36 protein-coding genes and 1 tRNA gene (1 of these 37 running past the window's edge) are annotated in these 57,671 nt (G+C 69.8%); 16 read left to right on the top strand and 21 right to left on the bottom strand.

The window, feature by feature from the left end:
- Nucleotides 1-7,162: the 5' portion of a non-ribosomal peptide synthetase gene (locus KY572_RS39020; protein ID WP_224248813.1), read on the bottom strand. It extends 2,699 nt beyond the left edge of the window; 7,162 of the gene's 9,861 nt are visible here — the first part of the coding sequence; the start codon lies at nt 7,160-7,162; its stop codon lies off the left edge, out of view.
- A gap of 456 nt (nt 7,163-7,618) precedes the next feature.
- Here KY572_RS39020 and KY572_RS39010 point away from each other — a divergent pair, with 456 nt between their 5' ends.
- Together KY572_RS39010 and KY572_RS39005 are read left to right on the top strand one after the other, a co-directional pair.
- Nucleotides 7,619-14,686 (top strand): PKD domain-containing protein, encoded by a 7,068-nt coding sequence (locus KY572_RS39010; protein WP_263452349.1) that lies wholly within the window; start codon nt 7,619-7,621, stop codon nt 14,684-14,686.
- A 20-nt stretch (nt 14,687-14,706) separates the two neighbouring features.
- Nucleotides 14,707-15,081 carry a hypothetical protein gene (locus tag KY572_RS39005; protein ID WP_224248812.1) on the top strand — a complete coding sequence of 125 codons (375 nt, stop codon included), beginning with the start codon at nt 14,707-14,709 and terminating at the stop codon, nt 15,079-15,081.
- Between the two features lie 51 nt (nt 15,082-15,132).
- On the opposite strand, the gene KY572_RS47530 is transcribed toward KY572_RS39005, so the two are convergent.
- Both KY572_RS47530 and KY572_RS38995 read right to left on the bottom strand, forming a co-directional pair.
- Complete coding sequence (locus KY572_RS47530; RefSeq protein WP_263452348.1) at nt 15,133-17,166, bottom strand: HEAT repeat domain-containing protein; 2,034 nt, start codon at nt 17,164-17,166, stop codon at nt 15,133-15,135.
- Between the two features lie 36 nt (nt 17,167-17,202).
- Nucleotides 17,203-18,786 (bottom strand): hypothetical protein, encoded by a 1,584-nt coding sequence (locus KY572_RS38995; RefSeq protein ID WP_224248811.1) that lies wholly within the window; start codon nt 18,784-18,786, stop codon nt 17,203-17,205.
- Between the two features lie 317 nt (nt 18,787-19,103).
- Between KY572_RS38995 and KY572_RS38990 the strand changes: the two genes are divergently transcribed.
- The gene (locus tag KY572_RS38990; protein ID WP_224248810.1) at nt 19,104-20,489 is read left to right on the top strand and encodes a cytochrome P450; all 1,386 of its coding nucleotides are present in this window, start codon (nt 19,104-19,106) and stop codon (nt 20,487-20,489) included.
- Here the strand turns inward: KY572_RS38990 and KY572_RS38985 are convergent.
- From KY572_RS38985 to KY572_RS38965, 5 genes are all read right to left on the bottom strand, one after another.
- Nucleotides 20,479-21,783 carry a serine hydrolase domain-containing protein gene (locus KY572_RS38985; RefSeq protein ID WP_224248809.1) on the bottom strand — a complete coding sequence of 435 codons (1,305 nt, stop codon included), beginning with the start codon at nt 21,781-21,783 and terminating at the stop codon, nt 20,479-20,481. The genes KY572_RS38990 and KY572_RS38985 overlap by 11 nt on opposite strands.
- A gap of 120 nt (nt 21,784-21,903) precedes the next feature.
- Nucleotides 21,904-22,716, bottom strand: a complete 813-nt coding sequence (locus tag KY572_RS38980) for a siderophore-interacting protein (RefSeq protein ID WP_224248808.1) — start codon at nt 22,714-22,716, stop codon at nt 21,904-21,906.
- A gap of 83 nt (nt 22,717-22,799) precedes the next feature.
- Nucleotides 22,800-24,230 (bottom strand): glycosyltransferase family 39 protein, encoded by a 1,431-nt coding sequence (locus tag KY572_RS38975; protein ID WP_224248807.1) that lies wholly within the window; start codon nt 24,228-24,230, stop codon nt 22,800-22,802.
- A gap of 83 nt (nt 24,231-24,313) precedes the next feature.
- Nucleotides 24,314-29,608, bottom strand: coding sequence for a trifunctional serine/threonine-protein kinase/ATP-binding protein/sensor histidine kinase (locus KY572_RS38970; protein ID WP_224248806.1), 5,295 nt, complete (start codon nt 29,606-29,608; stop codon nt 24,314-24,316).
- A gap of 236 nt (nt 29,609-29,844) precedes the next feature.
- Complete coding sequence (locus KY572_RS38965; protein WP_224248805.1) at nt 29,845-30,462, bottom strand: hypothetical protein; 618 nt, start codon at nt 30,460-30,462, stop codon at nt 29,845-29,847.
- A 329-nt stretch (nt 30,463-30,791) separates the two neighbouring features.
- Between KY572_RS38965 and KY572_RS38960 the strand changes: the two genes are divergently transcribed.
- On the top strand, nt 30,792-31,826 hold the full coding sequence (locus KY572_RS38960; RefSeq protein ID WP_224248804.1) for a threonine aldolase family protein: 1,035 nt from the start codon (nt 30,792-30,794) through the stop codon (nt 31,824-31,826).
- 74 nt (nt 31,827-31,900) lie between these two features.
- On the opposite strand, the gene KY572_RS38955 is transcribed toward KY572_RS38960, so the two are convergent.
- The 4 genes from KY572_RS38955 to KY572_RS38940 all read right to left on the bottom strand — a co-directional run bounded on the left by KY572_RS38955 (nt 31,901) and on the right by KY572_RS38940 (nt 36,417).
- Entirely contained in the window at nt 31,901-32,446 is a 546-nt protein-coding gene (locus KY572_RS38955; protein ID WP_224248803.1) for a dihydrofolate reductase family protein, read from the bottom strand.
- Between the two features lie 254 nt (nt 32,447-32,700).
- Nucleotides 32,701-33,081, bottom strand: coding sequence for a hypothetical protein (locus KY572_RS38950; RefSeq protein ID WP_224248802.1), 381 nt, complete (start codon nt 33,079-33,081; stop codon nt 32,701-32,703).
- Nucleotides 33,078-33,914: a fatty acid desaturase family protein gene (locus tag KY572_RS38945; RefSeq protein ID WP_224248801.1), complete on the bottom strand. Its 837-nt coding sequence runs from the start codon at nt 33,912-33,914 to the stop codon at nt 33,078-33,080. Before KY572_RS38945 ends, KY572_RS38950 begins: the two co-directional genes overlap by 4 nt.
- A gap of 145 nt (nt 33,915-34,059) precedes the next feature.
- Nucleotides 34,060-36,417, bottom strand: a complete 2,358-nt coding sequence (locus KY572_RS38940) for a serine/threonine-protein kinase (RefSeq protein WP_224248800.1) — start codon at nt 36,415-36,417, stop codon at nt 34,060-34,062.
- A gap of 110 nt (nt 36,418-36,527) precedes the next feature.
- Between KY572_RS38940 and KY572_RS38935 the strand changes: the two genes are divergently transcribed.
- The 7 genes from KY572_RS38935 to KY572_RS38905 all read left to right on the top strand — a co-directional run bounded on the left by KY572_RS38935 (nt 36,528) and on the right by KY572_RS38905 (nt 42,554).
- Nucleotides 36,528-36,637: transfer RNA gene (locus tag KY572_RS38935), tRNA-Gln, on the top strand.
- A gap of 314 nt (nt 36,638-36,951) precedes the next feature.
- The gene (locus KY572_RS38930) at nt 36,952-38,754 is read left to right on the top strand and encodes a vWA domain-containing protein (protein WP_224248799.1); all 1,803 of its coding nucleotides are present in this window, start codon (nt 36,952-36,954) and stop codon (nt 38,752-38,754) included.
- A gap of 9 nt (nt 38,755-38,763) precedes the next feature.
- Nucleotides 38,764-39,804, top strand: coding sequence for a hypothetical protein (locus tag KY572_RS38925; protein WP_224248798.1), 1,041 nt, complete (start codon nt 38,764-38,766; stop codon nt 39,802-39,804).
- A 10-nt stretch (nt 39,805-39,814) separates the two neighbouring features.
- Nucleotides 39,815-40,207 (top strand): hypothetical protein, encoded by a 393-nt coding sequence (locus KY572_RS38920; protein ID WP_224248797.1) that lies wholly within the window; start codon nt 39,815-39,817, stop codon nt 40,205-40,207.
- Nucleotides 40,208-40,336: 129 nt separating this feature from the next.
- Nucleotides 40,337-41,437, top strand: a complete 1,101-nt coding sequence (locus KY572_RS38915) for a hypothetical protein (protein ID WP_224248796.1) — start codon at nt 40,337-40,339, stop codon at nt 41,435-41,437.
- 113 nt (nt 41,438-41,550) lie between these two features.
- Nucleotides 41,551-41,769 (top strand): MbtH family protein, encoded by a 219-nt coding sequence (locus KY572_RS38910; RefSeq protein ID WP_224248795.1) that lies wholly within the window; start codon nt 41,551-41,553, stop codon nt 41,767-41,769.
- Entirely contained in the window at nt 41,766-42,554 is a 789-nt protein-coding gene (locus KY572_RS38905; protein WP_224248794.1) for a thioesterase II family protein, read from the top strand. Before KY572_RS38910 ends, KY572_RS38905 begins: the two co-directional genes overlap by 4 nt.
- A 12-nt stretch (nt 42,555-42,566) precedes the next feature.
- On the opposite strand, the gene KY572_RS38900 is transcribed toward KY572_RS38905, so the two are convergent.
- On the bottom strand, nt 42,567-42,971 hold the full coding sequence (locus KY572_RS38900; RefSeq protein WP_224248793.1) for a response regulator: 405 nt from the start codon (nt 42,969-42,971) through the stop codon (nt 42,567-42,569).
- Between the two features lie 125 nt (nt 42,972-43,096).
- Here KY572_RS38900 and KY572_RS38895 point away from each other — a divergent pair, with 125 nt between their 5' ends.
- Nucleotides 43,097-43,477: a helix-turn-helix transcriptional regulator gene (locus KY572_RS38895; RefSeq protein WP_224248792.1), complete on the top strand. Its 381-nt coding sequence runs from the start codon at nt 43,097-43,099 to the stop codon at nt 43,475-43,477.
- A gap of 18 nt (nt 43,478-43,495) precedes the next feature.
- On the opposite strand, the gene KY572_RS38890 is transcribed toward KY572_RS38895, so the two are convergent.
- Together KY572_RS38890 and KY572_RS38885 are read right to left on the bottom strand one after the other, a co-directional pair.
- Nucleotides 43,496-44,710, bottom strand: a complete 1,215-nt coding sequence (locus KY572_RS38890; RefSeq protein ID WP_224248791.1) for a DUF790 family protein — start codon at nt 44,708-44,710, stop codon at nt 43,496-43,498.
- Entirely contained in the window at nt 44,704-46,083 is a 1,380-nt protein-coding gene (locus tag KY572_RS38885; protein ID WP_224248790.1) for a DEAD/DEAH box helicase family protein, read from the bottom strand. The genes KY572_RS38890 and KY572_RS38885 overlap by 7 nt, the downstream gene beginning before the upstream one ends.
- Before the next feature lie 102 nt (nt 46,084-46,185).
- On the opposite strand from KY572_RS38885, the gene rmuC reads away from it, so the two are divergent.
- Together rmuC and KY572_RS38875 are read left to right on the top strand one after the other, a co-directional pair.
- Entirely contained in the window at nt 46,186-47,631 is a 1,446-nt protein-coding gene (gene rmuC / locus KY572_RS38880) for a DNA recombination protein RmuC (RefSeq protein WP_224248789.1), read from the top strand.
- A 47-nt stretch (nt 47,632-47,678) separates the two neighbouring features.
- Nucleotides 47,679-48,092: a response regulator gene (locus KY572_RS38875; RefSeq protein ID WP_224248788.1), complete on the top strand. Its 414-nt coding sequence runs from the start codon at nt 47,679-47,681 to the stop codon at nt 48,090-48,092.
- A gap of 19 nt (nt 48,093-48,111) precedes the next feature.
- On the opposite strand, the gene KY572_RS38870 is transcribed toward KY572_RS38875, so the two are convergent.
- From KY572_RS38870 to KY572_RS38860, 3 genes are read right to left on the bottom strand one after another with little or no spacing between them, the layout of a single operon-like run.
- Entirely contained in the window at nt 48,112-49,230 is a 1,119-nt protein-coding gene (locus KY572_RS38870; RefSeq protein ID WP_224248787.1) for an Ig domain-containing protein, read from the bottom strand.
- On the bottom strand, nt 49,227-49,970 hold the full coding sequence (locus KY572_RS38865) for a hypothetical protein (RefSeq protein WP_224248870.1): 744 nt from the start codon (nt 49,968-49,970) through the stop codon (nt 49,227-49,229). The genes KY572_RS38870 and KY572_RS38865 overlap by 4 nt, the downstream gene beginning before the upstream one ends.
- The gene (locus KY572_RS38860; RefSeq protein WP_224248786.1) at nt 49,970-51,250 is read right to left on the bottom strand and encodes a caspase family protein; all 1,281 of its coding nucleotides are present in this window, start codon (nt 51,248-51,250) and stop codon (nt 49,970-49,972) included. The genes KY572_RS38865 and KY572_RS38860 overlap by 1 nt, the downstream gene beginning before the upstream one ends.
- 127 nt (nt 51,251-51,377) lie before the next feature.
- On the opposite strand from KY572_RS38860, the gene KY572_RS38855 reads away from it, so the two are divergent.
- Together KY572_RS38855 and KY572_RS38850 are read left to right on the top strand one after the other, a co-directional pair.
- Nucleotides 51,378-52,037, top strand: a complete 660-nt coding sequence (locus KY572_RS38855; protein WP_224248785.1) for an RNA polymerase sigma factor — start codon at nt 51,378-51,380, stop codon at nt 52,035-52,037.
- Nucleotides 52,034-52,780, top strand: coding sequence for an anti-sigma factor family protein (locus tag KY572_RS38850; RefSeq protein WP_224248784.1), 747 nt, complete (start codon nt 52,034-52,036; stop codon nt 52,778-52,780). Before KY572_RS38855 ends, KY572_RS38850 begins: the two co-directional genes overlap by 4 nt.
- A 15-nt stretch (nt 52,781-52,795) precedes the next feature.
- Here KY572_RS38850 and KY572_RS38845 read toward each other — a convergent pair whose 3' ends face one another.
- The 3 genes from KY572_RS38845 to KY572_RS38835 form a co-directional block, all read right to left on the bottom strand.
- A complete protein-coding gene (locus KY572_RS38845) occupies nt 52,796-53,398 on the bottom strand; it encodes a hypothetical protein (protein WP_224248783.1) in 603 nt (200 codons plus the stop codon).
- A 14-nt stretch (nt 53,399-53,412) separates the two neighbouring features.
- Complete coding sequence (locus KY572_RS38840; protein WP_224248782.1) at nt 53,413-56,427, bottom strand: hypothetical protein; 3,015 nt, start codon at nt 56,425-56,427, stop codon at nt 53,413-53,415.
- Between the two features lie 69 nt (nt 56,428-56,496).
- Nucleotides 56,497-56,967 carry a hypothetical protein gene (locus tag KY572_RS38835; protein ID WP_224248781.1) on the bottom strand — a complete coding sequence of 157 codons (471 nt, stop codon included), beginning with the start codon at nt 56,965-56,967 and terminating at the stop codon, nt 56,497-56,499.
- Nucleotides 56,968-57,671: the final 704 nt, after the last annotated feature.

Here is a 57,671-nt window from a genome sequence, read left to right as displayed (position 1 = left end):
TGGGCTGGGTGACGAGGCGGAGTACCGCCCGGTGTGGCACGCAGACGCCCTTCGGCTGGCCGGTGGAGCCAGACGTGTACATGACATAGGCGAGGTCCTCCGCCTGGGGCCCATCCGCAAGTCGTTCGTCCGACTGCTCCGCGAGGGAGGCCCGGAGCGTATCGAGCGGCAGCCGTTCCGCGCCGGCACCTTCCAGCGCCGCCTGAAGGGCGGTCTCGGTGAGCACCCAGCGTGCGCCCGCGTCCGCGAGCATCAGCGACAGGCGCTCGGGCGGATCGCTGGGATCCAGGGGCAGGTACGCTCCGCCCGCCTTCAGGATGCCGAGCATCCCGATGATCAGCTCGAACGAGCGGTGGACACATAGGCCCACCGGCATTGCGGGCCCGACGCCGAGGCCCCGCAGGTAGTGCGCGAGCCGGTTGGCGCTCCGGTCCAGCTCTCGATACGTCAGGGACTGCCCGTCGCGTTCAATCGCGGTGGCGTCGGGGGTTTGATCGACCTGCGCCTCGAAACGCCGGGAGATCGACGCGTCGCGCGGAACGCCACGTCCGGTGTCATTGGCGGTCGTGATGAGGGCCTGCTCGGCTTCCGTGAGCAGGGGAAGCCGAGCGAGGGGAGCGTCAGGCTGCGCCAGCGCGCCCGAGAGCAGTCGCTCGAAGTGCTCGGCCATGCGGCTGACCGCCGCCGCGTCGAGCAGCGTGGAGTCGAACTGCCAGTGGCTGAGCCACTCGTCTCCGCGCCGGGAGATCTCCAGGAACAGGTCGAACTTCGCATGCGCGGGAGGGGGCTCATCCAAGGTGGCCCGCAGCCCCGCGAGGGCAAGCTCCGTCCTGGGCGCGTTCTGGAACGAGAACATGAACTGCAGGAACGGGGGGCGGCTGGAGGTGCGCGCCAGCCGCAGGGACTCCACCAGCTTCTCGAAAGGCAGATCCTGGTGCGAGAAGGCGCTCAAGGCCCCCTCTCGGACGCGAGCCAGGAGCTGCCGGAACGAGCTTCCCTCCGCCACCTGCGTCCGCAGCACCAGCGTGTTGACGAAGAAGCCCACCAGCTCTTCGAGCGCGGCGTGGGTCCGGTGGGCCACGGGCGTGCCCACGACGAGATCCCTTGCCCCGGTGTAGCGGTGGAGCAGCGCCTGGAACGTGGCGAGCAGCGCCATGAACGGCGTTGCGCCCTCGCGGCGGCAGAGTGCCTCGAGCGAGGTGGTCAGCGGCCGAGAGAGCGCGCTGTGCACGGTGCCGGACGGGCCCGGCTCGGCGGTCCTGGAGCCCCGCGCGAGGGGAAGCTCCAGCTCCGCCGGGGCACCGTCCAGAGCCCTTCGCCAGTACGCGAGCTGTCGCTCCAGCACCTCGCCCTGGAGCCACCGGCGCTGCCACACCGCGAAGTCGGCGTACTGCACCCCCAGCGCCGGGAGCGATGCCGCGCGTCCGTCCCTCCGGGCCTGGTACAGCGCGGCCAGATCGCGGAAGAGGATGCCGAGCGACCACGCATCGCAGACGATGTGGTGCAGGACCGCCACCAGCCGATGTTCCTCGTCGCCGAGGCGGAGCAGCCGCATACGGAGCAGCGGCGCTCGGTCCATCGGGAACGGTCGCGCCGCCTCTTCGTGGATGAGCTCCGCCGCGCGCGCCTCCCGAGACGAGGGCGAGAGCGAGCGCAGATCCTCTAGCGGGAGCGCCACCGCGCTGTCCGACTCGATGAGCTGGACGGGCTCGCCGGCACGCTCGATGAAGCGGGTGCGCAGGAGCTCGTGTCGGCGGAGCAGATCGGCCAGGGCTCCCGAGAGGGCAGACAGATCGAGCGGGCCCGTGAGGCGGAGCACCCCTGGCTCATTGTAGGCGGCGCTCCCGGGCTCCAGCTGGGCCAGCAGCCAGAGGCGTTGCTGAGCGAAGGAGAGGGGAAGGGGCGCGCCACGCTCGACCGGGACGAGCGGAGGGAGCGTGGCAGGCCGTGCTCCCGCGCGGGCCTGCTCGAGACGAGCGGCAAGCGCTGCCACCGTGCCGTCCTCGAACAACGCCCGGACCGGCAGCTCCACACCAAAGGCGTCGCGGATTCGCGAGATGACCTGCATGGCCAGCAGCGAGTGCCCGCCCAGCTCGAAGAACCCCTGGTCGACGCCGACACCGCCGAGCCCCAGCACGCTTGCCCAGATGCCCGCCAGCAGCTCTTCCGCCGCCGTTCGCGGCGCCCTGCCCGTGACAGGGGCATCGGGCTCCGGGAGCGCCCGCCGGTTCACCTTGCCGGAGGCGTTGTAGGGGAACGCCTCGAGCCGCACGAAGTGGGCGGGCACCATATAAGGAGGCAGCCGCGCGGCCATGTGCGCACGCAGCTCCGAGGCAGTCACCTCGGGCGGGGCCACCACGTAGGCGACCAGCTCTCCCTCCGCGCTCCCGGACGCACCGGGGCGCAGCAGCACCAGGGCGTCGCGGACTCCGTCGCGGGCTCGCAGGGCGGCCTCGAGCTCCCCGAGCTCGACGCGGAAGCCTCGGACCTTCACCTGCGCGTCGGCGCGTCCCAGGAACTCGAGCACTCCGTCGGCGCGGACGCGTGCCAGGTCTCCGGTGCGGTAGAGGCGCCCGCCGGGCGTGGCCGCGTGCGGGTTGGGCACGAAGCGCTCCGCGGTCAGCGCGGGCTCCCCGAGGTACCCGCGCGCCAGCCCCTCTCCCGCCAGCCAGAGCTCACCCACTCCACCCGTGGGCACGGGCTCCATCCGCCCGTCGAGCACGTAGGCTCCCATCGTTCGGAGTGGCCGACCGATGGGCACATCCTCCAGCTTCCGGGAGGTCTCCGCGAGGAGCTCGAAGGAAGTGGAGGATACCGTCGTCTCGGTGGGCCCATAGGTGTTGACGAGCCAAATGGAAGGGGGGACGCGGCGGTGCCACTGCCGGACCCGCTCCGCGCGTGCCCGATCGCCTCCGATGATCACCATCCGGATCGACGCAGGCAGCGTGAGGTCTCGCTCCTCCAGCGCGTCCGTGAGCGTGTGCCAGAACGCCGTGGGCAGATCCAGCACCGAGATCTCCCACCGCCGACAGCCCTCGAGGAACGCCTCCACCGTCGCGAGCATGGCCGCGTCCCGAAGGACGAGCGTCGCGCCCGAGGCGAGCGTGAGGAAGATCTCCTCCACGCTGGTGTCGAAGCTGAGCGAGTTGAACTGGAGGACCCGGTCTGTCGGGGTGACGCCGAGGAGCGCCCGCTCCGAGTGGATCAGGCTGGCCAGCGCGCGATGGGGGATCATCACGCCCTTGGGCTTGCCCGTGGAGCCCGACGTGTAGACGACGTAGGCGAGGTGCTCCGGGCGGACCGCGGTGGGCGGCGGCTCGCTCCGGGTCTCCTTCGCGCCACCCACCGTCACCACCGTCACGTCGCGGTGAGCGAAGAGCGGACCGTCGGCGGCCGCGGTGACGGCCACCCGGCTCCTCGCGTCGGTGAGCACATCGTTCAGTCGCGCCGCGTTGAACTCGGGATCGAGGGGGATGTAGGCCCCTCCAGCCTTGAGGACTCCGAGCACCGCGATGATCTGCTCGAGGGAGCGCTCCAGATAGAGGAGCACCGGGACGTCCGGCCCGACGCCGAGCGTGTGCAGCCGCCAGGCGAGCGCGTTGGCGCGTGCGTCCAGCTCCGCATACGTGAGTGTGCCCGCCTCGCACGAGACCGCGATCGCGCCGGGGGCTCGTCGCGCCTGTTCCTCGATCCAGGCGTGGACACAGGCCGGACGCGGAGCCTCCACGGGCCGTCCCCACTCCAGCAGTCGCGCCAGGTCCGCCGCCGAGTCGATGGGCACTGCGGCCAGCGGGGCCTCAGGCCTGGCGAGCGCGCCCACCAGGAGGGCCTCGTAGCGGCGCAGCAGCCTCTCGGCGGTGTCGGGCTCGAACAGGTCCTCGTTGTACTCCAGCGTCACGCGGAACCGCCCGTCGACCTCGGCGACGGAGAGGCTGAGATCGAACTGGGAGGTGCCCAGGTCCAGCTCGATGGACTCCATGGCCAGCCCGCCGAGGGCCAGCCGAGCGCCGCCCACGCCCAGGGCGAGCGCCGCCAGGCCTTCATCTCCTCGAAGCGGGAGCTGCTGGAGCGCGAACATCGTCTGGAAGAGGGGAGAGCGGCTCGCATCCCGTGCCGGGGCCAACCGTTCGACGAGGACGCTCAGCGGCAGGGCCGCGTGCTCCAGGGCTTCGCGGATGGTCCGACCCACCTCCGCCACCAGGGCGCGGAAGGGGAGGTCCGCCGTCAGCTCCAGCCGGAGCACCACGGGGTTCACGAAGTAGCCGATGGTCCCCGCCTGCTCCACACGGTCCCGTCCCGCGGTCGGCGTCCCGACCCAGAGCTCCCGCTGTCCATTGTGCCGGTGCAGCAGCGTGGCATAGCCCGCCAGCAGCGCGGCGAAGACGGTGGTCCCCTCCTGGGCGCCGAGCTGCTTCAGCCGGGCGGTGAGCTCCGGGGCGAGGAGTCGCTCCCGCCGACCGCCACGATAGGTCTGCACGGATGGACGGGGATGGTCCTCCAGGTGGTCGAGCACCGGAGCGGGGCCCGCAAGCTGCTGACTCCAGTACTCCCACAGGCCGGCGCCGGTCGGCCCCTCGAGGAGTCCCCGCTGCCAGCGGACGAAGTCCACATAGGAGGCGCTCGCTTCGGGCAGCTCCGCGCGTGTGCCTCGCACCGCCGCCGGGTACGCCACGGACAGTTCGCGGGCCAGCTGCCCCAGGGACCAGAGATCCGCCACCAGGTGATGCACCACCACGAGCAGCGCGTGCTCGCTCCCGTCTCGCCGGTAGAGCCGCACTCGCAGCAGCGGCCCGCGCTCGAGATCGAAGGGCTTCAGGGCCTCATCCCGCATCGCCTGCTGGAGCGCCTCCGTGCTCCACCCGGCTGTCTCTCTCAGCTCCAGATCGAGCGTGCCGTCAGGGTGGATCCGCTGGAGTGGCTCGCCGCCCGTCGCGTGGAAGGTGGTGCGCAGGGCAGGGTGACGCTCGATGAGCCGTAGCACCGCGCGCCGGAATGCATCCGAGTCGACCGGCTCCAGCACGCGAAGCGCGGCTGCGATGTGGTAGGCGGCGCTGCCAGGCGCGAGCTGGTGCAGGAACCACAGCGCCCGCTGGCCGTGGGAGAGAGGAAAATCACCGGTGGCGGGGCTCGTCGCCTCGGCCGTCGTCGCGAGGCTCCCCCCGGCCGCGAGTGCCGTCTCGACCTCGGAGACCAGCGCCTCCATGCTGGGCCCGCTCAGCAGGCGCGCGAGCGGCACGGTCACCTTCCAGCGCGCCTGGAGCCTGTGCTGGAGCTCCACGCTCGAGAGCGAGTCGAGCATCACGGGCTCGCTGGCGCCTCGGACGGGGTGGCCCAGGACGCGCGTCACTTCCTCCAGGACCTCTCGAGCCAGCGGAGAGGGAGGCACCCACGCCGTTTCAGTGCCGGACTCCGCGGAGGGCTCCCCGGACAGCGTGAAGCGCGCCAGGGGCTGCAGCTCTCCCGCGAGGAACCCGGCGCGGCAGGCATGGCGCTGGATCTTGCCGCTCGACGTCTTGGGCACGGTGCCGGGCTCGAGCAGCTCCACGGCGTACACGATCAGCTCGTGCTGCCGCGAGACATCCCGGCGGATCGCCTCGATGACCTCGTCGAGGCCGTTGCTCACGTGCCTGGCCGACACCTCGTACACGATGACGAGTCGCTCTTCGCCGTCCGCTTCCACCGAGAACGCGGCGCCGGAGCCGGGCCTGATGGCGGGATGGCTCCGCTCGACCGTGCGCTCGATGTCCTGGGGGTAGTGGTTCAGGCCGCGGATGATGAGCAGGTCCTTGGCCCGCCCGGTCACGAAGAGCTCTTCATCCCGCAGGAAGCCCAGGTCGCCGGTGCGCAGGAAGGGGCCCTCGCCCGAGCCGCGCAAGGAGGCCTGGAACGTCTGCGCGGTGGTGTCCGGCCGGTTCCAGTACCCGTCCGCGACGCTCGAGCCGGAGACCCAGATCTCGCCAATCGTCCCGTCGGGCAGGGGCGTGCCCTGCTCGGGATCCACGATGACCACCCGGCCATCCAGCGCGTTACGGCCGGAGCTCACCAGCGCATGGGCGTCCGAGCGCGCCGTCTCGACCGCAACGGCCTGGCCCCGCTGGAGCGAGGCTCCATCGAACGTCTCCACTCGAGGCGGTCGTCCCACCTCGCTGCCGGTCACCAGCAGGGTCGCCTCGGCCAGCCCGTAGCAGAGGAGGAAAGACTCGCGGCGGAACCCGAACGGTTCGAAGGTCCGCGCGAAGCTCTCGAGCGTCTCCGGGCGGATGGGTTCGGCTCCGTTGAACGCCACGCGCCAGGAGCTCAGGTCCAGCCCCTCGCACAGCTCGGGACGGGCCTTGCGCACGCACAGCGCGTAGGCGAAGTCGGGACCGCCACTGGTGGTGGCGTCGTAGCGGGAGATTGTCCGGAGCCACCGGAGCGGCTGCTGCAGGAAGTCCGCGGGCGACATCAGTACGGCCGGATAGCCCGTGTAGAGCGGCTGGAGCAGGCCGCCGATCAGCCCCATGTCGTGGTAGGGCGGCAGCCAGGTCACCACCCGGCTGGAGCGCGACTGCCGGAAGCGGATCCGGATCGCTTCCAGGTTCCGCAGGAGGTTGCGGTGCGAGAGCATCACCCCCTTGGGAAGGCTGGTGGAGCCGGAGGTGTACTGGAAGAACGCCCGCTCAGCCCCGGTGAGCGAGGGCGGCGTCCACGCCCTCGCGGCGCGCTCGTCCAGCGTGTCGGTGGCGATCCACGTCAGCTTCTCCAGCTCGGGGGCGAGCGGGAAGAACTGCCGGAGCAGCTCCAGGTGCTCGGTCCGGATGAGGCCGGCGGTGGCCTGTGCGTCGAGGGCGATGGCCTGGAGCCGCGCCAGCGAGCGGTCGTGTCGCGGCGGGTAGACGGGCACCGCGACGACGCCCGCGTAGAGGCAGCCGAAGAACGCGGCGATGTAGTCGAGCCCGGGAGGATAGAGGAGCAGGACGCGCTCGCCGGGAGCCAGCTGGCTCAGCCCGGCCGCGATCATCCGAGCGCGGTGGTCCAGCCCCGCGCAGGTCAGCAGCTCCTCCTGCTCCTCTCCGTCCGCGAGGAACGTGTACAGCGGGAAGTCTGGCTCCCGTCGAGCGCGCTCGCGCAGCAGGTCGACGAGCGTGGCCGCGTCCCGGGCGGGATCGTGATGGTCACTCATGCGCCCTGGGCCCGACTCTAGAGGAGGTCCTGCTGCTCGTGGTTCACGACGCCATTGTAGAGCGTCGCCTTCCCGGTCGCACGCCTGGATCTGCTCGTCTTACCTGGGGGAGTCACGGGCCAATGTGACGCTGGTGCGACAGGTCGGCGGTATGCTCGCGGGATGGCGTCGCAAAGCGCTCCCACCCCTCCGTCCGAGTCGAAGCAGTCCATGGGCTGTGGCCGTCTGATCTCGATCATCATCAGGGGCTGGCTCGTCGTCCTCGGCGGGATCCTCATCGCCGACGAGGATTGGGCACCCGGAGTGCTCCTCCTGCTGATCGCTGGCATCTGGACCTTGCGACGAAACCAGAGCGCTCAACTGCCTGCCAGCCCCGCGGTGCCACCCCCTGCGCCACTTCCCGAGCCTTCACCCGGCAACCCCCCAGCCGATGAGCGTCCTCGCGCGCCTCGGGGCTTGAGTGCAACGCCCCGGCTCTCGGCCATCGAGGTGAGCTGGCAGTCCGTGCCAGGGGCTCACGGCTACCACCTCTACTGGTCCACGGACGCGCGGTTCTCCTCGCCCGAGAAGGTCGAGAACGTCTCCTCGCCGTTCATCCATGAGAACCTCGACGACGAGAGCACCTATTATTACGCCGTCACCGTCTTCAACAGCTCTGGCGAGAGCCGCCGCGCGAAGCGCGTGTCGGCCTCCCCGCTCCCACCCAATCAGAAGCCCTCCGCCCGCTTCGACGTCATCCCGCAGCAGGGCTCCCTCGAGGTGGTGGTGGACGCCTCCGCCTCCTCGGACCCGGACGGACAGGTCGTCCGCTACAAGTGGCGCTTCGGTGACGGAGAAGAGGCCATCACCAGGTCGCCCAGGCTCAAGCACCCGTATGCGGTGCCTGGGACCTATCGGATTAGGCTGACCGTGCTCGATGACGGGGGCGCGAAGGGCAGCGCGACCCGCTCCGTGACGGTCACCGCGCCTGCTCCCGCGCAGCCCCAGCCGCCAGCGGGCCCCCAGCCGCCAGCCGAGCCCCAGCCATCCCCTGTTGAACCCCTTCCGCCTCCCGTCACGCCCAGCCCACCCGTCGAGCCAGCACCTCCCGCCGAGCCTCAGCCTCCCGCCGAGCCACCGCCGCCCATCGAGCCGCCGCCTCACGTCGAGCCCGTTCCCGCTCCGCAGGGCTCCGCGTTCTCGATCTCCGCCACCGCGGGTGATGCCCCGCTGGAGGTCGCGGTCCAGGTGCCTTCTTCAGCCGAGACAGGCACTTCCCACCAGTGGGACTTTGGCGACGGAACACGGGCCGAGGGCGACTCGGCCCGCCATACCTACGCCGCTCCCGGGAGCTTCACAGTCACGCTCAGCTCGAAACCGGCTTCGGGCACCGCGCGGTCCGCTTCGCGCGACGTCCACGTCTTCGCGGCCCAGGCCCAGACCCCCGTGGAGCCACGCCGCAAGATCACCGTCGTGGGAAGGGTGCGTACGCGTGACGGAGCGCCGCTCGAAGGTGCGCGAGTCTCGGTAGCCCAGGGACCAGAGCGGGCCTACGCCTATACGGACACCGAGGGGCGGTTCACCCTCGTCGCCAATGGAGGCGGCGCGCTCGAGCTGACCTACGAGAAGGCGGGCCACTTCCCCCTCCACCGCCGCATCTCGTCCGCCTGGCAGAGCGAGCACTCGGCCCCCGACGTCGTCCTCAGCGCGCGTGACACGGTCGTCACGAAGATCGCGGTGGGCGCGGCAGCCACGACCGCCCAGCTCGCACGCGCGAGCCAGGTGCGCGATGAGCACGGCTCCCGCCGGGCGACGCTGCTCTTTCCTCCAGGGACCTCGGCGACGAGCACGGGAGCAGATGGTCGGCGGATACACCACTCAGGGCTCCACGTTCGTGCCACGGAGTACACCGTGGGTGGCCAGGGGCCTCAGGCCATGCCCGCGGAGCTCCCCCCAGGCACCGCCTATACCTACGCCATCGAGTTCAGCGCCGACGAGGTTCCGCCCTCGACGGACGTGCACTTCGACAAGCCGGTGCGCTTCTACGTCGAGAACTTCCTGGGCTTTCCCGTCGGCAGCCACGTGCCGGTGGGCAACTACGATCGCGTCCGCCGTGCCTGGCTGCCCATGCGGAATGGGCGTGTCATCCAGGTGCTGGGGGCCTCCGGGGGGCTTGCCAGCATCGACTGCGACGGCAAGGGCCCGGCGTCTGCCTCGGCGCTCTCCGCGCTCGGCATCGATGACGAGGAGCGCAGCACTCTCGCCGCTGCCTACGCTCCTGGACAGAGCCTGTGGCGTGTCGAGCTCCAGCACTTCAGCACCATCGACTGCAACTGGCCGCGCAAGCTCCCAGAGGATGCGGCCCCCTGCGACGCCGACGACCCGAAGGAGGATGAGACCGAGGATGATCCGTGCGAGCAGTCCGGCTCGATCATCGACTGTCATAACTGCGCGCTCGGTGAGCGGATCCCTCTGGTCGGAACGGAGCTATCCCTGCACTACCGCAGTGACCGCATCCCTCGAGAGAACGACTTCATTCGCGAGATCCCCCTGAGTCGGGACAGGCTTCCTGCCAGCCTGAAGAAGATCGTCCTGGACGTCGTTCAGGGCTCGCGCCACGAGCGGTTCGAGTATCCCCCCACCCCCCACCTCGTCCACCGCGTCACCCTGCCCGAGGAGCAGCGAAAGCCCCCCGTCCGGCCGCTCTCCGTGCGCATCGGTTACGTCTATCCCTCCTCGTATCTCGCGCCTCCGAATCTCGAGCAGAACTTCGGGCTTTCCACGGCGGAGGCGAAGCGGATCCGCGACACCCGGATCGACGAGACGCTGTGGAAGGAATGGACGGGCTGGATTGGCCGCTTCGATGCGCGAGCAGTGGGACTCTGCGGGTGGACGCTGAGCAATCACCACCGCTACGACTCGGTGCATGGGGTGCTGCACCTGGGTGATGGCTCGCAGCGGCGCATCGGGAGCCGGAAGCCCAGCGTCGTGACGGTGGCGGGACAGGGCGGAGGCGCGGGGGCCGAGGGATATGGCGGCGATGGCGGGCCGGCTCGCCGAGCGCACCTGAATGGCCCCTCCAAGCTCACCATCGCCCCGGACGGGACGATCTATTTCATCGATAGCGGAAACAATATCATCCGGCGAATCTCTCCGGATGGCTCCATCGAGCGCTTCGCTGGAGTCGTCGAACCGGAGCACTCCGAGAATGGGCGCCAGATGGCCAGGAGGCCGGAGGGCGATGGAGGCCCTGCACTGCTCGCTCGGTTCGGTTCGCTCGCGGATCTCGAGCTCGGGCCGGATGGGGCGCTCTACATCGTGGATGGCTTCCATGACGTCATCCGACGGGTAGGCCCGGATGGAACCATCACGCACTTCGCGGGGCGCTTCGTCGAGAGACCCTACGAGGGGTCGATCGGAGATGGCGGGCCCGCCACCGAGGCCGTTCTCGACAGCCCCGACAGCATCACCTTCGGTCCGGACGGCAGCCTCTACGTCACGGAGCTGTTTGCCATCCGGCGTATCCAGCCAGATGGCGTCATCACCACCTTCGCGGGCTCCCATCCTGGAGCCGTCATCCGTGAGAACGTCTCCCCGCACTCGCTCGCCTTTGGCCCCGACGGCAGTCTCTACTTCGCGGAGCCTCATCAGCATCGCGTCCGGAAGATCACTCCCGACGGGGTCGTCACCCGGGTAGCGGGGACTGACACGCAAGGCTCGCGTGGTGACGGGGGGCAGGCAGTCGAGGCGGGGTTGGCTTTTCCCACGAGCGTCGTCCTGGCCAGGGACGGCTCCATCTACATCGCCGAGGGGCAGCGCATCCGGTGCATCACGCCGGATGGAATCATCCAGACGATCGCGGGCAACGTGCCCGAGTCCCTTCCGCCGGACGTGGACGCCTACGACTTCATCGCGCGTGAGGAGGTGCCGGTGCTCACGAGCTTCCTGGAGGCCAGTGACATGCTCCTGGGGCCCGACGGTGGCATCTACTACACCGAGCCGGAGTGGCACCGCGTCCGCGTCATCCGCGCCGGAGGTGTTGCCGGCTTCTTCGAGCAGGTCATCCCCGATGAGACAGGCGACCACCTCTACGTCTTCGACGGCACGGGCAAACACCTCCGGACTGTGGACACGCTGACCGGCCATGTCCTCGTGCGCTTCGAGCATGACGAGCGAGGGGGCCTGTCTTCCGTGGTGGAGAGCGACGGCCGCACGACTCGAATCGAGCGAGGGCCGGACGGGAGCCCGGCAGCGATCATCGGACCCTACGGTGACCGGACGCGGCTCGCGCTCGATGAGGCGGGCCGGCTCGCCTTCACGGTGGATCCCCACGGGGACTACCATGTGCTGGGGTACGACTCGAGAGGGTTGCTCACGCGCTTCGTCACCCCGGACGGCGGTGAGTCCCTCTTCTCGTATGACGGGGAAGGCCGACTCTCCCAGGAGCGTACGAGCGAGGGGGCGCGCATCGCCCTGGTGCAGCGCGGCGAGGGAGGCACCCGCTCGGTCTCACTCCAGCGGGACGCACACTGCACGGAGTACACCACCGAGGCGATGCCCGATGGCGGGCAGCGGCGGATCACGGTGCTTCCCTCCGGGCTGCGCCTCGAGTCCGCCCGCGGCGGCGATGGCGCCCAGAGCACACGCCTGCCGGATGGCACCACGCTCGAGATCCTGGCCGTTGCGGACCCAGTGCTCGGCGCGGCGGGGCCTCCGGGAGGGAAGGTCACCCTCACCACGCCTGGAGGAGTCAGTGTGAGGCTGGGGGTCAGTCGCAGCGCGCAGCGCGACCCCAAGCACCTGCTCCGCGTGACACGCGTCCTCGAGACGCTCACGCTCGGAGGGCAGACTCGAACCATCGAGTATGCCGCTGATACCCGCACGCTCCAGGTGAAGACCAGCGAGGAGCATGCCTCGGGACTCCGCCTCGATGAGCGCGGCCGTGTCATCGAGCTCCTCCCCGAGGGAGAGAGCCCGACCCGGATCGCGTATGACGAGCGCGGCCGCCTTGCCAGCGTCACGGACGAAGTGGGCCAGGCTCGCTTCGCGTACGACGCCAGGGACCAGCTCGTGGAGGCCGTCGATCCGCTGTCACGCGTCACCCGATACGAATATGACGAGCGGGGCAGGCAGGTTCGGGAACAGCTCCCCGACGGCGCGACCGTCTCCTACGCGTATGACGGGCACGGTCTCCTCACGGCGATCGTGCCCCCTGGTCGCCCTCCTCATCACTTCTCGTACACGGAGCGAGGAATCGTCAGCGAGTACCAGCCGCCAGCAGCGGCGGCACAGGCTTCCGTGCTCCGCTGGGGCTTCGATGCCTCGGGTCGGCTCACCTCCATCGATCGGGGAGGTGGCAGGACTCTCGTGCTCAGCCATGACGAGCAGGGACGCCTTGCAGCCGTGGGCCCCGCGGGCGGAGAGGTTCGCTATGCCTATGACGCCGTGGGGCGTGTCTCCGCCATCACCGGGCCCGGAGGAGACGCGGTCACCTACGAGCACGACGGCTTCCTTCCGACGGCGCGGCGCTGGACGGGCGCCGTAGCTGGCAGGGTGTCTTCACGCTACGGCGAGGACCTCCACGTACGGGAGCAGCGAGTCAATGACGAGCACGTGCTCCACTTCCGCTACGAGGAGGGGCTCCCTACCGCTGTCGGAGGCTTGCAGCTGAACTGGAAGGGGCTGGGCCGGCTGGCTGGCTCGGGGTTCCAGCGCATCTCCGACGCTTTCGAGCATGATGCCCGCGGCAGGGTGGTGCGGTACCGCGTGTCCCGCGACCTACAGGAGTTCTTCGCCCTCGAGGTGAAGCGGGACGCCCTGGGGCGGGTGCTCGAGCAGCTCGAGCACGAAGGTGGAGCGCAGCGCCGCACCTCGTTCGCCTATGACGAGGCGGGGCGCCTGGCCCGAGTCGAGCGCGATGGCGCCGTGACGACCTTCACCTACGACGCCAACGGAAACCGCACGGCATGGGAGGAGGGAGGGCTTCGCGTCGAGGCGCGGTACGACGAGCAGGATCGCATCCTCTCCTCAGGAGAGCTCCGGTTCGAGCACTCTCCCGAGGGCGAGCTGCTGGCGCGTGCGCGCGGCACCCAGGAAGAGCGCTTCACCTTTACCGCGGAGGGCGAGCTGGCCTCGGTCACGGGCCTGGGAGGCCGTCGGGTCGAGTACGTCATCGACCCGGAGGGCCGGAGGCTGGGCAAGCGGGTCGACGGGAAGCTGACGCAGGGGTTCCTCTATGACGAGCTGGACCGGGTCATCGCCGAGCTGGATGGCTCGGGGGCCGTCGTCTCCCGGTTCTTCTACGGCTCACGTCCCCACGTGCCAGACGGGTTCATCAGGGGCGGGCGCCAGTACCGGATCATCTCCGACCTGATCGGCAGCCCTCGTCTCATCCTGGACGCGGACACGGGAGATCTCGCGGGCCGGCTGGACTACGACGCGTGGGGTCGGCTCACGCGTGACGAGGGCCCGTCACTGCAGCCCTTCGGGTTCGCTGGCGGGATTCATGACCGGGACACGGGGTGGGTCCACTTCGGCGCGCGAGACTACGACCCGGCGCTCGGTCGCTGGATCTCGAAGGATCCGCTCCTCTTCCATGGGGGCAGTACGAACCTCTACGCGTACGCGGATGGCGACCCCATCAACCACATCGATCCCAGCGGAACGCTGGCCCTGCTCCTGTTTCTGCCCTACCTCGAGTCCGCCCTGCTCGGCGCCGGCAGCGAGCTCCTCTGGAAGCTGCTCCTGGAGCGCAAGCGGCTCGAGTGCCTGACCTGGGAGGACTGGCTCTGGATCCTCGCCGCTGGCGTCACCGGTCCGCTGGGCAAGCTGTCGGCCGCACGTCGGGCCCGGCGCCTGAAGCAGCTCGATCCGCCCGTGCCCGTCAGGCGTCGCAGGAACCTCCTCGACGACATCCTCGATCGTATCGATCCCCGGCGCCGACGGCGGAAGAAGCTCATCGAAGAGAACAAGCGGATGCCGAAGCCGGACCGCAAGCCTCCCATCGAGCCGCCGGATCCCCGCAAGCTGCGATCCAAGAAGCTGGCCGAGGAGCTCGAACGGCTCGACAGCGGGCACAGCCTCGACCGGCACGGGCCAGACGTGACGGATGCGCTCCTGGAGCGGCGGCTCAAGACGGGCATCGCGCCTGATGGGAAGTACAGCTCGGCCCCGGCCTCGACACGGTTCTCGAGCTACGACGACTGGCTGAAGACCCGAGACGACGCGCTCCGTGCCATCGAGAAGCGGGAGGGCATCAGCCTCGAGAGGCCCCCCGGCCCTGGTGAGCCCACGAAGCACAGCATCAACCTCGACCACAAGCGCCCGATCGACGAGGGCTTCGTCGGCTCGGGCACGAAGACGAAGATCACCGATCCGGCCACGGGCAAGAAGCACAACATCTACTCCAACACGGATCCCGTGAGTGGAATCACGGGCACGAAGACCTCCGTCGAGTGGAACCCGGCCACCAACAGATGGGACGTGAAGCAGCACTTCCCCGATGGCGCGAAGTGGGACAACGTGACCAAGACCTACGGTCCCTGACGCGGAAGGAGCGCCGCTCCATGCGGATTCCCAGATCCATGCTGGACTACTACCTCGACAACGTCACGGTCGGGTTCTTCAACGACCATGACTCGCCGCCGGATGATCTCTCCGGGTACCACGATGACGTGATGATCATGCGGCAGAAGGCCGTCCGGCATGGAGACATGGAGTTCCTGCGGCTCGGGCTCGGCTATCTCCTGAGCACTCCCGGCATCGACCATGAGAGCTGGGGCGGCGGCCGCTATCCGTTCGATGCCGAGGAAGTCCGAGCGATCATCGAATACGCGTACCAGACGCTCTGGCCCGGTGCGCCGCTCCCCTCTCGCGACGAGCTCTCTCAGGTGGAGCTCGTCTCGATGCCGCTCGAAGAGTGGTGGGCAAAGCGAGGCTGAGGGCCGCGTGAAGGCGCCCCCGCCAGGGCACGCAGGGGCGCCAACGCGTGCCTACAGCTGCTGAAGCTGCTGCAGGTAGAGCTGGGCGAGCTCACGGACATTGGGGTCCGGGTCGCTCAGGAACTGCGAGATGAACTCGCGCGACTGGCTGCGGAAGCCCAGCACCGCCAGCGTCTTCTTTCGCACGGCCGCGTCTTCCTGCGCGGACATGGACTGGAGCGCCTGCGTGAGCACCGCGTTCAGCGGGGCCAGCTCGTTGAAGAGGTCCACCACCGCCAGCCGCACCTCCGTGCTCGGGTCGGACAGGAAGACGGTGAAGATGCGCCCCATGGCTCGTGGGTCCGGCACGTTGCGCAGCGCCGTGGCGGCCGCCAGTCGGACATGGCCGTGCGGGCTGGTGAGGTAGGGCTCGGCGATGGCCATCAGCCGAGCGTCGCTCATGTTGCCCAGGCCCAGCAGCAGCATCTCCTGGCGCTCGGGGACGGGGCTCTTGGCCAGCTCGTCGACCAGCGCGGTGAACCACTCCTCGTAGTCTCCGTCGCGCTTCTGGGCCACCGCTCCCTGGAAGCCGGCCAGCAGCGGCCCGTTGGCGCCCACGTCGGGAGGCACCGAGGACAATTCCTGGCGCAGGACCCGCATCAGCGTGTCGCGGCCCGGCTGCTCCAGGTCCTCGCGAGTGCCCATCCCGGCCAGCGCCGCGGCGTAGCCCTCCTCCGGGAGCCCCGGGGTGGTCAGCAGATCCGCGGCAAGCCCCTGGCCCGCGGGCCCATGGCGCAGCGCCTCGCTCACCACCGCCGACAGCACGTCGCCTCCCACTGGCTTCTCGGTGCTCGAAAGCGCGGGGCGGAGCGTCCGCCGGGCCAGCTCCGGATCCGTGGCGAAGAGCGTGGCCAGGTCCTCCATCAGCGGCCGAGCCTGCTCGCTCTGCGGGTCGAAGTTCTCCAGGCGCCGCAGGGCTTCCAGGGTGTCGGTGAGCTTGCGGACGAGCTGCTTCGGGTCCAGGTTCACCAGGCCGGGGCGGACCGCCACCGGGGCCTGGGTCTGCTGCAGCGCCACGCGCGGGTTGAGCTCCACCAGGCTGGCCAGCAGCGCGCCCAGCTCGGCGGCGGCGGGCGGAGCCACGGAGGCCAGGGACTCCAGCGGCGCGGGCTGCAGGGAGTACGTCTCGTCGATGTCCGCGTCCATGAGCGAGTGGCGGATGGACGTGCGGAAGCGGCCCTCGGCCGACAGCAGTCGGCGCTCCTCCAGGTTGAACCGGATGCGCGCCTTGCCCAGGTTCTGCACGTGCTTCTCCTGCAGGCTCTGCTCACCGTCCGGGCTGGAGCCCACGGTGGTGAGCTGCTGGTAGCGCTTCTTCTTGGAGAAGAGCAGCTCCTGCCCGCTCTGCGCCTCCACGCTGTAGGCGCCGTTGTAGCGGCCGAAGGAGTCCTGCTCCTCCGCGTTCCACTCCGCCGGGGGCCGCGCGGGCACCGTCACCGCCAGCTTCTCCAGCACATTGAGGAGCTGGGGATAGGCCTGGGGCGCCAGCCCGGAGCCCACGCGCACCTGGGCCACGCGGTTGCGCACGTCGAGCTGCACGTACGCCTCTGCCCCGTCGAACTGCTTCACGGCCTGCTCGCTGAGCTGAGCCTGCTCGGCAGCGGACAGCCCGCTGCCGGGGTAGCTCACCTGGGTGCCGGTGTCCTTCCAGCGCACCCGCACCCAGGTGCCCTCTCCGCCCTGCACCCGCTGCCACTCCACCATTCCCTTGAGCTGAGACACCACCTCTGTCCGGGGCTGGTTGGCCGTCACCTCCGCGCGCGTGCCGGGATCCATGCCGGCCAGCATCTTGGAGATGTCCAGGGTGAAGTGGACGGTCTGCTCCAGGCGGTACACCGCCCGGGTGGCCGTGCGAGCCCCTTCCACGGCCGCGGCCGGGGAGGGGGGCTCGGGAGGCTCTTGCAGGTCGGGCGTGGCCGCCGAGACGGGGGAGGGTTCCGCCGCCGGCCGCCACAACGACAGTCCAACGGCCGCCAGGAGGGCCGCCGCGGCCATCATCACCGAGGCGATCCGCTTCCAGTGCTTCTTCAGAGGAGTGGCATTCATGGGAATGGAGGGTGTCCGTGGGTTGAGGTCAGGGGATTACAGCGGGTCCACGACGCAGGAGATCTGCATCGGGTCCGGGCACCCGCTGCCGCAGTCCATGAAGCAGGACTCCTCTGGCTCGCAGATGCCGTCACCGCAGGTGGGGAAGCTGTTGCAGGGACCGCAGTCGCTCATGCAGCCGCAGGCCGTCTCCGCCCCGTTGCAGATGCCGTCACCGCAGCTGGGCCAGGTGTTCTTGTAGTTCTGCTCGTGCTGCGTGCAGAGCAGCGGGTTCAGGCCGTCGAAGCCGGTGTTCCAGTAGCGGTCGATGAGCGTCGTCGGCGCGCTGTCCCCGCCCCACGTGCCGCCGCCCAGCTTGTGCGTCCACGTCTTGGAGCCCAGCCAGAAGAAGACCTTCAGGTAGGCCTTCAGCGTCCAGGTGTTGGGCTTGCGCTGGTAGGCCATGTTGTAGTGGAAGGCCAGCTGGTGGGTGTTGGCCGGCGTGGTGAGCTCCAGCGTGTTGGGCAGCACGTAGTCGACGATGGCCGTCTGGGCCCGGATGCCGATCTCCGCGCCGACACCGAAGGCGGAGATGCTCACACCGCCAGAGCCAGCGATGCTGCCGATGGCCTCGGGCGTCAGCTTGCCGGTGGCCTCTCGCGTGGTGAGCTTGAAGTTGCTCGTGTACTGGACCTTCGCCCGAGCCTCCGCGGAGATGTTCGCGCCGATGCCGTGGACGCTGTAGCGGAAGCTGATCTTCGCGCCCGGAATCTGCTGATCATAGATGACGACCGGGGTGGTGCTCCCGGCGGTGTAGAGGTTCACCTCCGCGCACGTCTGGCCCGGCAGCTGCGTCAGCCGGGTGGGCACCGTCATGCACGTCTTGTCGATCGTCTTCTTCCAGACGATGGAGCCGTTGAAGCGCAGGTAGAGGCCCGTCTGCCCGTCCTTGCAGTTGGTGGCGATGGGGCGCACCAGGGCGTAGGCGTCCAGCGTGGGGTTGGTGGCGGAGCCGATCTCCTTGTTGGCGACGTAGAAGCGTGCCTTGACGCCAGCCTGGGCCGTCGCCGTGTCGATGGCCAGCCGCGAGGAGTAGTAGCCCCAGCCGTCCATGCCGAGCGCGGTGTTGCCCAGCCGCTGCACGCTGGTCTCCTTCGCGCACGTCACGTTCCACGTCAGGCCCGAGCCGCTCTGCGTGCAAGGGTCGGAGGTGGAGGGCGTGGTGTTGAAGGAAGGCCGCGTGCTGCTGGCGCAGGTGTACGCGCTGCAAGTGGAGCTGGCGCCAGTCGCCGTGGTGCAGACCGCTCGGCAGGACGAGGTGTAGTCGCAGGCCTCCGCGCACGGGCCGATCGAGTCCTGCTCCGGGAGGTAGCAGCTGTAGTGGCCGCACCAGCTCGTGGTGCCGTTGCCCACGGAGCACGCGAAGCCGCAGTCGCTGCCGGAGTTGCACTGCGTCTGACAGGTGGGGCCGGTGCTGCCGCAGTACGTCTGGTAGTCGCCGCAGCAGTCGCCGTACTGCACGCAGCTCGGGTCACAGTAACAAGAGCCGCCCGGAGCCGCGCCCGAGCACGTCCCGGCGCAGGACTGCGCCTCTGCTGTTCCAGGTAGCGCCACGAAGGCCATGGCGAATGCAAAGGCCATGGCGCATCGGACGGCGCTCACTCGCCATCGATACACTTCAAGCATGACTTCTCCTCGAGTCCCGAACGGAGCGAAGGGCACGCCTCGGCCGCGCGGGGGAATCCCGCCAGCCGCGTGGGGTTGGCCCTCTCGGGACCAGGAGGGCGGTTCGTGCCCGTGCTCGGAAGACGAGGTTCCCCCCGAATTGTCGCAGCCCGAATTTCGCGCGGAATTTCCCCAGGCCTTCGAGGTGCGTCCGCAGGGATGCGGAAGGGCTCGGAGCGCTGAGGCTGGAGGGGCGGTTTCGGCGGTATCATCCGCTCATGGACCTGCCCACCATGCGCACTCCGTCCCCGAGCGCTCCCCGGAGCGCCACCGGCCCGAGCGGGCACCTGCTGTCCGGTGTCCTGCCCGAGGTGCGGCGTGACGTGCTCGGCTTCCTGCTGGAGACCGCGCGCCGTCATGGAGATGTGGCCCGCTACCGGCTCGGCCCGCTCACCTCCTTCCTGGTGAGCCATCCGGATGGCGTGCGGCAGGTGCTCCAGGACAACGTGGCCAACTACACCAAGGACCACCTGTCCTACACGACGGCCCGCTGGGTGGTGGGGAACGGACTGCTGACGAGTCAGGGCACGTTCTGGCTCCGGCAGCGGCGCCTGGCCCAGCCCGCCTTCCACCGCCAGCGCATCGCGGCCATGGCGGGGCAGATGGTCCGAGCCACCACCTTCATGCTCGAGAGCTGGGAGCCGCACGCCGTGCGAGGCGAGCCGCTCGGGATGATGGCCGAGATGATGCGGCTGACGTTCCGCATCGTGGGCGAGGCGCTGTTCGGCACGGACCTGGGCCCGCAGGCCGAGACGGTGAGTCGGGCCTTCACCGAGCTCAGCGAGCAGGTCACCACCCGCTTCCGCTCCTTCCGGGTGCTGCCTCCGGTGCTGCCCTTCGGAGAGGATCGCGCGTTCCGCGTCGCCCGGCGCGAGCTCGATGAGACGGTGTTCCGCATCATCTCCGAGCGTCGCCGGAAGAAGGGGGACACCGGCGACCTGCTGTCCATGCTCATGCTCGCGCGCGACGAGGAGACCGGAGCGCGGATGGACGATCAGCAGCTGCGCGACGAGATCCTCACCATGCTGGTCGCCGGACACGAGACGACCGCCACGACGCTCGGGTGGATCTGGGCCCTGCTGGCGAAGCACCCGAGGGTGGAGGCGCGCCTGCACGAGGAGCTGGACGCGGTGCTCGGGGGACGGCTGCCGACGGTGGAGGATGTTCCCCGGCTCACCTACACCCGCATGGTGGTGGATGAGGCGCTGCGGCTCTACCCGCCCGCCTACGTCTTCAGCCGCAAGGTGGTGAGGGACGACGTCGTCTGCGGCTTCCACATCCCCGGGGGCTCCTCCGTGGACCTGAGCCCGTGGGTGACCCATCGCCACCCGGAGATATGGGAGCAGCCCGAGGAGTTCCTCCCGGAGCGCTTCGAGCCGGAGCGGGCCGCCCAGCGCCCGCGCTACGCCTACTTCCCGTTCAGCGGTGGGCCTCGCCAGTGCATCGGCAACAGCTTCGCCCTCATGGAGGCCCAGCTCATCGTCGCCACGGTGGCCCAGCGCTTCCGTCCGCGCCTGGCCCCGGACTACACGCTCGTGCCCGAGCCGCTCATCACCTTGCGCCCCGGCGGCGGCCTGCCGATGCACCTCGAGCGGCGCTCCGCGGCCGTCAGCGGGTAGCCTCCTCGGTGGGCTGCTGTAGCGTGGATTGGATCCGGGTGCGGATGGCGTCGGTCGCCGGGGAGTCGAGCGCCCAGGCCTGCGTCAGCACGATGCCGATCAGCTTCGCCTGCGGATCGACCCAGAACGTCGTGTTGAAGATGCCGGACCAGAAGTAGGACCCCACCGGGCCCAGGTCCTTCGTGCGCGTCGGATCACCCTGCACGCCGAACCCGAGCCCGAAGCCCACCGAGACGAACTCCGCCCGCAGGTTGCCGATCTGATTGCTCGTCATGAGGTCCACGGTCTCCTTCTTCAGCAGCCGCACGCCCTCGTACTCGCCGCCGTTGGCGAGCATCAGCAGGAAGCGAGCATAGTCGGGTGCCGTCGACACGAGCCCCGCGCCGCCCGAGCGGTACGTCTTGCTCCCGGCGTAGTGGAAGTCCGGCGCGTAGGAGATGGGGCCCTCCGTCACGTTCTGCCCGGTCACGGGCACCTTCTCCAGCGTGCCCGCCGGGGTGCGCCGGTACAGCGTCACCAGGCGCGAGAGCTTCTCCAGAGGCACGAAGAACCCGGTGTCCTTCATCCCCAGGGGCTTGAAGATGCGCTCCTCGAAGAATCGGTCGAGCGGCTGTCCGGAGACGGTCTCGATGAGATGGCCGAGCACATCCGTGCTGAGCCCGTAGGCGTAGGCCGTGCCCGGCTCGTGCAGGAGCGGCAGCGCGGCCAGGGCCCGAGACTGCTCCGCGGGCGTCCGGGAGGTGTGCTCGAAGCCGTCGGTGATGCCCGCCTGGACGTAGAGCGCAGTGAGCGCATCCTGCTTGAAGCGATACGAGAGGCCCGAGGTGTGGGTCAGCAGGTGCCGCACGGTGATGGGCGTCTGCGCGGGCTTCGTCTTGTAGCCTCCGGGGCTGGAGGGATCGGGCTCGCCCAGCACCACGGGGTTCCGCCACTCGGGCAGGTACTTGGAGATGGGATCGTCCAGGCCCATCGCGCCCTGCTCCACCAGGAGCATCGCGGCGACGCTGGTGACGGGCTTGGTCATCGAGGCGATGCGGAACAGCGCATCCTCGGGCAACGGCGTCCCCTGCTCGAGGTCCAGCTTGCCCACGGCCTTCAGGTAGGTGTCATCACGGTCCGCCTGTCGGACCAGCACGACCACGCCCGGGGTGTACTGCTCGTCGACCTGCTGCTGCAGGGTGCCGCTCAGCGGCTCGAGCTTCTGCGCGAGCCTGGGCCCACCACAAGCGGTGAGCAGGCCCACGCCCAGTGCCACGAGAATCCTGAGTCCCAGCCGGCCTTGCCTCGGAATCATGCGATCACGCTCCTGGCCCCGGGGGCCATGGAAGTTCGCACCCCCTTTAAGACCGAGGAGGCCGAGGCTGCCACCAAAACCTGGAAGGGCGCGTCGCCGCGCGCCATGCGGATGCCAAGCTCAGTCGTGGGGCTCGTCGTGGTCGGCGATCCCCCGCTTCCAGTAGCCGTTCACCCGGACCCAGCTCTTGTTCGCCACGCGCTGCTGGAACAGCTCGCGGATGGGGCGAAGCGTGGTCGCCTCGCCCGCCGCCCACGCGAAGAAGTCCCCCGGTGGGAACTCCAGTCCACGGATGGCCTTCTCCAGCAGGTCGGTGGTGCCGGGCGCCGCTCCGTTGCGGTGCAGCCAGGTCACCTGCACGTTCGCCCGGGTGTCGAACCGCTGCTCCTCCGCGGCGCCGGCTACCTCGATGAACGCGATGGCGCGCGCTCCGGCGGGGAGCTCCTCGAGCCTCCGGCCGATGGCGGGAAGCGCCGTCTCGTCCCCCGCGAACAGGTACCAGTCGAAGTCGTTGGTGACGATGAACGAGCCACGGGGGCCGCCCACGGCGATGAAGTCCCCCACGCGTGCCTTGCTGGCCCAGGTGGCGCCAGGGCCCGTGCCGTGCAGCACGAAGTCGATGTCCAGCTCGCCCGCGGCGGCATCGTACCGCCGAGGCGTGTAGTCGCGGGCCACGGGACGCTTCTGGCCCTCGGGGACGCTCAGGCCGTGGGGGCCCACGATGGGGATGACGGGCTTGAGCGCTCCTGGCTCCGGGAAGAGCAGCCGCACATGATCATCGGCCCCCTCGCTGTGGAAGCCGGCCAGCTCTTCTCCCCCCAGCGTCACGCGCATCATCTGGGGACTGACGCGGGTGGTTCGGCGGACCTGGAGGAGCCGGAACCGGATGGGGAAAGGGCCTCGACGGAACGCGCGCTCGGACTCAGTCATCAATGGGTCTCCTTCTTGATAACGTTTCGCATTATCATTATCTCGGCCGGGAAGGGGAAAGAACCGCACCCGGAAGCAGGAGGCCCTCACCGGGCCGAGTCGCGCGCGAGCACCGTGGCCCGGCCGATGCGCTCCACGACGGAGAAGCCGTGCCGCTCCAGCTCGGGCACGCCCCTGCTCCGGAACGTCACCACGCGGTTGTAGGTGGGGTCGCGCATGGCGGCCTGGAAGTTCGCGTCCTCGGGGCGGTCCGAGGTGAGCCAGGGGATGTTCTTGCCGATGTAGAAGTAGCCCCCGGCGCCCCACACGGTCTCGTTGGGGACCTCGTTGATGTAGAGGAGGCCCCGAGCTTCTGGAGCGCGGGTGGCGCGCACGATGGCCTGGAAGTGGTCCTTCTTGCGCGGAGGCTCGAGCCGCAGCGGGGTGGCCAACGACAGCACCAGAGCCCCCAGCCCGGCGGCTGCCTGGACACGAGGGCTCCGGAGCGACAGGAGCAGGGCCACCGCCGCGGGAGCCGTCGCCACCGTCCAGAGCACCGTGGCCGGGTAGAGGAAACGATCCTCCTTGTGCGGCGTGACGCTGATGGCCAGCAGGTAGAGCGCCGTGCTCCCCAGGAGCGGCAGGGCGCCGCGGTGACGGCGGAGCACGCCCCACAGGCCGAGCCAGCTCCACAGCGGCAGCACCTTCAGCCAGATGGGCAGGTAGTAGCCAGGAGGCTCGGAGCCGAAGATGACCGCCGCCTGATGGGAGGCGTTGAACGCGGTATAGGCCAGCAGGGAGTGGAGCGGCTTGCCCCAGGTGAGCCAGTCGAGCACCGCCAGTCCCGCGGCGACCACCGAGCCTCCCGCCACCCAGCCGCTCAGGACTCGCCACTGGCGTCCCCACAGCAGCCAGCCCAGGGTGGCGACGACGAAGACCATCGAGCCATACCGGGAGACGACCGCCAGGCCCAGCAGCGCGCCCGCCACCGCGCCCCGCCGGAACCGACGCTCCGGCGACTCTTCGGCATCGGAGGCGGCGAGCCGCTCGAAGGCCAGCACCAGGAAGGCGGCGGAGAAGGACTCGCTGAGCGTGCGCCCGGCGTACTCGAGCACCGGACGGTAGCTGGCGACCAGCGAGGTGGCGAGCCAGGCCCCGTACACGGGCAGGCTCCGGCGGGACCACCGCTCCACGGCGGCCAGCGCCGCCAGATGCAGGGCGTACTGGGGCAGCTCCAGCACCGCCCGGTACCCCAGCGGATGCTCGATGCCGAGCGCGTGGCACAGCCGCAGGATCCACGAGAACAGTCCGGGGATGGCCCAGTTGCGGATGCCCTCCTTCCACTCCCAGGACAGCACGCCGTAGCCATGGGCGCGGTACCAGGCGGGCTCCAGCACCTGGTACACCTCGTCCGGGTGGACGCGCCCGAGCTGCGCCACCGCCAGGATGCTGGGGATGGCCGCCAGCGTGCACAGCACCGCCCAGCGCCAGAGCGGTGGGCTGGACTCGTCAGGGGCTGTGGGAGAGGGGGGCTGCAAGGTTCGACCTGGTGCGCGTTCAGCGGGCGCGAGCATACCCTCCGCGCGACGGTCCGCGCGGGCGGTTGTAGCCCCTGGGGCGTTCAGGCGAGCGGGAGCTCCAGCGTGGCCAGGGCCCCCTTGCCAGGCCCCTCGCTCTCCAGACTCAGCCGGCCCCCCATCAGCTGGGCCGCCAGCGCGCTGGCATGCAGGCCGAAGCCGTGTCCCTCCTTGCGCGTGGTGAAGCCGTGCTCGAACAGCTTGCCCTTCACCTCGGGGGCGATGCCCATCCCGTTGTCCATCACCTGGATGCGCACCCACTCGCCCTCCACCCCCAGCCTCACGGTCATGTCGCGCTGCCCCTCGGGCACCACGTCCAGGGCGTACTTCGCGTTGGTGATGAGGTTGATGAGGATCTGCAGCACCTTGTGCTTGTCCAGCTTGAGCCTGGGCACCGCCGCCAGCTCGCGGCGCACGGTCACCCCGTGCCGCTCGAGCGCCGCCATCTGGATGCGCAGCGCGTCCTGGATGAGCTGGCCCAGGTCGCACTCCTCCGGCATCAGCGAGGTCCGGGCGTACGCCTGCTGCACCTGAACGATGGCGCGGATGTGCTCGATGTGTCGCCCCATCGCGTCCAGGTCCTCCATCAGGCGTGTCTGCTCGCCCAGCAGCTCGTCGGCCAGCGCGGACAGGTACTCCGGCAGGTTCCCACCGCGCGCGCCGCGGGTCAGGAACCGGCTCAGGTCCTCTCGGTTCTCCAGCACCAGGCTCGTGGCCTGCTTCAGCCGGCCCACCCGAGAGGAGCCCACGGCCCGCTGCATCATCTCCAGGTTGATGACGGCGCTGGTGAGCACGTTGCCCACGTTGTGCAGCACGTTCGAGGCCACCTCCGACATGCCCACCTCTCGCGCCGTGTCCACCAGCCGCGCCTGGGCCTCCTTCAGCTCCCGGGTGCGCTCCTCCACCCGCTGCTCCAGCTCGTCGTTGGCGCGCCGCAGCTCCGCCTTGGCGTTGCGCACGTCCGCGTACAGCCGCGCGTTCTCGATGGAGATGGCCGCCTGCGACGCGATGTGCCCCAGCAGCGCCAGCCGCCTGGGGCTGAACGCGTTGGTGGCCAGCTTGTTCTCCAGGTACAGCACGCCGCTGAACTGCTCCTGCCGCATCAGGGGCAGGCACAGCACGGACCGCGCCCCGCTGTGCGCCAGGTACTCATCGGACGAGAACGCGTGGGGCTTGGAGGCATCGCCGATGAGGACGTGCTCGCGCGTGCGCCGGACATAGGACAGCAGCGTCCACGGCAGCGCGTGGGCCGTGGCCTCGCCCGACGTCGGGATGGTCACGCTGCCGGCTGAGGTCCCCGAGATGGCCACCACCGTCAGCGTGTCCCCTCGCGGCAGCAGGAGCGCACCCCGCTGGGCGCCCGCGTTCTCGATGGCCGCGCGTATCAGCGTGGTGACCAGCCGCTCCAGCTCGATCTCGCCGGAGATGGCCTGCTGGGCCTTCACCACCGTGAGCGCGTCGATGCGGGTCGAGTCCGTGCTGCTGGTGTCATGGACCGCTTCGGCGTCCCGCGTGGGGGCGAGGTTCGGCCACTGCGCCTCCAGGTGGTGGACCTTGCCCGTGGCTCCCCACTGTTGGTACGCCGCATGGGCCTCGCGCGCGAAGGCATGGGCGACGATGGGAGCCTCCCTCGCGCGCCAGAAGTCCGCCGCCAGCTCGCTGGCCAGCCCCAGTTGGTGGGTGGCGCCGTTCTGCCTCGCCGTGCGGATGGCCTGCTCGTACGCGCGCGTCGCTTCATCCGGCCGATCCATCAGGCGAGCCAGCTCCGCGGACACCATCCGCTCCGGAGCGTGGAACGTCTCCGGGCACTGCTCGGCCCACTCCGCGAGCTGCCGCTGGTGGCTCCGGATGGCCTCCAGGGAGCGCTGCTGCTCCTCGGGCGTGGCCTCCTGGAAGAGCGCGGCCAGGCTGAGGGCACGGTAGAGGTGGAGCTCCCTCACGGAGATGGCGCCCGTCAGGGACCACATGATCTCCGAGGCTCGCTCCGCCGCCTCGAACGCCTCCTTGTAGGAGCCACACAGGAAGCGAGCCTGGAGCTTGGTGAGCCAGTACCAGCACTGGGTGCTGGTGATGTAGCGGGTGCTCAGCCCGGCCTCGACCTCCTTCTCGTCGAACCCATCCCCGCTCAACGTGTCGAATGAGGGCGTGCGCCCGCGCATCTGCTGCGCGAAGCGCTGGAAGAACAGGAGCAGGTTCTGGGGATCCTGGACGCCGGTCTTGCGAAGGAACTCCTCGCGCGTCCCGATTTCCTGGGAGATGTCATCCAGGTTGTGCCCCATTGCGAGGCGGTTCCAGATGCTCGTGCTGATGCAGTAGCCGGCGATGTAGAACTCGCCCGCCTGGAGCGCATGCTGGAAGCCGTTGAGGACCAGCTCCTGCACCTCGGGAAGAGGGCGCCTCCAGTAGCTGATGCACTGCAGGGTCAGCAGCGCGGCGGCCCGGTGCGCGGCCAGGTTGTACCGCTCGACGAACGCCATGGCGAGCTGGCTGAAGGCGTAGCCTTCCCGGTACCGCTTGAAGGTCAGCGCCGTGAGCATTCCGAACCAGCCGAAGCCGACGACGGCGTCCGCGGTGAAGCCGTGGCGAAGGGACAGCGCCACCATCTTGCTCATGGCGATGGTGAGCAGCTGCTTGTCGGTGAAGTAGGCCTTGCCGTACAGCGAGGCCAGGGCGCTCATCGTCACCTTCACGTCCGGATCGGTCATGGGTGGCAGGTCGATGAGGCTCTCGATGGAGCGCCCACCCATCAGCGCCCACGTCTCGGCATGGGCCGCGGCCGCCTCCTCGTGGGAGGGGTGGGGCGACAGGGGGATGCCCAGCTGGGCCAGGCACTCCATCATGTGCCCGATGGAGGTCTGTACCTCGCCCATGAGCATGCAGGCGTCGCTCAGCATGCAGTGGGCGGCCGTCTTGTCCGCGCGGGTCCGTGCCTGGGTGTGGAGCTCCTCGGCCAGGCGCCGCAGCTGGGCGATGTTGCCGGTCTGCATCTCGCACCGGGCCTGGGCCAGCTTCACCTGGAAGGCGAGCGGGTAGTCCGTCTCCCAGGGGGCGCCGGGAATGAGGCCGAAGGCCGTCGTGAGGTAGGCGATAGCGGGACGGTGCGCCACCGCGGCCTCGGCCTTCGCGCCGGCCTGCGCGTTCAGCCGCGCGAGGGAGTGACGCTCCTCGGGGTCCCGCATCAGCTCCACCCCGGTGTTGAGCTGGCTCACCACGTCGAAGAGGTTCTCGCGCAGCTGCTCCGGGGACAGGGTCTGGAGCAGCAGCCGGCCGATGCGCAGGTGGACCTCCTTGCGCTCGGTTTCGGAGCTGAGGGAGTGGGCGGCCTGCTGGATGCGGTCGTGCAGGAAGCGGTACTGCTCCGAGCCAGTGCGTACCAGCATGCCCTCCATGAGCGCGGGCTCCAGCCCCTGCTCCACCTCCATCGCCTCTCCCAGGCCCACGAGGGTGCCCAGCAGCGGGAGCGAGAAGACGTTGCCCACGCAGGCCGCCAGCCGCAGCAGGTCCTGCGTGGCGGAGGGGAACTGGCGCAGCTTGTGGAGCATGAAGTCCACGACGTTGTCCGAGTAGTCCTTGGCGCGGACACCCTCGGCGTTCCACCGCCAGCCTGCCGCCTCGCGCACCAGCAGACCGTCCTGGTGCAGCGTCGTCATCAGCTGGAGCAGGAAGAAGGGGTTGCCGCCGGTCTTTTCGTGCACCAGCGCCGCGAGGGGGCGCACCACCTCCGGGCCTGCCCCCACGAGCGCATCGCCCACCAGCTGCTCCGTCTGCGCCAGGGTCAGGGGCTCCAGCCGGATGTCCGTGATGCGCGCGCCGGCCTTGCGCACCGCCTCCAGCACGGGGGCCAGCGGGTGCGCGGGGCTCACCTCGTTGTCCCGGTAGGCGCCGATCCACAGCACCGGAGGCGTCTCCGGCTGGGAGAGGAGCTGCTGGATGAGCCGCAGGCTGGACAGGTCCGCCCACTGCAGATCATCCAGGAACACCACCATGGGGTGCTCGGGCGTGGCGAAGACGCCCAGGAACTGCCGCACCACGCGATGGAAGCGGTGCTGCGCCTCGTTGGGAGACATCTCCGGGACGGGCGGCTGCGGGCCGGACACCACCTGCAGCTGAGGCACCAGGTCCACCAGGAGCTGGCCCTGGCCCTCCCACGCCTGGTTCAGCCGCTCGCGCCACCGGGCGATCTCCTCATCGCTGCCCGCCAGCAGCTGCTGCACCAGTCCACGGAGGGCCTGGGCGATGGTGGCGTAGGGAATGTCTCGCTGGAGCTGGTCGAACTTGCCGTGGAGGAAGAAGCTGCGCCGCTGCACCACCGGCTTGTGCAGCTCGTGCACCACCGACGACTTTCCGATGCCCGAGTAGCCGCTCACCAGGAACAGCTCGGGCCGGGCGGTCTGGACGACGCGCTCGAAGCCCTGGAGCAGGGCCGCGACCTGCGACTCGCGCCCGTAGAGCCGCTGCTGCAGCTGGAACCGGTTGGGCGTGTCGTGCTCACCCAGGGTGAACACCGCCCGTGAGTCCTGCTCTGGCGCCTCACGGCACCGCTCCAGGTCAGCCTTCAACCCCTCGGCGCTCTGGTAGCGCTCCTCGGCGGTCTTGGCCAACAGCTTCATCACGATGGCGGACAGCGCCGGTGGCACCTGCGGGTTGAGCTCGTGTGGCGGCGTGGGGGTCTGCGCCATGTGCGCGTGGAACCACTCCAGCGCGTCCCGGCCCTGGAAGGGCCGCTTCCCCGCGAGCAGCTCGTACAGCGTGACGCCCAGCGAGTAGAAGTCGGTGCGGTAGTCCACCGCCCGGTTCATGCGCCCGGTCTGCTCGGGCGACATGTACGCCAGCGTGCCTTCGATCATGTGGCCTGGCGCCGCGTCCAGGTGCTCCACCTTCTGGAGCGTGGCGACGCCGAAGTCGATGAGGCGCGCCTCGCCCGAGGGCTCGAGGATGATGTTGGAGGGCTTGATGTCCTTGTGGATGACGTTGCGGCTGTGGACCTCCGCCAGCGTGGAGGCCAGCGAGATGGCCAGGCGAAGGAAGCGGGGGAGCTCGAACGGCTGGCCCACGGACTCGGAGAGGGACTCGCCCTGCACCCGCTCCAGCAGCAGCACGGGCCGCTCGTGGATCCGCTCACAGGCATAGGGCCGGGCGACGCCGCGCACGTCTTGCAGCCGCTGCAGGACGCCGAACTCGCGCCGGTAGCGCTCGCGGTCGCGGTCCCCGGGAGAGGGGGTCATCGGCGTCTTGATGATGACGGGCAGGCCGTCGGCCTCGCGCACTGCCTGGAACAGCACGTTCGAGCCCGTCCCTCGAATCGTGCCCAGCATTCGGTAACCTGGAATGTTCAGCATGGTGAGCGTGCTCGCAGAAGGGCGCCTTGCGCTGGCGCAGGCGAGGACCCTCGTCGCGTCAACACATGAAACACACAGGGTGTGGCTCACAGGTTGCTGTAGACAGGCCCTGCAATCCAGATACTCAGAGACAAGAATGTCGGTTGCCCGAAGGGGAAGCCGAGCCAGAGCGCGGGTGTACCAGGACCCCCTCGCTCGGCTCCTCGCTCTCTGGCATCACCTGTCAGGAGGGCACGTCACCCGCTCAGGATGGGGGTCCACCGGTCCATCGAGCGCAGGCCCAGCTTCGAGAGCCACTGGAGACGGCCGTCGATGTCCGCTTGCCCGATTTCCTGCCAGTCCGCATCCGTCAACAGCATGGGCTCTATCACCTGCACGGTAGGGCCCTGGGGTACCTTCACCCGCACGCGAGGCACCAGTAGGAGCCGCTCGTCTCCACCCCGAATGGTCTCGAGCGGGCGGAACGTCGCCCCTGGATTCGAGCCCGCGGGCGCGGAGGCCGCGGCCAGGGCCTGCTCCGGCGAGCCGTAGAACATGGGCGACATGGCCCCCAGCATGTAGTTGGCGATGTTCGACAAGCGCCACAGGACGTTCGGCGAGTGGCCGCGGGTGAAGGCGCACAGCTCGAAGTAGTCGATGCCCTCACCCGTGCCGGGGGGCACGGGCAGCGCACTCACCCCGGCCGTCGTCGCGAAGAAGATCTGCTCCTGGAGCTGGACATACACCGCCAGGTGGTGCTGCTTGCCCCCCGTGTTGGAGATGTTGCCGATCGTCTTCACCGACTGGAACGGGATGATGCGACCGACCTCGCCCATCAAGGCGGTAAGGAACCGCTGCTCGTAGTCACCGTGCATGCTTTCTCCGACTCCATCCACCACCGGCCTCAGCCGCTGCCGCTCCCGGCGACTTCTCCCAGATAGAGTCCCTACATCATGCCACGCTCGGCTTTGTGGAAGGATCATCGATGACCCATCGGAATTTCAGTCGGGGCGAGTTTCTCGCCCTCTCGGGCCTGCTGGCTGGCACGTCGCTCCTGCCAGGCACGGGGAGGGCCGCGGCGCCCAGGAGCCCTCCACCTCCGAAGGCGGGCGCGGCCGACGGGGCAGGGGCCCCAGGCGCCGCCGCGAGCTCCCGAGCAGAGCAGGTGGCGCGCCTGCGGCGAAGCTGCCGCGTCTTTCTCCCGATGGGAGCTCCTGAGGACGATGGCGCCGAGCTGATCCGCATCGGCGAGTGGGTCAAGAAGCAGGGCGCGTCGGCGGACGTGTACGGCAACGGAGAGCTCGTCCAGTCCTTCGAGCGCAAGGTGGCGGGGCTGCTCGGTTTCGAGGATGGGTGCTTCATGCCCACCGGCACGATGGCCCAGCTCATCGTGCTGCGGATGTATGCGGACGCCAGCGGCAACCGGAACGTGGGGCTGCATCCCTCCTCCCATCACGTGCTTCACGAGAGCGACAGCTACGAGGTGCTGCACGGGCTGCGCGCGGTCCATGTCTCGCCATGGACCCGGCCGGTGCTGGCCAGTGACGTGCGGGAGGCGCCCGATCGACTGGGCACGGTCAGCGTGGAGCTGCCGGTGCGCTGGTTGGGTGGGCAGCTGCAGACGTGGGAGCAGCTCGAGGAGCTCAAGCGCACCTGCCGTGAGCGCGGAGTGAAGCTGCACATGGATGGTGCCCGGCTCTGGGAGAGCCAGCCCTTCTATGGGCGCTCCTACGCGGACATCTGTCGGGGCTTCGACTCCGTCTACGTGTCCTTCTACAAGATGGTGGGGGCGATGGGCGGCGCGATGCTGGTTGGCGGGCGTGACTTCATCAATGAGGCGCGCACCTGGCGGCATCGGCACGGCGGGAACATCTTCCACATGCTGCCCTACGCGGCGTCCGCGGCGATGCGGCTGGATGAGGTGCTGGCCCGCATTCCCGGCTACGTCCAGCGAGCGAAGTCCCTGTCCGAGGCCATCGCCAGCGACACGCGGCTCACGGTGCTCCCCAGGCCGGTGCAGACCAATCTGTTCCGCGTCTTCCTTCGGGGAGATGCGATGGCGCTCAGGCAGCAGCGGGACCGCATCGCGAGCGAGCAGGGGATCTGGGTGGCGAACGGCTTCATCCAGACGCGCGTGCCCGGAGTCGTCGAGACGGAGCTTCAGGTAGGGCCGGCGCTCGGGGACATCAGCGATGCGGACGCCGCGCGAGCCTTCTCCCGCCTGCTCTCGCCCGCCTGAGCTACGGCTCACGAGGCAGGGCCCTGGAGCCTCGTGGAACTCATCGAGGACTCCAGGGCCACTCGGTCAGGGGCTCACTGCCGCTTCATGACGGAGTAGCGCAGGAGCACGACTCCATTCTTGTAGACCTTGGTGGACAGCAGCTCGAGGTCGACGAAGTTCTGGAGCTTGGGAGAGAGCGGGATTCCCGAGCCCAGGAGCAGCGGGTTCAGCTTGATCAGCACCTCGTCGACGAGCCCCGCGGCGAAGAGCAGCGACGCGAGCTCGCCTCCTCCGCAGAGGAAGATGTCCCTGCCCTCTCGCTCCTTCAGGCGGCGGACCACTCCCGCGGGGTCATCGGAGAGCACCTTGACGCGCGGGTTCGGGCTCTCCTTCATCGAGCGCGAGAAGACATAGGTCTCCATGGCCGGGTAGGGGTCCGTCACTCCCAGCTTCAGGCCGAACTCATAGGTCCGGCGGCCCATCAAGACCGTGTCATACGTCGCGAATGAGGCCATGTAGTCGGCGACGTGCTCGCTCTCCTTCACGAGCCGGTCCTGCATGAAGGCTTCGATGGTGTGGTTCTCGGTGGCGATGAAGCCGTCAACGGTGGATGCAAGGTGGTACTTGAGCTTTTTCATCCAGATCTCCAGAGCGCAGGCCCGAAACGACGGGCGGAACAGCCAGGCAACTCGCAGCAGGGGTTCGGTCGAGGCCCACGCAGTCGGACGACAGCCCACAACACGCCACGGCAGGGCGCCGGAGCGAAGGGGGAGGTCACTGAAAGCGTGGGTTAGCGAACGGAGATCATGGACGACGCCGTGAAGCGCCGATTGGAAGAGTAAACCCGTGCCGAGCTCGGAGGCAACTCAAAGTGCCCGAGCCGTCGCGAGGGCTACCAGTACCGGCGAGAGGAGGGCGCGACGGGAGCGGGGGACGGAGCGGGCACTGGCTCGATCATTCCGCATGCGAGAAGCCGCTCGACAGCCACCTTGACCTCCTTGGCGGTGGTGCCGCAGCCATCGAGGTTGCGCACGGCCTCGGGGATCGTTCGATCTCCCTCGCCAAACTCCACGAGGAAGAGCCCATCCTCGGGAGACAGTCCACGGGGGGTCCCCCATCCCGTCCGGGCCGCGTCGAACTGGGCACGTCCCGAGCCTGACTGGGCCTCCTTGACCATGAGCGTATACGCCTCCTTGGCCTCGATGCCCTTCGGGGAGAGCCTGAACTTCTGCGCACGCCCGAACCGAACCTTCTCAACGTTTTCATCACTCATGTCGCACCTCCGAGGACAGGCTGCCCCATGCGCTTGAGCCAACGAACATGGCTCCTCAGCGCCGCACCCAGGCCTCGCTGTGAGCGGTAGCGGACGCCGTGCTCCCGACAGGTCTGCTCGACGATGCGCGAGAGCGCAGGGTAGTGCAGGTGGCTCACGCGCGGGAAGAGGTGGTGCTCCACCTGGAAGTTGAGCCCACCCAGATACCAGCTGAGCAGCGAGTTGCCCCGCGCGAAGTCGACCGTCGTCTCCACCTGGTGCACCGCCCACTCGCGAGGGAAGGTGAGGCTGTCTCGCGGCACCTCGCGGAACTCCGCCTCCTCCACGCAGTGCGCGAGCTGGAACACGGTGGAGAGCGTCACCCCGAGGACGAACGACGTCAGCGCATAGCCGAGCGCGACCTGCCAGAGGGGATGGAAGAGCGCCGGCACCACCAGGGCCCAGCCGATGAACAGGACCTTTCCGCCGAGCACGCCAGCCAGCTTCCACCCGGTGGGGCGCGGCATCTTCTGCTGTCCGATCCGGCCGGAGATCAGGTTCCTGAAGTCATCGATGAAGTGCCACTTCAGAGGGAGGAGCCCGTAGAGCACCCAGATGTAGAAGTGCTGGAAGCGGTGGGCGCCAGAGGAGCGCTGGCCCGGAGCGAGCCGGCACAGGGGCTGGATGTCGATGTCCTCATCGAGCCCGGTCACGTTGGGGTGGCTGTGGTGGAAGATGTTGTGCTTCCAGCCCCACACATAGGAGGAGCCTCCCACGACATCCTCGACCCTTGCCTTGAGCTGCTGGTGAAACCGCCCTGATTCCAGGAACTTCGCCTTCGTCGCTTGCGACAACGTCCACCCGCTCTCACGCCACCGAGGTCACCGCTGCAGGCAGGGCGCCGCCGAGTGAATCCCGGCGCTTCCATGGTCTGCTCGGCGAGCCATCCCTCCGTAACACATCCGCGAGGGAGCAAACTCCCTCATGCGCAAGATGGAGCTATGGGCTGCTCTGTTGCTCGAGCTTTACCAGGTCTCGCTTGACCGAGGCGGCGAGTGAGTGGGTCGGAGCCAGGGTCAGGAAGGTCTTGTAGTGGCTGGTGGCCTTGTCGCCCCGGCCAGGGATCGACGCGTACGTGGCACCGGCGAGCAGGTGACAGTCCGCGTCCTGCGAATCGAGGGAGATGCACCGCTCGGCGAAGATCGCTGCTCCGTCGTACTGCTTCTTCTGGAAGAGGCGCAGGGCCTGCTCGAAGACGCGTTTGACCTCTCCGGCCTTGGGAAACGCCAGGGCATAGGGCGAGGGGCTGGTCCACTCCAGGCCCGCGCCCGACTGGACGATGCGGATCTGGAACTCACCCTGGTTGTCGGCGGGGTCATCATCGATGAAGCCGCAGAGCAGGCTGCTGGCCTTCGAGAGGTTCAGGCTCGACTGCGTCGTCAGGAGGAACTGCTGGTCCTGGGGCGGCACCGGTTCCTTGCCTCCCGGGCTCTCCCCGCTCGCGGCGAGCCCGACGCAGCCGATCTGCTCCAGCGCACCGCCCGTGGCTCCCCGGGTGAAGGCACCGTTCTCGAGCGGAACCAGGGTCAGCTCATAGGTGGAGGTCGGGTCCAGGTTCTTGAGCTCGAAGGCCCGCTCCAGGCTGGCTGTCGTGTCGGGCCTGACCGCGAGCCGCTGGCGGGTCTTCGCCTGGACGTTCTCCACGAGCACTTCGCGAGGGCGGGACTCGGCGTGGAGCGGGCCGAGCAGGAAGACCTTGAGCTCCTGGGCGCCCTTCACCTGCACGGGCCGCTGGGAGAGGACGCCCACGCCATCCTTCGCGCGCAGCTCCGCGCCCGACAGCCAGAAGAACAGAGGGGCCCTGCCGTGGGGAGGCTTGGGCTCGGAGATGCGGTAGGTGGCTCCCGGCTCCAGCGAGAGCTTCTGCGCGACGTCGCCGATGTTGATCACGTCCTGCCGCGCATCGAGCCGGATGGCTTCGACCGGGTATGAGGCCGAGGCGCGAACATGGGGCGCTTCAGGCTCTGGAGTTGAGGCGGGCTCGGGTGTGGCCTCCGGTGGAGCCGTGTCTTCGGGAGGCGGCTGCGGTGCCGGCTCCACCGGCGGAGGTGCGACGGCAACCTGGGGCGAAGGCGGCACGGTGGGAGGAGGCGCGGGCGCATCGACCATCGCGGGCAGCGTGGCCTTGATGAAGGCGACGGCGAGGATGGCTCCCGCGAGCGCCGCACCGAGCCCCACGCCCAGGTAGTGCGCCAGGCGCGAGGGCTGGGCGGGCAGCGGAGCCGGGGACGGAGTAGGAGTGCCCGGGGCAACCGTGGGGGACAGCCCAGGCGAAGAAGGGGACGTGGCGAGCTGCCCCTTCCACTGGGCCAGCTGCTCCCGGAACGACTGGGGCACCTGTACCTCGTGGCCCGTGCTGAGCAGATCCTCTCGGAAGAGCTCCTGGACGAAGTGGGAGAGCGACAGCGCGGAGAAGCGTGGCGTCGTGCTGTAGAGGAACTCCGCCAGCGCGTCTCCGAAGGCGTTGCTGGACTCGTAGCGCTCGTCGCGATGGATGGACAGCGCACGCATCACGATGGCGTCCAGCTCCGCTGGCAGGGAGGGGTTCAGCACGGAGGGGCGGGGGAACTCACCCCGGGCCAGCTTGGGGACCGCCACGTACGGAGGATCCACCACGGGCATCCGGCCACAGAGCATGTCGTAGAGGACGATGCCCGTGGCCCACACGTCCGTGCGCGCATCCACCTGCTCGCCCCGGGCCTGCTCGGGAGAGAAGTAGAGGTACTTGCCCTTCACGATCCCCGGCTCGGTGTCGAACCCGCGCAGCTGGCGCGCCTTGGCGATGCCGAAGTCGACGATCTTGACCTGGCCCTCGTAGCTGACGAGCACGTTGTCCGGGGCGATGTCGCGGTGGACGATGCCCAGGGGCTGGCCGGTGGCATCCTTACGGGTGTGGGCGTAGTGCAGGCCCCGGCACATCTCCAAGGCGATGAAGGTGGCGATGGGGGCGGGAAGGGTGCCCAGGCCCGAGCGGCGCGCGCGCTTGGTGATGCGGTGGAGCGGCTGCCCGTCCACGTACTCCATGGCCAGGAAGTAGTCCCCGCCCACCCGGCCGAAGTCGTAGACCTGGGCGATGTTGCCGTGAGACAGCGTGGCGGAGATGCGCGCCTCGCTGATGAACATGGCGATGAAGGCCTCGTCGGTGGCGAACTCGGGCAGCACCTTCTTGATGAGCACGGGCTTGGTGACGCCGGCCTCGCCCAGCAGCCGGGCGCGCCAGGTCTCGGCCATGCCGCCCCGACTCAGCTGGGACTCCAGCGCATAGCGGCCGAACTGTTCACCCGTTTCCAGAGACATGGGGCGGGTATCCTACTACCCGGCGGGTCTGGGCGGCACGGACGCCCTGGAAAATCCCCCCGAAAATGCCGTGTCAGGCGCGCCGCGGGCCTCGCGTCCTTCCAGGCATAGGCGAGACGGTGATGGCGACACGCCGCGCTGCTCGCGAACGCTTTTGAAGCGCCCGGCCGGAGAGGCCATACAAGCCCTCATGTTGGTTCGACTCCAACTCCCGTCACCATATGACGGGATAGCCTAATGGATAGGCACTCGATTTCGACTCGAGACGTCAATCGGCTTCCCCACTCGGGCGTTTCAATCTTCTTCTGACGAATCCGCGTCCGGCCGAAGAGGCCATACAAGCACTGGGAACTCGAAGTCGCCGGTTCGAATCCGGCTCTCCCGACTCCATCGGGAGATAGCTCAGAGGTTAGAGCGCGAGTCTGAAAACAGGGCTTCTTCACTCGGGCGCTTCCTTCCTTCCATCACCCGTTGCTGCGGAAAGGTTCGCGCGACAGGCCGTGTTCGAGGAGACTCCCTCTCGGAGGGATTCCCATGAACACCCCGCGCAACCCACCGCTGCTGCCCGAGGCCCAGCTGGGCCCCGCCGAGAAGCTGCTCGATCTGGTTCTGAGCTCCTCGGCGCACCTGTGGCACAACCGCCCCGGCCTCAGCGTCCGCAACGTCTGGCAGCCTGCTCCCAGGAAGCGCGGCGTCGCCGTGCCCGCCAACGCGGTGCGTGTGCCTCCCGGCCTCTTCGTCCCGGCTGCCGTCAACCTCTACCGGCGCCTGCTGGAGATCTACCAGCTCAACCAGGACCTGATGGCGCACTTCTCTTCCTACGCGCTCACCCAGACGGAGTGGCGCGACCTCAAGGTCGCCTGCGCCGCGCTGATGCTGGTGCAGAGCCGCTCCGGGCAGCCGGTGCGCGAGGAGGACGGCTCCGTCGCCTTCCACGACGATGACTTCCGCTCCATCGGCGAGGCGATGCTGCTGCACTACGAGAAGAAGTCCACGCGCATGCTCACGCCCAAGGCCGTGCTTCGCGTGGCCGAGCTGCTGGAGACGCCGGAGATCGCCGCGCTCAACCGCAAGGCGGGCTTCGCCGACCCGGGCTCGAAGAAGCCGCCGCTCGGGCGCTGGAAGCGAGCGGCCACCCGGTGGCTGGCGATCCGCGAGAAGAACCCGGCCATGCTCACCGGCCTGGTGAAGGCAGGCTTCAAGGAGACCATCAAGAAGATCGCGCGCAAGGCCGGGTACAAGCCCGAGTCGCAGGCGTTCTTCGAGATCCTCGGCTGGAAGCAGAAGCAGGCGGCGGGCGGACACCGTAGCGTGGGGCTCACCAACCTGAAGCTGGCCAAGAGCGAGCGCTTCGACGGGCTCTCCGAGGCTGAGATCTGCGAGGCCATCGAGTCGCAGAAGCTCACTTACAAGGAGGTGGTGGGCCGGCTGCCCAAGGACGTGGGGCTCACGCCCGCCATCATGGTGGCGCTGCTTCCCTCGCTGTCCGACCGGGACATCCGGATGCTGACGCCCACGCTGGAGGAGCTGGGGCTGATGGCCGAGCCGGAGATCCGGGCTCGTTGGGAGAAGGCGGTGGCCGAGTCCACGGACCAGCGGGCGCTGAACGTGGCGAAGAACGTCCGCAACAAGGAGCTACGAGAGAAGCTGGAGGAGGCCGCCGACAACGCCGCGCGCAAGGCCGTCGCCGAGGCAACGACGGAGGCGGATGTGCGGGTCATGTTCCTCATCGACAAGTCAGGCTCCATGGAAGGCGCCATCGAGCAGTCCAAGGAGGCGCTCACGCGCATCCTCGCCGGCTTCCCGATGGACAAGCTGCACATCGCCACCTTCGACACCGTGGGCACGGTGCTTCGTCCCAAGGCGCCGTCGCGCACCGCCGTCCAGCACATGCTCAAGGACATCAAGGCCAGCGGCGGCACCATGCACGCGGCGGCGGTGCGCGCGCTGCACCAGGCCGGCGTCACGTTCCCTCCCACGGCGCGTCTGGTGACCATCGTGGTGGGCGACGAGGCGGGCGAGGCGGGTGACCAGTTCGCTCGCGCCTTCCGGGACTGCGGGTACGCCGTCTCGGCGCTGGCGATGCTCGTCTCGGTGTCCCATGCGCGCGGCAGCACGGTGAAGAGCGCCGCCAACCAGCTCAAGGTGCCCTTCAGCGAGGTGTCCGTGGACAGCTTCAATGATCCCTATCAGGTGCCGCGGGTGCTCAAGGCGCTCCTGGACGCGCCGGTGGCCGCCGGTGGCGCGCCGCAGTCGGGCTGGGTCGAGCGCGTGATGCGCACGCCGCTGCTCCAGCTCACGCCGACGGGAGCCATCGTGAAGAGCGCTACCGCGTAGGAGGCAGGCGTGGACTACCGGAAGTTCCTGGGCAAGGAAGAGGAGCGGGTGCTGCCGTACTTCGGCGGCGCCTTCCTCCACGCCGCGGACCGTCGCCTGCGGCTCGCCACCGAGCCCGCTACACCCGGCTGGTACCGGTTCCGCATCAAGGGCCGTGACGCGACCGCCCTGGGGCCCGCCGAGCCCGAGGCCCTGGAGGCGCTGCCCTCCGTGCGCGGGCACCTCGTGGGGGAGCGGCTCGTGCGCGAGGGCTCCATCGCGGAGCGCGTGCACTTCCTCCCCGAGGAGGAGCCTGCCCGGCTCACGCCCTGCAGGACCCGGCGCTGGCACTCCGGTGAGCTGCTCTTCGACTCGCTCGACTTCGAGAGCGAGGCGGAGGAGGCGGCGCGGCGGGCGCTCGAGGAGGAGGCCTCGCTGGCCCAGGTCAAGGGTGTGCCCGCCACGCTGCGCTCGGCCTTCGCCTTTGCCCTGCTGGAGGGGGTGTCACGCCGGCTCCGCATCCCCGCGGCGCCCGCGGAGCTGCGCCCCCATCTGGGGACTGTCGCCGAGCAGGGGCGCCCCGAGGCCGAGCGGGTCCTGAGGGCTCTCGCCGACGAGCGGGCTCTGGCCGAGCGCGAGATGCGGGAGCTGCGCATGCGCCAGGATGAGCAGCGAAGGCGCGAGGAGGTGGTGGAGCGAGCGCGCCAGCACGTCCAGGCTCAGGCCCAGCGCCCGCCCCAGGCCCAGCCCGGGGCGCAGGCGCAGAGGGGAGGGCGACAGCGGCGCGTCTGGGAGGAGGATGCGATGGCTCGCGCCGAGCTGGCCCTGGAGGCCGCCGGGGCGAGGATGCGCAGCGCCCGCGTGCTAGGCCGTGACAACCTGGAGGTCATCTTCACCTTCATGGACGAGCGCTTCATCTCCGTGGTCAACATGGCCACGCTCCAGGTGGTGGACTCCGGCATCTGCCTGGGTCACCCACCCAGCGACAACCTCGTGACGCTCGAGAGCCTGCCGTCGGTCATCAAGGAAGCGATCGATACGGACCGCCTCGTCATCCTCCGGCATGCGTGAGGGCTCCGAGATGCGACGCGAGGTCTGCTTCCTCATCGATGGCGAAGGGCGCATCCTCTGGAGCGATGCGTCCACCAGCCCCGTCTCGCTCCCCGACTCGCGGGCCCGGTGGGAGGCCATCTGGAGCCGCCGCGCGCAGCTCGCGGAGATCTCCCACAGCCACCCCGTGGGCCCTCTGGCCTTCTCTCACGAGGACGAGACCACCATGGAGGCGCTCATCGTGGCGCTCGGCACCCGGCCCCGTTTCTCCGTCGTCGCTCCGGACGGGATGATCGTCCGGGATCGCGACGGTCAGGAGGCCCGTGTCGCCGAGGAGCCATGGTGGACCCAGCTGCTCCGGCTCGCCTCCGGCATGGCCCAGCCCGGCGGCGCTATCAGTCCGCCCGAGGCTCCCTCCGAGTAGGCCTGGGGCAATTATCCGGGTGGGGCGCCGCTGACCCGGGAACCCACGGAACATCAGAATTCGCGCAAAGATCCAATTTCACCGTCTCGACGCAAATGAGTTCAGACACTCATTTCAGAGAGACGTGCGATGGCACAGAGCGCGACGAAGCGGATCCGGCAGGCCGTGCTGGCCACCTTGCTGTTCACCACGGGCTGCGGAGGCCTGGCCCCCACCGACGCGGCGGAGGTGGGAGCGTCCCGGACCCGCCTCTCCACCCCTGGGGAGGCCCTCTTCCGGCAGGAGACCTTCGGCGGCAACGGGCGCACCTGCGAGACGTGCCACAGCCTGGCCACCGGCACCGTCTCTCCGGCGGAGCTCCAGTCGCGCTACGCGAGCAACCGGAACGATCCCATGTTCCGCGCCCTCGACAGCGATGATGGCGTCACGGGCCTGACCTACCTCCGGCTGCTCAAGGACGCGACCATCCTCGTGTCGCTCCCGCTGCCCTCGAACACCCGGCTGCTGCTCAACCCCTTCGCCTCCCAGGTCACCGTGGCTCGAGGCATCCCGAGCACCCTCGACACCCCCGCGCTGGATCCCGTGCTGATGGCCGATGGCCGCGAGCCCACCCTCACCAGTCAGGCCCACAGCGCCATCATGGGGCACGCCCAGGCCAGGCGGACGCCCACCTCCGGGGAGCTGGCGCAGATCGCCTCCTTCGAGCAGCAGCTGTTCTCCTCCCAGGCCATGCGGGACTACGCGGACACGGGTGTGGCTCCGGCGCTCCCCGAGGGCAACACCGAGTCCGAGAAGCGGGGCCGCGCCTTCTTCCAGCCCGACGGCGCCTGCGGCCAGTGCCACAGCGGTCCCCTGCTCAACGAGACGGGGCCTCGGAACCTCCTCGGTCAGCCTCCCGGCTCCCGCTTCTCCAACGCGTTCGTCTCGGAGACCAACCTCGCCTTGTATCCGCTCCAGACGTTCCTCATCCGGCGCCCGGATGGGCTGTCCGAGGTTCGCGTCTCGCCCGATCCCGGCCGCTTCCTCATCACCGGCCGCCTCGAGGACTTCAACTTCTTCAAGATGGGCTCGCTGCGGAACATCAAGAACACGGCGCCCTACTTCCACGACAACGTGGCCAAGACGCTGGGCGACGTGCTGGACCACTACACCGCCGTCCTCGCTCCGCGCGGCATCCTCCTCAGCCCCCAGGACAAGCAGGACATCATCGCCTATATGAACCTGCTGTGACGGCTCGGCTTCCTGGCCTCCCGGACCCACCGGCCATGCAGGATCGATGTCGGATCCCGACCCGAGATCTGTAGAATGCGCCGGCTGGCGATATCAGGCCCGCGGAGGCAACCATGAGCGGCGAGGACGACAAGACGCAGTACAAGGTGGTCATCAACCACGAGGAGCAGTACTCCATCTGGCCCGCGGACCGTGAGAACGCCCTGGGCTGGAAGGATGCCGGTAAGCAGGGCACCAAGGACGAGTGCCTCGCCTATATCAAGGAGGTCTGGACGGACATGCGCCCGCTGAGTCTTCGCAAGCGCATGGAGGAGCAGAAGTCCAAGTCATGACGGTCGCACACGGCGGGACGGGGCCGACCAGCGCGGCCACCAAGGCGTGGTTCCCGTATTGGAAGCCCCAACCTGGAGCTCGGCTGCGCCTGTTCTGCTTCCCGTTCGCCGGGGGCTCCGCCTCCGTCCTCCATCGCTGGGCGAGCCTCGGCCCCTCCGTGGAGGTGATCGCCGTCCAGTACCCCGGGCGCGAGACGCGCTTCCATGAGCCTCCCTTCCGGAGGGTCTCCGCGCTCGTCGACACGCTCGGCCCCGTCATGCTGCCCCTGCTGGACCGGCCGTTCGCCTTCTTCGGCTACAGCCTGGGCACCGTCATCTCCCTCATGCTGTCGTACTGGCTGCGGCGCTCGGGCGCTCCCTCTCCGCGAGGGGTGATGATGGCCGCCGGCCTGCCGCCCAAGCTGTGGCGGCCCCGCAATACCTACACCCTGTCGGACGAGGGCCTCATCGGGGAGCTCCGCCGCTATGGCGCCGCTCCCCCTCAGGTGCTCGCCAACCGGGAGCTCATGGAGCTGCTGCTGCCCATGGTGCGCGCCGACTTCGAGATGCTGGACACGTTCGTCCACCCCGAGGAGGCCCCGCTCTCCGTGCCCATGGCCGTCTGGGGAGGCACGGAGGACCGGCAGCCCACCCCCGAGTCCCTGCAGACGTGGCGCGACTACACCACCCAGGACTTCTCGCTTCAGATCATCCCCGGCGGTCACTTCTTCATCCACTCCGCCGCGGACGTGCTGCGCGAGGCCGTGGAGCGGACCCTGAGCCGCTGGTTTCCCGCTCCAACCTGATACGTCGGGTCCTCACATCAGATAGCGCTGGACGGATGTGGGCGACCTTCCCGTGAGCGCCACCCAGAGCGCGTTCAGCACCGCCTGCAGCATCCCCGGCGCCGTGCCCTTCTCCACCAGCGCGATGCCTCGCGTGCCCGGCAGCAGCCGGGGCGGATGGGCCGTGTGGAGCACGCAGGCGACGCGCGGGTCCTCCTCCTTCATCCGCTCCAGCAGGCTCAGCCCGTCCTCCTCGGGCAGGCCGTAGCCGCTGACCACCACCGCGGGCTCGTGGGCCCGCAAGAGGTCCATGGCCTCCTCCGCGCTGCGCGCGAAGTGCTTGGGACCTGGCAGGTCTCTACTGGCCCTGCGCAGCGCCGCCAGCCACTGCGGGTCCTGATCCACGAAGAGAAACGAGGGCAGCTTCGTTCGCACCATACCGATCACACCTCCCCGGGCAATGTGACTCACCTGGTCAGATTGAATGAAGCCTACCCGCCGAGTTCTTGGAAGCCAACCCTGCAAGTCATATCGACATAGGCGAACCCGTTGGGTTAACGAACATGGAAAAGACCCTCGCCTCCAGGCTCGGAGGGGCAGCACGCCTCGCCCGACAGCGCCTCAATCTCACGCAGGCCGACGTCGCCGAGCGCATTGGCATTGCGAGCGAAGTCTATGGTCGTCTCGAGCGCGGCCACATGCTCCCGAGCATCCAGACCTTTCGCCGGCTGTGCGTCGTGCTCTCCATCTCCGCGGACGAGGCGCTCGGCCTCAAGCCCTCCCAGGACGTGAAGTGGGTCGCCGAGCCGCCCTCGGACCATGGAGAGCCCTCCGAGCTGCGCCGGCTCATGCGGCGCGCCCGCCAGCTGGACCGCAGCTCCATCCGGCTGCTCAGTGTCCTGGCCGCCAACTTCCGCCCCAGTCGGGGCGGCAACAACGGCTGACCTCCCTCCGGGGTCGGCTCAGGCTCCTGCCGGCCCTGGCTCCTCGACGAGCCGGGTCAGACGCTCGCGCAGTCGCCGCGCGGAGGGGAATCCGTTGAAGAGCACCACCTGAGGGTGGGCCTCCAGCGCCTCCCGCTCCTCGCCCCGTGCCAGCGCCCGGTCCACTCCCAGTAGCAGCCCCGGGTCCGGTCTGGAGCGCAGCTCCCGGAGCCTTCGCTCCAGTGGCCCCGCATGCCACGCGTGGAAGAGCTCCAGCGCCACCTCGCGCCGCTTCTTCCGGTGGCGGAAGGTGAGGTCCGGCACGCACAGCCCGGCGGCTCCCATGTGGCGCGGCAGCGGCGTGAGGTCCAGCTCCCACTCCGCGTCCTCGAAGCCCTCCGCCAGCGTGGCCACCTCGGGCGGAATGTGGCCGAGCGCCGCCGGCAGCAGCGACACCAGCGGATCCCGGTGGTCCAGCACCAGCGTGGCCCGCTTGCGGGCGCTCGCCTCTACCTCCGCCATCAGCTCCCAGCGCTCCAGCACCGGCACCACCGAGAGGAAGCTCGCCAGCTGCAGCCCGTACTTCTTCTGCAACGAGAGCAGTGCCCCTGGACCTTCGACTTCCAGGGCCCAGTCCTCACCGTCTCGACGCACCTCCGCCACCAGCCGGCAGAACTTCAGCCAGCGCAGCAGCTTCCTCACGCGCAGCAGTTCCGGTGACCGCGCGCGCAGGGTGAGGCGTCTTGCTCCGAGCAGCGGGCCCTGCGCCAGCGCCAGGTTGTAGCGATCCAGCAGGTCGGGTGGCGTGAGGACCTCCCAGCCCAGCAGGCGACGGTGACCTGGCAGGTCCGCATAGAGCGCCTCGCGGATGTCGGGCAGCGGCGCCGGCAATGCCTCCGCGAGCCGGGCCTCGTACGCCTCCACGGATGCGTCCGGGGGCAGCTCGCGCAGCACCCGCGCGGCGAGCTGGAAGCGCTCCCAGCGTGTCTGCGCCACGCCTTCCACGGCCTCGTCGAACTGCGCCCGGTCCAGCAGCAGCTTCACCAGCCCTCTCGCCACGCGGGGACGGGTGAAGGCGCCGGCCCTGAGCGAGAGCGTCTCCTCCACGTCGTCCCGCGTCTGGCCCTTCGCTCCGTCCACCTCGGCGATGAGCTCCCGGGCCAGCGCCAGCAGCTCCGCATCGTCCCGCTTGATGAAGGAGGGGCGCAGCCTTCCCTCCCGGACTCGGAAGAGCAGCAGGTCCCGGGTCAGCACGGCTCGCTCTCCTGGTAGGCCCGGTGCTGCCTGCGCCGCTCGCTGATGCCGCTCTCCGCCGTCTGCGCCGAGCACACTTCGTACAGGAGCGCGCGCTTTCCCGGCCGCTGGCGGAGGATGCGTCCCAGCCGCTGCACGTGCTCGCGCACACTGCCGCTGCCGCTGAGCACCACCCCCACGCGCGCGTCCGGTACGTCCACGCCCTCGTTGAGCACCTTCGAGGTGAGCAGCACCGGCAGCTCTCCGCTCGCGAAGGCGGTGAGCAGGGCCTTGCGCTCGGGCACCGTCGTGTGGTGCGTGATGGCCGGCAGCAGCAGGCGCCGCGCCAGCGTGAACACCGTCTCGTTGTCCTCCGTGAAGACCAGCACCCGGTCCTCCCGGTGCTTCATGAGGATGTGCCAGAGCACGTCCATCTTCGCCGAGGACGTCAGCGCGATGCGCTTCTGCTCGCGGTAGCCCCGGTAGGCCGCGCGGCCCTCGTCGCTGCGCTGGCTCTGCGCCAGGAACCTCGCGAAGCCCTCCGGCGCCGCCAGGGAGATGCCGTTCTTCCTCAGGAAGCCGATGTAGAGAGCGCGCGCCTCGTCGTACCTTGCCTTCTCCTCGGGGCTCAGCGGCACCTCGATGCGCTGCACCTCGTACGGCGCCAGGTAGCGCCCCTGCAGCTCGCGGATGTCCACGTGGTACACCCGGGGGCCCAGCAGCTCCTCGCAGACGCGCTCGCCTCCGTCCGTGCGCTCCAGCGTCGCCGACAGCCCCAGCCGGTACGGCGCCAGCGAGCCCTCCGCGATGAAGCGGTAGCTCGGCGCTGGCAGGTGGTGGCACTCGTCACAGATGAGCAGGCCGAAGCAGTTGCCGTGGAACTCCGTCTGCGCCGTCGCCGAGTCGTACGTCGTCACCGTCAGCGGCTGCCGGTCCATCACCCCTCCGCCCAGCAGCCCCACCTTCACCCCCAGGTGCTTCTCCAGCACCTGCTGCCACTGCGCCATCAGGTCCAGCGTCGGCACCACCACCAGCGTGGGCCGCTTCAGGTGCGCGATGGCCAGCACCGCCAGCAGCGTCTTGCCCGAGCCCGTCGGCAACTCCACCACCCCCCGGCTGCCCGCCTGCCGCCAGGCCTCGAGCGCCTCGCGCTGGTGCGGGAAGGGCTCGATGGGGACCGTCAGCTTCAGGTCCACCGGCTCGAAGCGCCGCGCCCGGTCCTCGTACGGCTCGCCCAGCTCCCGCAGCCGCAGCACCGCCTCCCGGTAGCGCCAGGCCGCCGCCCGATATACCCCTGTACGGGCGTCTTTCTGGAAGAGCGCCCGCAACCGGGCATCATCCGGGAGCGTGGGCGCAACCAGCGTGCCGCAGTCGAAGTGGAGCTCCGTCGCCATCCGTAGAACCTGGTGAGTAGCCTTTTCCACGCCCCGGCGCCACTCCCTCCAAGGGTGGAACAGGGGCATGTCAGACCGGTGTGCTAACGGCCCAGGCCCTCTATGGCCCTCGTTCTTCCCCTCGCTCTGCTGGTCGTCGGCTGCCTGCTCGGTGTCGGCCTGACGTGGCTGCTCCTCCAGGGGCGCCTGAATCACGCAACCCGGCTGGTCCGGATGGAGGGGGAGGCCGAGCGTGCCACCCTCGCCGAGCGCCTCCGAGGCCGTGAGGCGGAAGTCCAGGAGCTGCGCCGCGCCCTGGACGCCGAGCGCCTGCGCGCCCGCCAGCTCCAGGAGTCCTGCTCCGAGCTGGAGGTGCGGCTGTCCTCGCTCATGGCCGCCAGGACCGAGGAGCGCAGGGCCATGGAGGAGAAGCTGGAGCTGCTCACCGACGCTCGGGATGAGCTGGCCCAGTCCTTCAAGGCGCTCTCCGCGGACGCGCTGCGGATGAACAGCCAGTCCTTCCTCGAGCTGGCCCAGCTCCAGCTCTCGCGCTTCCAGGAGGGCGCTCGCACCGACCTGGCCCAGCGCGAGCGGAAGATCGAGGAGCTGGTGAAGCCCCTGCGCGAGTCCCTCGAGAAGGTGGATGTCCAGGTGGGCCAGCTCGAGCAGGCCCGCGCCCAGGCCTATGGCGGGCTCGCGCAGCAGCTCCAGGCGCTCGCCTCCACCCAGGAGGCCCTGCGCGCCGAGACGGCCAGCCTCGTGGGCGCCCTGCGCGCTCCCACCGTGCGTGGCCGGTGGGGGGAGATCCAGCTGCGGCGCGTGGTGGAGATGGCCGGCATGGTGGAGTGCTGCGACTTCGTCCAGCAGGAGACCGTCACCAGCGAGCGCGGGCGCCTGCGGCCGGACCTCGTGGTGCGCCTGCCCGGTGGGAAGAGCGTCGTCGTCGACTCCAAGGCGCCGCTCCAGGCGTACCTCGAGGCGCTGGAGGCCCGCGATGACGCCACGCGTCTGGCGAAGCTGCGAGAGCACGCGGCCCAGACTCGCGCCCACCTCAAGGCCCTGGGCGACAAGGCCTACTGGGAGCAGTTCCCCTCCGCCCCCGAGTTCGTGGTGATGTTCCTGCCCGGCGAGACGTTCTTCAGCGCCGCCCTGGAGCAGGACCCCGCCCTCATCGAGGCCGGCGTGGAGCGCCAGGTCATCCTCTCCACCCCTACCACCCTCATCGCCCTGCTGCGCGCGGTGGCCTACGGCTGGCGCCAGGAGAACGTGGCTCGCAATGCCCAGGAGATCCGCGAGCTGGGGCGCACGCTGTATGACCGGATTCGGACACTCGCCCGGCACTTCGCGGAGCTGGGCAAGAACCTGGACCGCGCCGTGGACGCCTACAACACCACCGTGGGCTCGCTGGAGGTGCGCGTGCTCCCCGGCGCCCGGCGCTTCAAGGAGCTGGGCGCCGCGGCCGGAGAGGACCTGCCCGGCCTCCCCACGCTGAATTCCGGAACCCGCTCGCTGCGCGCCCCCGAGCTGGACCCTCTCCTCGCCGAGCAGGCAGGACTGCCCGAAAGCTGAACCCGGGCTTGCCCGGAGCCTGGGGCTGCGGTTACCTGCTTCCCTCCATGCGTCACGTCCTCGTCGTCAGCCCACACCGCGCCTCGCGCGATCTGCTCCAGCGGTTCCTCGCGGAGCCCGAGGTGAAGGTCCGTGCTGCCGAGGATGCGGACGCCGCGCTCTCCTCCATTGCCTCCACGCCTCCGGCCGTCGTCGTGGTGGACCTGCGCCGACCCGACGAGGACCACCCCCTCTTCCTCGCCCTGCTGCGCAAGCGCCACCCCGGCCAGGCCGTCATCGCGCTGGTGCCAGGGAGCCTGCGTGTCTTCGACGGCTCGCACGAGCGCGTGCGCGATCTGCGCAGCGTCCCCGAGTCCGCCGAGGGCCTGCACCAGGTGCTCTGCGCGCTCAAGGAGTCCCTGGAGGAGGTGCTCGCCCAGCACCTGCTGCGCGTCTTCCGTCCGCCCGTGGGGCAGGCCTGAGCGGCGTACCGGTCCGCGGTCAGTAGACCCTGATCTCCAGGGGGACCTCGACGTTCAGCAGCAGGCCTTCCGTCACCTGGAACTTCACGGGGAACGTGCCTCGTTCGTTGGGCGTCCCCGAGAGCGTCGGCGGATTGGCATCGAGCCGGATTCCGCCGGGCAGCGCGCCTTCCTTGATGGTCCAGGTGCCGTTGGCGCTGGGGTTCGTCCTCAGCACGTACTCATAGGGAGTCCCCACGCGCCCGTCGGGCAGGGACTGGGTGGAGACCACCGTCGTCAGCACCAGCGGCGGTGACTTGATGGCGAGCTTCAGCTCTCGCTCCACCACCTGCGGCTCCTCGGGATCCGAGTCCTTCACCTGGACACGGAAGACGTAGGTGCCGGTGGGGCCGGGCGTGCCCGTCACATTCCCAGTGTTCCCCAGCCGGAGATCCGGGTGGGAGTTGCCGCCAGCGATCGAGAAGGAGTAGTTCCCGATTCCTCCGGTGGCGGTGATCGTCTCGATGTAGGCGGTGTTCTGGTAGCCGTCCACGAGGGTCCCCGGGCCCGCGACTCGCAGCTGGGGGCGCACCCGCACGTCATAGGTCGCGCTGCGCTGGACGGAGGGGTCGCTCGAGTCCGAGACCTCGACGGCCACGCTGTAGGTGCCGACCTGCAGCGGCTTGCCCGAGAGGACTCCACCATCGAACGAGAGCCAGGCGGGCAGCTCTTTCGTGGACCGGAACTGGTACGGCGGCGTGCCCCCCCGCACCTCCAGCGGCGCCGAGTAGGGGATATCCTCGACTCCTAGCGGGAGCTTCGCCGTCACCAGGGTGAGGGGGCCTGCGTCCACGCCCCCATCCGTGCCTGCGTCGACCCCCGAGTCGGTTCCCCCATCCACGCCCCCATCCACGCCGCCGTCCTCGTCCGGCCCCGCATCCGGCAGCGGGAGGGGAGGCTCCTCGATGGGGCAGGGGCCCAACGCGCCACAGTCGGGCAGGCAGCGCCCGGCCTCCTTGAGACACGTGAAGCCCGGAGCGCACATGTCGTTCTCGGCGCAGGTCGCGAAGCGGTTGAGATCCGGGTCGAAGCGGCAGGAGGAGACCAGTCCCGCCGCGCACAGCAGGCCCAATCCCAGCATGGCCAGACGCGAGTTCATGGCAGCTCCCACACGAAGAGAATGGCGCCTCCCGCGCCCAGCACGGCCCCGGCCCCCGTCAGCCCCGTGGCGAGCTTGCTCTGACGCTCCCCGCGGCGCAGCCCGTCCGCGAAGCAGCGGCGGAACTCCTCGCCCTCACCCGCGCATCCCCCATCTCCTTGAGAGAAGCGGCGCTCCGTGGATCGCGCCGCCATGCCGAAGCCCACGCCCGCCGCCAGCGCCGCCACGCCCGTGCCCATGAGCACCACCGGCCAGGGGCGCAGCTTCTTCTCCTCCGTCCGCCGTGTCTTCACCCTCCAGAGGGGCTCGAAGGCCTTCTGGGCGGCCTGCTCCATGCCTGCATCCCGCTCCGGGACCTGGAAGGTGCTCCGCGTCTCCTGTCCGTCGGCCGCCACCAGCACCAGCGCCACGGTGCGCTCGCCTCCCAGCCCCAGCACCCGTCCGCGGACGAGCCACCGGGCGCCGAGCGACTTCACCTCCGCCGCGCGGCAGGTGGCCTCCGTGCACACCTCCTGCTGGCCCGCCTGCGCGAGCAGCCGCTCCACCGTCTCCTTGCGCGACTCCAGGCACACGCCCGCCATCTTCGCCACGGCGCGTCGGACGGCCTCCTCCGTGCGCCGGGCCTCGGCCCGCGGCAGCGCCACCGTGTCGAAGGGCAGCAGCACCAGCCGCTCCCCCTCACATGGAAGCCCTGGCGGGGTCGCGCCGAGGCTCAGCATCAGCGCCAGGGGCAGGAGCATCACGGCGAGAGGTCGGGCCCGTCATTCATGGCGACCGGTGTCTCCCCCTGGCTCGCCACGTAGCCGCTGTAGAAGCGCGGGCCGAACGCCACGCTGAAGAGCTTGTCGCGGAAGGCCTCCTCCACGGGCCCACGGCTGGCCACCGCCGAGGCGCTCCAGGAGAGGGCGCCAGCGTCCACCACGGCTCCGGCGCGGCTCATCGTCAGGCGTGTCTCCCGGCCCGCCGAGCGCAGGAAGTAGCTGCGGTCCGGCGGCAGGGCCACCACCATGGGGCGCTCACGCTCCTTGTGGAAGTCCGCCACGCGCACGCCCCGGGTGTCCTCCACCCACATGCGTCCGCTCGTCCCCTCCGGCACCAGCAGGTAACCCAGGCCCGAGCTGCGGCCCAGGTCGCTCAGCGGAGCGCTCCGGTCCAGCGGGGGCGGCCGCGCGAAGATGTCCAGCCGGCCGCGCACGTCCTCGATGCCCTGGCTCGCGGCGGCGATGAAGGCGGTGAGCTCCGAGTACTCCACCCGGCCGTCGCCGTTCACGTCCGCCGCGCCCGCCAGCGCCGAGCGCACCTGGTGGCTGAAGACGCCCGCGGAGATGGCGCTCCACTCGTGGCTCTCCTGCGCGCTGGAGGTGGACAGCACCACGCCCACCTGCGGGAAGCGATCCAGCTCGCGCGAGGCCAGGTGCTGCGTCACCGCCGCCGTCTGCGCCGGGCCGATGGGCAGCCCGCCTCGCGCGTTGACGAAGAAGTACGAGTCACACGCATCCACGATGAGGTGGATGAAGCTGGCCGGGCTGGGGGTGATGACCTGCGAGTAGAGGTCGGTCCGGGTGAAGGGCCCGTCCAGCAGGCTCACCGTGCCCTCGCCCGCGGCTCCGCGCTGCCCGTGGCCCGTGAAGATGAAGTAGAGCACCGGCTGCCTGCCCGCCTCCCGGTCCTGCTTCATCTGGCTCGACAGGCGCGTCAGGGACTCCTTCAGCGTGGCGCGCGTGGGCGGCTGGGTGCGCGCGGCCAGGCCGGGGTGGCGCGCCTGCGTCTCCGCGTCGAGCACGCTCAGCAGCACCGTCTCCTTCGCCTGCGGCGCGAAGAACTCGTAGTAGCGCGCCCCGTCATCGTCCGCGTACCGCAGCGCGGCCTGCTTCGGGTCCAGGCTGGCGTTGTTGGCGATGATCAGCGCGTAGGAGACGCGCTCGGGCGTGGCCGCCTGGGCTTGCCAGGGCAGCGCGAGCCCCAGGCCCAGCAGCAGGGACCAGAGGCTCAGGGGAAGGGAAGCGCGGGGCAGGGACATGGGGTCGTGTGCTCGGAGCGCAAAAAGTGGCTTTTAGACTGCCATTTTGCAGTGACGCGATCCACCCGGGGTCACGAGTGACAAGGGGAGAGTGACGGCGGCTGAACGCCGCTGCTATGTGGCTGGGATGGCGTGGGAGTGGGACCAGGAGCGATTGCGGCGCTTCCGGGAAGGCGCACCGGAGGTGTTGGGAGAGGTGTATCGCGCGCACGCCGAGCCGCTGGCTCGCGCGCTGCGGGCGGTGGCCTTTCGTGGGCGCGGCTTTGCCCACCTGCAGGGCGCGCTCGAGGTGGAGAACACCGTGCTGGAGACATTCGCACGAGCCTTCGAACCCCGGACGCGCCTGGCGTACGACGGCGTGCGCCCCTACGCACAGTTCCTCATGGGCATCGCGCGCAACGTGGTGCTCGAGCAGTCCCGCACGCGCGAGGTGGTGGCGGGGCTGGGGCCGCAGGATGAGGGCACCACGCTGGACTGGGAATTGGGCCACGCCTCCACCAGTGGAGAGAGCCTGGAGCAGCGGCTCGAGGACCAGGAGGTGGAGGCGCTCCTGCGAGAGTTCAAGGGCGGCCTCACGCCGGAGGAGCTTCAGCTGTTCGAGCTGCGCTTCACCGAGGGACTGGCGCAGGAGAGCGCGGCCGAGCGCGTGGGGCTCACCCGCATCCAGGTGCGGCGGCGGGAGAAGGGCCTCAAGCAGCGGTTGCTCGGCTTTCTGCAGACGCATGGCTACCTGCAGGGCATCCAGGCGAAGGGCTGGGGTTTCCTGAAGGGGAGGGGCGACGAATGACGTGCAAGAACCTGGAAGCGAAGGCCGCGCTCGAGGCGCTGTTCCTCGGGGAGCTGGATGCCGAGGGCCACGCCCGGCTGAGCGAGCACGCACGCACCTGCACGGAGTGCCGCGACGCGTATGAGCGGCTCTCGCGGGTGGAGTCCTCCCTGGAGAAGCGCGTGCTGCCGCGGGGGCGCGAGGCGCTGCTCGAGGCCCGGCTCATGGCGCGGGTGCAGGCCGCGGAGCGGGCCGCGGCTCCGGAGCGTCGCTCCTTCTGGGACTGGTGGAAGGTCGCGCTCCCGGCGGTGGCGGTGGCCGCGGTGGCGATGTTCGTGGTGCTCCCGCGAGGGCGGAACGTGGCGCCGGCGGACGGTGAGTGGCAGGCGCGCAGTGGCTCGGGGGAGAGCGCGTTCGGCGTGCGCGCCTTCTGTGTGTCTCCCGAGGGGAAGGTGCAGGGCGAGGCTCAGCCGGGCGGCAGGCTGGCATGCCCCGAGGGCTCGGCGGTGCAGTTCAGCTACACGGCTCCGGCGGGGGCGCGGCTGTCGGTGGCGGCGAAGTCTCCCTCGGGCGAGGTGCTCCAGTTCTTCCCTCGCGAGGGCGAGGCCGCGCCGGTGACGCCGGGCGTGGACGTTCCGCTCTCGTACAGCACGCCGGTGCAGGGCGGCTGGCTGGCCGGGCCCCTGGAGGTGCGGGCCCGCTTCGTCGATGAGAAGGGACAGACGCTGGGCGAGTCGGCGGTGACGCTCACTCCGGCCAGGTGAGCGCCGTCCGCGGGCTCACAGCCGCAGGCGATAGCCCAGGCTCGCGGCGAGGAACCCGCCCACGTTCACGTTGCCCGTGGAGAGGAAGTCCACCTGCGTGAAGTGGTAGTGCGCCTCCAGGAAGAGGCCGCCCGGGCCCAGGCGCAGCTCGGCGCCTCCGAGGAGCTGGAAGCCGAGCGTGCCTTCCTTCTCCACCGTCGTTCCGCCGAAGCCCTGCGCGGTGGCCTGGTGCAGGTAGAGGCCCGGGCCCAGCCCCGCGTACGGGGTGAGCGAGCCGAGCGCCCCCTCGAAGCGGTACACCGCCGAGAGCAGCAGGGCCATCTCGCGCTCGGTGAGCCGGTAGTTCTCATCCCCTCGGGTGAGCAGCGGATCGCTGAGCGTCCCGGACACGTCGGACTGGTGGATGTTGCCCTCCAGCACGATGGCCAGCCGCCGGTCGAGCAGCGGCGTGAGGTAGCCCACCTCCACGGCGAAGAAGGGCGCTCCCGAGAGCGGAGTGGTGCTCTTGAAGAAGCCGACCTTGGGCGCCAGCAGGATGCTATCTCCCTCGGAGGCAGGCTCGGCGGGGGCCGGGGCCTGGGCGAGGACGAGGAGCGCGAGGACAGGAAGGGCAGTCATGGCGAGGTGGCTCCCTAATAGATGATGCGCTCGAGGGTGTTGGTCGGTGTGCCCCCCGCGTCATTGGGGAAGCCACCCGCGGCGTAGATGAAGGCCCGGAACAGCGTGCTGCCCGCCAGATAGCGCGGGCCTCCCTGCTGGTAGGCGTTGATCGCGGAGCTACCCAGCGTGCCGTCGAAGCTGGTCGCCGCGAGGCACTTGCCCGGATCGTTCCCGTTGCCAGGGCAGACGAAGCCGGAGTTGAGCTTGAACCCGGTCCCACCCGTGCTTCCCGCCTGGAAGAGGTAGTTGGCGATGACCTCCGCCCATCCTCCATGCGTTCCGGCGGTGTTGTAGGTGGCCGCGCTGAAGGCGGGCGTGGCGATGGGGCCGCCGCTGTTGCGCACCTGCGCCACCTCGATGATGCCGGTGCCCGACAGAGGCGCTCCACCCGCGTCTCCCCCCACTGCCAGCAGCCACGCATCCTGCGCGTTGTCCGGTGCGGCCGGAGTGAAGGAGCCCGGCGCGGTGGAGGCGTCCGCGAAGGCGAGCGAGTGTCGCTGGCGGGCTCGCGTCATGTTTCCGGCCACCGCGAAGGCTCCCAGTTGCGGGCCGTTGAACGTCGCGCGCTCCACGCTGGAGAGGAGGGCTCCAGCGGACGACGGGCAGTTGCCTCCCGCCGTCGAGCAGAAGCCGCCAGACACGTACACGCTGTCGCCTGCCACTCGCGCCGCGGCATTGCCTCGCTCCACCGTGAGCTGGGGCATGTTCGTGCGCACCCATCGCCCCAGGGCTCCCGGCGGCAGGGGCCGGGGCGCATTGGCGGCGGGCGCCTTCGAGCCCGTGTCCGTGTAGCTCACCTGCGGCAGGGGGGAGCCCGTGCACGCGGGAGTCGTCGGGGCCGGGATTTCCTCCAGCAACCGCTCGGCCCCCGAGGTCTCGTTGACGGTGGCGGTCCGATAGACGCGGTACTTCACCGCGCCGGGAACGCACGTCCACGTGAGGCGAGCCACGTTGAGCGCCGCGTTCGACTTCACCGGGTGCTCGTCCGAGGGCAGCGTCTCGCCGTTCGGGTTCTCCGGATCGCTCGCGCCGAGGACGGCGGACACGCGGTAGTACCAGGTGCCGGGGGGCAGCGCGGTCCCTTCCTGGGTGAGCCGCTCGGGCGGGGTGAGCGCCGGGGCGTCGGAGAGCTTCAGCACCTGCGCGCGCTCCACCGTGGAGAGCGCCGTGCCGTCGGAGCGCACTCCTCCCAGGACGAAGACGTAGGAGGTGTCGTTCGGCACGGTGCGCACCACGGCGGTGAGTCCCCGGCGTGGCTCCGGCGTCTCTCCTTCGGTCCCCACGCCCAGCGGTGTGCGCTCCAGCGTGTGGAAGGTGCACGTGGGGCCCGTGCAGGTGCCGCCGACATCCCCGAAGAGCGTCACCGGGGCGACCTCCACGGAGGCCAGGGTGTTGGTGCCGTCGGTGCCCCCGAGCGCGTACAGGAAGGGCTGCCCCAGCTCATCCGTGGCCAGCACGAGCGGGAAGTCCGCGCGTGCCGTGGCGAGCCGCGTCTGGAGGGCAGGCCCCGGCGTCGGGTTGGCCGCCGGGTTGGTGACGATGAGGCCCGAGTAGTTCGCGTACGCCGGATCCGCCGTGTTCTGTACCCGCACCACGAAGAGCCCCGCGGTGAGCTGCAGGTCCGCCGTGGCGGCCACCTGGGTGCCCGTGGTCGTGAACTCGGCACACTGCGCGGCGGCGATGAGGGGGGGCACCCGCGCGCTCAGGCTCGTGGCGCTCGCGGTGCCGGTGGCGGGCAGCTCACACGCGAGCACATTCCCCGTGGCGAGCTGCTTCAGCAACTGGACCTTCGCGCCCGTCCCGAAGCTCCTCCCGGTCACCACCAGCGGCGTGGTGGCATCCAGGCCGCGCGTGTCGATGGCCGACGGCGAGATGGAGTCGATGACGGGCGGCTCGCTCCGCAGCACGGTGAAGCCGCTGGCGGCAGGCACGCTCCCCACCGCGCCGCTCGTGTCCGCCACCTTGAGGGCATAGGGCCCGCCAGGAACGATGCCGGTCGGGCAGTCCGCCGCCGTCAGCGGCAGGGCCTCGTTGCCCGAGCACGTGGGCACCACCGCGGTGATGATGGTGGACGAGACGAACGCCACCCGGTTCAGCGGGATATCCACCATCTCCGAGGGCGCCGTCTTCAGCGGGGCCACCAGGAACGCCTCGGGCGAGCCTCCCGCGAAGGCGCGCTGGTCGCCCGTGGGCGCGTTGTGGATCGTGATGGCCTGGTTGCGCCGCTGCCACCCGAAGCGCGGCTCGATGGTGAGCAGGCCCAGCTGCGAATAGGTGATGGTGAGGGCCCCAGGCAGCGTGAAGGAGCAGCCCTCGGGGTTGGTGAGCTCCAGGTCGTAGGTGCCCTCGGGCGTGCCTTCAGGCAGCTCCGTGAGCAGGCGCGTGGGGGACTCCACGGTCGTCGTGAAGAGCTCCACGTCCGGGAAGCCGGCGCGCGTCAGCCGCATCGCCGGGAAGGTGTTCGGCTGGAAGCCGGTGCCCTCGATGACCAGCGGGCTGGGAGCCACGAAGGTGAAGCCCTGGGGCGCCGTCACCCGCGTCACCACGGGCGGCGGGACGACGATGAGCTGGTCGGCCAGCTCGGCCGTGCCGCCCCCGAGATTCCTCACCGACACCGCATACGTGCCCTCGGGCAGCTCCGCGGGAGGCGTGGTGTCCCGGGTGGGGATGTCCAGCAGGAGCAGCGTCGAGTCCCGATAGGAGACGCGGTCCCGGTCGAGCGTCAACGTGACGGGGCCCTTCAGCGTCACCTCGGGCATGCCGACCGTCGGCGTGTCGGTGAGCACGTCCTGGGGCACGGGCGTGAAGCGCTCGCCGAGCAGCTCCAGGCGCCAGCCCCGCTCGTCTCCCTGCGCGTTGCACATGCGCGCCGGAGCGGTGTTGCGCTGACGGGGGTTGATGGTGCCGGTGATGCTGGGAGTGGGGCCCTCGGTGGTGCGAGAGCACCCGGCGAGGACGAGCAAGGCTGCGATGAGGTGCAGGCGCATGGGGGATCTCTCTGCTCCGACAGACCTCTCGGCCGTCGGGGCGGTCACGGCTCGGGTCAGGCGTCCAGTTCAGTGGAGGAAGGCGCGGTCCGCGGACGGCTCCTGGGACTCGGCCACCTTCAGGGGGACGAGCTGGCTCAGCCGCTCGCGGTCCACGAGGGTGCCCTGCGTCGGGAAGGAGAGCCCCGTCGAGGTCCACTCGGGGATGAAGAGGATGGGCTCGGCCATGCCGTTGTAGCCGAGCTGGACCAGCTGATCCTCCGCGAAGGTCTGGCAGCGCTTCTCGCAGCAGGTGAAGACGGCTCGGACGCGGTAGAGGCCCTCGGCCAGGAGCGGCTCGAGGTGCTGGGCCCACTGCGGATCCGGGAGGGTGGTGCCGTGTGAGTGCCAGCGCGCGCGGTTCACACTCCAGCCGCTGGGCAGGTAGAGGCCCGGGCCGGGATCCCCGTGGTTGTGGAAGTAGACGAGGCGTCCCTCGGGGATCGAGGAGCCGAGGGCTCGCCGGGTTCGGTACAGCCCGCAGGGCGGGAGACTGGACATGGGGCGAGTTCTAGCGCGCCCGGCTGCCGTTGCGGCGACCAGAGCAAGCAGCCTGGTTGCGGTTCTGGCGGTGTTTTCTGCCCTGTTTCCAGTGCCCCTGGACGGGTCTGGAAGTTTTTTCAGAGCCCGGGTTCCGACGGTCCCCTGTCCTGAGGTGCCATGCCGCCTAAATCCTCGAAACTACGAGGAAATGAGGCGGGCAGAGGGGACGGCACGCGGGATGCTAAGGACCAAGGCGTGGGCAGCACGGGGCGGTAAGGCAGGGCGGGTTGGTGGGGTTGGGCGGGACGGTTGGGCGGGGCGGGCAGGACGGGCGGGACGGTGAGGTTGGGCGGGTCGGGGGGCAGGGGGCAGTACCGGTGGTGCAGGGGTGGCGGGTCGGGTGGTGCGGGGCTGTACGGGGTCGGGCGGTGGGGTCGGGCAGTACGGGGCAGGACAGGGTGGGTCGAGCAGTACGGGGCAGGGCGGCGGGGTCGGGGCAGGACGGGGCAGGGCGGTGGGGTCGGGGCAGGACGGGGCAGTACGGGGCAGTACGGGTAGGGCGGCGGGGTCGGGCAGTACGGGTAGGGCGGCGGGGTCGGGCAGTACGGGGCAGGGCGGCGGGGTCGGGCAGTACGGGGCGGTACGGGTAGGGCGGCGGGGGCGGGCAGTACGGGGCAGTACGGGTAGGGCGGCGGGGGCGGGGGGGGCGGGGCGGGACGGGG

This window comes from Hyalangium gracile (genome assembly GCF_020103725.1).
Lineage (GTDB): Bacteria > Myxococcota > Myxococcia > Myxococcales > Myxococcaceae > Hyalangium > Hyalangium gracile.
This window is presented reverse-complemented; position numbering and strand designations above follow the sequence as displayed.

What these genes read in the sequence shown, in the direction of transcription:
- KY572_RS38895 (WP_224248792.1), top strand. Translation starts at nt 43,097, where the DNA reads ATGGAAAAGACCCTCGCCTCCAGGCTCGGAGGGGCAGCACGCCTCGCC.
- KY572_RS38930 (WP_224248799.1), top strand. Translation starts at nt 36,952, where the DNA reads ATGAACACCCCGCGCAACCCACCGCTGCTGCCCGAGGCCCAGCTGGGC.
- KY572_RS38995 (WP_224248811.1), bottom strand. Translation starts at nt 18,786, where the DNA reads ATGGCCTTTGCATTCGCCATGGCCTTCGTGGCGCTACCTGGAACAGCA.
- KY572_RS38870 (WP_224248787.1), bottom strand. Translation starts at nt 49,230, where the DNA reads ATGAACTCGCGTCTGGCCATGCTGGGATTGGGCCTGCTGTGCGCGGCG.
- KY572_RS38865 (WP_224248870.1), bottom strand. Translation starts at nt 49,970, where the DNA reads ATGCTCCTGCCCCTGGCGCTGATGCTGAGCCTCGGCGCGACCCCGCCA.
- KY572_RS38860 (WP_224248786.1), bottom strand. Translation starts at nt 51,250, where the DNA reads ATGTCCCTGCCCCGCGCTTCCCTTCCCCTGAGCCTCTGGTCCCTGCTG.
- KY572_RS38910 (WP_224248795.1), top strand. Translation starts at nt 41,551, where the DNA reads ATGAGCGGCGAGGACGACAAGACGCAGTACAAGGTGGTCATCAACCAC.
- KY572_RS38900 (WP_224248793.1), bottom strand. Translation starts at nt 42,971, where the DNA reads ATGGTGCGAACGAAGCTGCCCTCGTTTCTCTTCGTGGATCAGGACCCG.
- KY572_RS39005 (WP_224248812.1), top strand. Translation starts at nt 14,707, where the DNA reads ATGCGGATTCCCAGATCCATGCTGGACTACTACCTCGACAACGTCACG.
- KY572_RS38840 (WP_224248782.1), bottom strand. Translation starts at nt 56,427, where the DNA reads ATGCGCCTGCACCTCATCGCAGCCTTGCTCGTCCTCGCCGGGTGCTCT.
- KY572_RS38940 (WP_224248800.1), bottom strand. Translation starts at nt 36,417, where the DNA reads ATGTCTCTGGAAACGGGTGAACAGTTCGGCCGCTATGCGCTGGAGTCC.
- KY572_RS38955 (WP_224248803.1), bottom strand. Translation starts at nt 32,446, where the DNA reads ATGAAAAAGCTCAAGTACCACCTTGCATCCACCGTTGACGGCTTCATC.
- KY572_RS38920 (WP_224248797.1), top strand. Translation starts at nt 39,815, where the DNA reads ATGCGACGCGAGGTCTGCTTCCTCATCGATGGCGAAGGGCGCATCCTC.
- KY572_RS38835 (WP_224248781.1), bottom strand. Translation starts at nt 56,967, where the DNA reads ATGTCCAGTCTCCCGCCCTGCGGGCTGTACCGAACCCGGCGAGCCCTC.
- KY572_RS38855 (WP_224248785.1), top strand. Translation starts at nt 51,378, where the DNA reads ATGGCGTGGGAGTGGGACCAGGAGCGATTGCGGCGCTTCCGGGAAGGC.
- KY572_RS38960 (WP_224248804.1), top strand. Translation starts at nt 30,792, where the DNA reads ATGGGAGCTCCTGAGGACGATGGCGCCGAGCTGATCCGCATCGGCGAG.
- KY572_RS38850 (WP_224248784.1), top strand. Translation starts at nt 52,034, where the DNA reads ATGACGTGCAAGAACCTGGAAGCGAAGGCCGCGCTCGAGGCGCTGTTC.
- KY572_RS38885 (WP_224248790.1), bottom strand. Translation starts at nt 46,083, where the DNA reads ATGGCGACGGAGCTCCACTTCGACTGCGGCACGCTGGTTGCGCCCACG.
- KY572_RS38950 (WP_224248802.1), bottom strand. Translation starts at nt 33,081, where the DNA reads ATGAGTGATGAAAACGTTGAGAAGGTTCGGTTCGGGCGTGCGCAGAAG.
- KY572_RS38915 (WP_224248796.1), top strand. Translation starts at nt 40,337, where the DNA reads ATGGCACAGAGCGCGACGAAGCGGATCCGGCAGGCCGTGCTGGCCACC.
- KY572_RS38970 (WP_224248806.1), bottom strand. Translation starts at nt 29,608, where the DNA reads ATGCTGAACATTCCAGGTTACCGAATGCTGGGCACGATTCGAGGGACG.
- KY572_RS38985 (WP_224248809.1), bottom strand. Translation starts at nt 21,783, where the DNA reads ATGATTCCGAGGCAAGGCCGGCTGGGACTCAGGATTCTCGTGGCACTG.
- KY572_RS38905 (WP_224248794.1), top strand. Translation starts at nt 41,766, where the DNA reads ATGACGGTCGCACACGGCGGGACGGGGCCGACCAGCGCGGCCACCAAG.
- rmuC (WP_224248789.1), top strand. Translation starts at nt 46,186, where the DNA reads ATGGCCCTCGTTCTTCCCCTCGCTCTGCTGGTCGTCGGCTGCCTGCTC.
- KY572_RS38990 (WP_224248810.1), top strand. Translation starts at nt 19,104, where the DNA reads ATGCGCACTCCGTCCCCGAGCGCTCCCCGGAGCGCCACCGGCCCGAGC.
- KY572_RS47530 (WP_263452348.1), bottom strand. Translation starts at nt 17,166, where the DNA reads ATGAATGCCACTCCTCTGAAGAAGCACTGGAAGCGGATCGCCTCGGTG.
- KY572_RS38875 (WP_224248788.1), top strand. Translation starts at nt 47,679, where the DNA reads ATGCGTCACGTCCTCGTCGTCAGCCCACACCGCGCCTCGCGCGATCTG.
- KY572_RS38845 (WP_224248783.1), bottom strand. Translation starts at nt 53,398, where the DNA reads ATGACTGCCCTTCCTGTCCTCGCGCTCCTCGTCCTCGCCCAGGCCCCG.
- KY572_RS38965 (WP_224248805.1), bottom strand. Translation starts at nt 30,462, where the DNA reads ATGCACGGTGACTACGAGCAGCGGTTCCTTACCGCCTTGATGGGCGAG.